Source organism: Streptomyces sp. NPDC006743, from assembly GCF_040703815.1.
Lineage (GTDB): Bacteria > Actinomycetota > Actinomycetes > Streptomycetales > Streptomycetaceae > Streptomyces.
On sequence record NZ_JBEYJA010000012.1, the window covers coordinates 115,344 to 171,716 of the forward strand.

The 56,373-nt window shown below is 73.2% G+C and carries 49 protein-coding genes (1 of these 49 cut by a window edge); 27 read left to right on the forward strand and 22 right to left on the reverse strand.

Annotated elements, in window-relative coordinates:
- Nucleotides 1-267, forward strand: the 3' end of a protein-coding gene (gene folE / locus ABZ719_RS13480; RefSeq protein ID WP_360971038.1) for a GTP cyclohydrolase I FolE. It extends 339 nt beyond the left edge of the window; 267 of the gene's 606 nt are visible here — the last part of the coding sequence; its start codon lies off the left edge, out of view; its stop codon occupies nt 265-267.
- A gap of 44 nt (nt 268-311) precedes the next feature.
- Here the strand turns inward: folE and ABZ719_RS13485 are convergent, their stop codons facing one another.
- The 6 genes from ABZ719_RS13485 to ABZ719_RS13510 all read right to left on the reverse strand — a co-directional run bounded on the left by ABZ719_RS13485 (nt 312) and on the right by ABZ719_RS13510 (nt 5,632).
- On the reverse strand, nt 312-800 hold the full coding sequence (locus ABZ719_RS13485) for a DUF3180 domain-containing protein (protein WP_366725334.1): 489 nt from the start codon (nt 798-800) through the stop codon (nt 312-314).
- 118 nt (nt 801-918) lie between these two features.
- Nucleotides 919-1,530 carry a 2-amino-4-hydroxy-6-hydroxymethyldihydropteridine diphosphokinase gene (gene folK, locus ABZ719_RS13490; protein WP_366725335.1) on the reverse strand — a complete coding sequence of 204 codons (612 nt, stop codon included), beginning with the start codon at nt 1,528-1,530 and terminating at the stop codon, nt 919-921.
- Nucleotides 1,527-1,886 (reverse strand): dihydroneopterin aldolase, encoded by a 360-nt coding sequence (gene folB / locus ABZ719_RS13495; protein ID WP_366725336.1) that lies wholly within the window; start codon nt 1,884-1,886, stop codon nt 1,527-1,529. Before folB ends, folK begins: the two co-directional genes overlap by 4 nt.
- Nucleotides 1,887-2,134: 248 nt before the next feature.
- Complete coding sequence (locus ABZ719_RS13500; protein WP_366725337.1) at nt 2,135-2,638, reverse strand: nuclear transport factor 2 family protein; 504 nt, start codon at nt 2,636-2,638, stop codon at nt 2,135-2,137.
- Nucleotides 2,635-3,546 carry a dihydropteroate synthase gene (folP, locus tag ABZ719_RS13505; RefSeq protein WP_366725338.1) on the reverse strand — a complete coding sequence of 304 codons (912 nt, stop codon included), beginning with the start codon at nt 3,544-3,546 and terminating at the stop codon, nt 2,635-2,637. Before folP ends, ABZ719_RS13500 begins: the two co-directional genes overlap by 4 nt.
- A gap of 247 nt (nt 3,547-3,793) precedes the next feature.
- Nucleotides 3,794-5,632, reverse strand: a complete 1,839-nt coding sequence (locus tag ABZ719_RS13510; protein WP_366725339.1) for a phosphatidylglycerol lysyltransferase domain-containing protein — start codon at nt 5,630-5,632, stop codon at nt 3,794-3,796.
- 203 nt (nt 5,633-5,835) lie between these two features.
- Here ABZ719_RS13510 and ABZ719_RS13515 point away from each other — a divergent pair, with 203 nt between their 5' ends.
- Together ABZ719_RS13515 and ABZ719_RS13520 are read left to right on the forward strand one after the other, a co-directional pair.
- Nucleotides 5,836-6,960: an alpha/beta hydrolase-fold protein gene (locus tag ABZ719_RS13515; RefSeq protein WP_366725340.1), complete on the forward strand. Its 1,125-nt coding sequence runs from the start codon at nt 5,836-5,838 to the stop codon at nt 6,958-6,960.
- 224 nt (nt 6,961-7,184) lie between these two features.
- Nucleotides 7,185-8,453: a hypothetical protein gene (locus ABZ719_RS13520; protein ID WP_366725341.1), complete on the forward strand. Its 1,269-nt coding sequence runs from the start codon at nt 7,185-7,187 to the stop codon at nt 8,451-8,453.
- 94 nt (nt 8,454-8,547) lie between these two features.
- Here ABZ719_RS13520 and ABZ719_RS13525 read toward each other — a convergent pair whose 3' ends face one another.
- On the reverse strand, nt 8,548-10,089 hold the full coding sequence (locus ABZ719_RS13525) for a PH domain-containing protein (protein ID WP_366725378.1): 1,542 nt from the start codon (nt 10,087-10,089) through the stop codon (nt 8,548-8,550).
- Nucleotides 10,090-10,292: 203 nt separating this feature from the next.
- A complete protein-coding gene (locus ABZ719_RS13530; RefSeq protein WP_366725342.1) occupies nt 10,293-10,796 on the reverse strand; it encodes a PH domain-containing protein in 504 nt (167 codons plus the stop codon).
- 31 nt (nt 10,797-10,827) lie between these two features.
- Between ABZ719_RS13530 and ABZ719_RS13535 the strand changes: the two genes are divergently transcribed.
- On the forward strand, nt 10,828-11,979 hold the full coding sequence (locus ABZ719_RS13535) for an NADH-quinone oxidoreductase subunit D (RefSeq protein ID WP_366725343.1): 1,152 nt from the start codon (nt 10,828-10,830) through the stop codon (nt 11,977-11,979).
- Here ABZ719_RS13535 and ABZ719_RS13540 read toward each other — a convergent pair.
- On the reverse strand, nt 11,944-13,029 hold the full coding sequence (locus tag ABZ719_RS13540; protein ID WP_366725344.1) for an SAM-dependent methyltransferase: 1,086 nt from the start codon (nt 13,027-13,029) through the stop codon (nt 11,944-11,946). The two genes, ABZ719_RS13535 and ABZ719_RS13540, sit on opposite strands and share 36 nt — an antisense overlap.
- Nucleotides 13,030-13,147: 118 nt before the next feature.
- Here ABZ719_RS13540 and ABZ719_RS13545 point away from each other — a divergent pair, with 118 nt between their 5' ends.
- From ABZ719_RS13545 to ABZ719_RS13555, 3 genes are all read left to right on the forward strand, one after another.
- Nucleotides 13,148-14,353: a sensor histidine kinase gene (locus tag ABZ719_RS13545; protein WP_366725345.1), complete on the forward strand. Its 1,206-nt coding sequence runs from the start codon at nt 13,148-13,150 to the stop codon at nt 14,351-14,353.
- A gap of 135 nt (nt 14,354-14,488) precedes the next feature.
- Nucleotides 14,489-15,160 carry a response regulator transcription factor gene (locus tag ABZ719_RS13550; protein ID WP_366725346.1) on the forward strand — a complete coding sequence of 224 codons (672 nt, stop codon included), beginning with the start codon at nt 14,489-14,491 and terminating at the stop codon, nt 15,158-15,160.
- A gap of 31 nt (nt 15,161-15,191) precedes the next feature.
- Nucleotides 15,192-15,824 (forward strand): AAA family ATPase, encoded by a 633-nt coding sequence (locus ABZ719_RS13555; protein WP_366725347.1) that lies wholly within the window; start codon nt 15,192-15,194, stop codon nt 15,822-15,824.
- Between the two features lie 129 nt (nt 15,825-15,953).
- On the opposite strand, the gene ABZ719_RS13560 is transcribed toward ABZ719_RS13555, so the two are convergent.
- Complete coding sequence (locus tag ABZ719_RS13560; protein WP_037850464.1) at nt 15,954-17,060, reverse strand: DUF5937 family protein; 1,107 nt, start codon at nt 17,058-17,060, stop codon at nt 15,954-15,956.
- A 181-nt stretch (nt 17,061-17,241) separates the two neighbouring features.
- Between ABZ719_RS13560 and ABZ719_RS13565 the strand changes: the two genes are divergently transcribed.
- Entirely contained in the window at nt 17,242-17,505 is a 264-nt protein-coding gene (locus ABZ719_RS13565; RefSeq protein WP_366725348.1) for a hypothetical protein, read from the forward strand.
- Nucleotides 17,506-17,571: 66 nt separating this feature from the next.
- Here ABZ719_RS13565 and ABZ719_RS13570 read toward each other — a convergent pair whose 3' ends face one another.
- Nucleotides 17,572-18,906: a beta-eliminating lyase-related protein gene (locus ABZ719_RS13570; RefSeq protein WP_366725349.1), complete on the reverse strand. Its 1,335-nt coding sequence runs from the start codon at nt 18,904-18,906 to the stop codon at nt 17,572-17,574.
- Nucleotides 18,907-19,078: 172 nt separating this feature from the next.
- On the opposite strand from ABZ719_RS13570, the gene ABZ719_RS13575 reads away from it, so the two are divergent.
- The 10 genes from ABZ719_RS13575 to ABZ719_RS13620 all read left to right on the forward strand — a co-directional run bounded on the left by ABZ719_RS13575 (nt 19,079) and on the right by ABZ719_RS13620 (nt 27,947).
- Nucleotides 19,079-20,041, forward strand: a complete 963-nt coding sequence (locus tag ABZ719_RS13575; RefSeq protein ID WP_366725350.1) for a DUF2520 domain-containing protein — start codon at nt 19,079-19,081, stop codon at nt 20,039-20,041.
- Nucleotides 20,042-20,258: 217 nt separating this feature from the next.
- Nucleotides 20,259-21,287 (forward strand): pantoate--beta-alanine ligase, encoded by a 1,029-nt coding sequence (gene panC, locus ABZ719_RS13580; protein WP_366725351.1) that lies wholly within the window; start codon nt 20,259-20,261, stop codon nt 21,285-21,287.
- Nucleotides 21,284-23,017, forward strand: coding sequence for an L-aspartate oxidase (locus ABZ719_RS13585; RefSeq protein ID WP_366725352.1), 1,734 nt, complete (start codon nt 21,284-21,286; stop codon nt 23,015-23,017). The genes panC and ABZ719_RS13585 overlap by 4 nt, the downstream gene beginning before the upstream one ends.
- Before the next feature lie 5 nt (nt 23,018-23,022).
- Entirely contained in the window at nt 23,023-24,000 is a 978-nt protein-coding gene (gene nadC, locus ABZ719_RS13590) for a carboxylating nicotinate-nucleotide diphosphorylase (protein WP_366725353.1), read from the forward strand.
- Between the two features lie 8 nt (nt 24,001-24,008).
- Entirely contained in the window at nt 24,009-24,806 is a 798-nt protein-coding gene (locus ABZ719_RS13595) for a type III pantothenate kinase (protein ID WP_366725354.1), read from the forward strand.
- Between the two features lie 219 nt (nt 24,807-25,025).
- Complete coding sequence (locus ABZ719_RS13600; RefSeq protein WP_366725355.1) at nt 25,026-25,847, forward strand: hypothetical protein; 822 nt, start codon at nt 25,026-25,028, stop codon at nt 25,845-25,847.
- 54 nt (nt 25,848-25,901) lie between these two features.
- Nucleotides 25,902-26,093, forward strand: a complete 192-nt coding sequence (locus ABZ719_RS13605) for a hypothetical protein (RefSeq protein WP_366725356.1) — start codon at nt 25,902-25,904, stop codon at nt 26,091-26,093.
- 139 nt (nt 26,094-26,232) lie between these two features.
- On the forward strand, nt 26,233-26,778 hold the full coding sequence (locus ABZ719_RS13610; protein WP_366725379.1) for a BlaI/MecI/CopY family transcriptional regulator: 546 nt from the start codon (nt 26,233-26,235) through the stop codon (nt 26,776-26,778).
- A gap of 9 nt (nt 26,779-26,787) precedes the next feature.
- Nucleotides 26,788-27,345: an amino-acid N-acetyltransferase gene (locus ABZ719_RS13615; RefSeq protein ID WP_051812175.1), complete on the forward strand. Its 558-nt coding sequence runs from the start codon at nt 26,788-26,790 to the stop codon at nt 27,343-27,345.
- A 263-nt stretch (nt 27,346-27,608) separates the two neighbouring features.
- A complete protein-coding gene (locus ABZ719_RS13620; protein ID WP_366725357.1) occupies nt 27,609-27,947 on the forward strand; it encodes an Lsr2 family protein in 339 nt (112 codons plus the stop codon).
- 22 nt (nt 27,948-27,969) lie between these two features.
- Here the strand turns inward: ABZ719_RS13620 and ABZ719_RS13625 are convergent, their stop codons facing one another.
- On the reverse strand, nt 27,970-28,605 hold the full coding sequence (locus ABZ719_RS13625) for an SCO3374 family protein (protein ID WP_366725358.1): 636 nt from the start codon (nt 28,603-28,605) through the stop codon (nt 27,970-27,972).
- Between the two features lie 441 nt (nt 28,606-29,046).
- Between ABZ719_RS13625 and ABZ719_RS13630 the strand changes: the two genes are divergently transcribed.
- Nucleotides 29,047-31,572 carry an ATP-dependent Clp protease ATP-binding subunit gene (locus ABZ719_RS13630; RefSeq protein ID WP_037850435.1) on the forward strand — a complete coding sequence of 842 codons (2,526 nt, stop codon included), beginning with the start codon at nt 29,047-29,049 and terminating at the stop codon, nt 31,570-31,572.
- A gap of 100 nt (nt 31,573-31,672) precedes the next feature.
- Here the strand turns inward: ABZ719_RS13630 and ABZ719_RS13635 are convergent, their stop codons facing one another.
- Nucleotides 31,673-34,723 (reverse strand): NACHT domain-containing protein, encoded by a 3,051-nt coding sequence (locus ABZ719_RS13635; RefSeq protein ID WP_366725359.1) that lies wholly within the window; start codon nt 34,721-34,723, stop codon nt 31,673-31,675.
- Between the two features lie 504 nt (nt 34,724-35,227).
- Here ABZ719_RS13635 and ABZ719_RS13640 point away from each other — a divergent pair.
- Entirely contained in the window at nt 35,228-35,806 is a 579-nt protein-coding gene (locus ABZ719_RS13640) for a M23 family metallopeptidase (protein ID WP_366725360.1), read from the forward strand.
- A gap of 176 nt (nt 35,807-35,982) precedes the next feature.
- On the opposite strand, the gene ABZ719_RS13645 is transcribed toward ABZ719_RS13640, so the two are convergent.
- A complete protein-coding gene (locus ABZ719_RS13645; RefSeq protein WP_366725361.1) occupies nt 35,983-36,579 on the reverse strand; it encodes a TetR/AcrR family transcriptional regulator in 597 nt (198 codons plus the stop codon).
- Between the two features lie 155 nt (nt 36,580-36,734).
- Here ABZ719_RS13645 and ABZ719_RS13650 point away from each other — a divergent pair, with 155 nt between their 5' ends.
- A complete protein-coding gene (locus ABZ719_RS13650; protein ID WP_366725362.1) occupies nt 36,735-38,327 on the forward strand; it encodes an MDR family MFS transporter in 1,593 nt (530 codons plus the stop codon).
- 206 nt (nt 38,328-38,533) lie between these two features.
- On the opposite strand, the gene cseC is transcribed toward ABZ719_RS13650, so the two are convergent.
- The 5 genes from cseC to ABZ719_RS13675 form a co-directional block, all read right to left on the reverse strand.
- A complete protein-coding gene (cseC, locus tag ABZ719_RS13655) occupies nt 38,534-39,883 on the reverse strand; it encodes a two-component system sensor histidine kinase CseC (RefSeq protein WP_366725363.1) in 1,350 nt (449 codons plus the stop codon).
- A gap of 11 nt (nt 39,884-39,894) precedes the next feature.
- On the reverse strand, nt 39,895-40,596 hold the full coding sequence (gene cseB, locus ABZ719_RS13660) for a two-component system response regulator CseB (RefSeq protein WP_037850421.1): 702 nt from the start codon (nt 40,594-40,596) through the stop codon (nt 39,895-39,897).
- Nucleotides 40,597-40,869: 273 nt separating this feature from the next.
- Nucleotides 40,870-41,562, reverse strand: a complete 693-nt coding sequence (locus ABZ719_RS13665) for a hypothetical protein (RefSeq protein WP_366725364.1) — start codon at nt 41,560-41,562, stop codon at nt 40,870-40,872.
- On the reverse strand, nt 41,550-42,089 hold the full coding sequence (locus tag ABZ719_RS13670) for a SigE family RNA polymerase sigma factor (protein WP_037850418.1): 540 nt from the start codon (nt 42,087-42,089) through the stop codon (nt 41,550-41,552). The genes ABZ719_RS13665 and ABZ719_RS13670 overlap by 13 nt, the downstream gene beginning before the upstream one ends.
- Nucleotides 42,090-42,415: 326 nt before the next feature.
- On the reverse strand, nt 42,416-43,339 hold the full coding sequence (locus ABZ719_RS13675; RefSeq protein ID WP_366725380.1) for an A/G-specific adenine glycosylase: 924 nt from the start codon (nt 43,337-43,339) through the stop codon (nt 42,416-42,418).
- A gap of 463 nt (nt 43,340-43,802) precedes the next feature.
- On the opposite strand from ABZ719_RS13675, the gene ABZ719_RS13680 reads away from it, so the two are divergent.
- Nucleotides 43,803-44,639, forward strand: a complete 837-nt coding sequence (locus ABZ719_RS13680; protein WP_366725365.1) for a hypothetical protein — start codon at nt 43,803-43,805, stop codon at nt 44,637-44,639.
- 220 nt (nt 44,640-44,859) lie between these two features.
- Here ABZ719_RS13680 and disA read toward each other — a convergent pair whose 3' ends face one another.
- Complete coding sequence (gene disA / locus ABZ719_RS13685) at nt 44,860-45,984, reverse strand: DNA integrity scanning diadenylate cyclase DisA (RefSeq protein ID WP_037850414.1); 1,125 nt, start codon at nt 45,982-45,984, stop codon at nt 44,860-44,862.
- An 82-nt stretch (nt 45,985-46,066) separates the two neighbouring features.
- On the reverse strand, nt 46,067-47,476 hold the full coding sequence (gene radA / locus ABZ719_RS13690) for a DNA repair protein RadA (protein WP_366725366.1): 1,410 nt from the start codon (nt 47,474-47,476) through the stop codon (nt 46,067-46,069).
- Nucleotides 47,477-47,706: 230 nt separating this feature from the next.
- On the opposite strand from radA, the gene ABZ719_RS13695 reads away from it, so the two are divergent.
- Nucleotides 47,707-49,449: a hypothetical protein gene (locus tag ABZ719_RS13695; RefSeq protein ID WP_366725367.1), complete on the forward strand. Its 1,743-nt coding sequence runs from the start codon at nt 47,707-47,709 to the stop codon at nt 49,447-49,449.
- A 278-nt stretch (nt 49,450-49,727) separates the two neighbouring features.
- On the opposite strand, the gene ABZ719_RS13700 is transcribed toward ABZ719_RS13695, so the two are convergent.
- Entirely contained in the window at nt 49,728-50,546 is an 819-nt protein-coding gene (locus ABZ719_RS13700) for a hypothetical protein (protein ID WP_366725368.1), read from the reverse strand.
- Nucleotides 50,547-50,631: 85 nt separating this feature from the next.
- On the opposite strand from ABZ719_RS13700, the gene ABZ719_RS13705 reads away from it, so the two are divergent.
- The 4 genes from ABZ719_RS13705 (at nt 50,632) to ilvD (ending at nt 56,199) form a co-directional block, all read left to right on the forward strand.
- Nucleotides 50,632-51,564, forward strand: coding sequence for a Ppx/GppA phosphatase family protein (locus tag ABZ719_RS13705; RefSeq protein ID WP_366725369.1), 933 nt, complete (start codon nt 50,632-50,634; stop codon nt 51,562-51,564).
- Between the two features lie 285 nt (nt 51,565-51,849).
- The gene (locus tag ABZ719_RS13710) at nt 51,850-52,674 is read left to right on the forward strand and encodes a sugar phosphate isomerase/epimerase (RefSeq protein WP_366725370.1); all 825 of its coding nucleotides are present in this window, start codon (nt 51,850-51,852) and stop codon (nt 52,672-52,674) included.
- 323 nt (nt 52,675-52,997) lie between these two features.
- Nucleotides 52,998-54,197: an IS110 family transposase gene (locus ABZ719_RS13715; RefSeq protein WP_366725371.1), complete on the forward strand. Its 1,200-nt coding sequence runs from the start codon at nt 52,998-53,000 to the stop codon at nt 54,195-54,197.
- A 148-nt stretch (nt 54,198-54,345) separates the two neighbouring features.
- On the forward strand, nt 54,346-56,199 hold the full coding sequence (gene ilvD, locus ABZ719_RS13720; protein ID WP_037850405.1) for a dihydroxy-acid dehydratase: 1,854 nt from the start codon (nt 54,346-54,348) through the stop codon (nt 56,197-56,199).
- The last annotated feature ends 174 nt before the right edge of the window (nt 56,200-56,373 follow it).

Sequence of the window (56,373 nt, forward strand, 5' to 3'; positions counted from 1 at the left end):
ACGGGCCTGTCCAAGCTGGCCCGTCTCGTGGACGTCTACGCCCGCCGCCCGCAGGTGCAGGAACGACTCACCACCCAGATCGCCGACTCGCTGATGGAGATCCTGGAGCCGCGGGGCGTCATCGTCGTCATCGAGTGCGAGCACATGTGCATGTCGATGCGGGGCATCCGCAAGCCCGGCGCGAAGACCATCACCTCGGCGGTGCGCGGCCAGCTGCGCGACGCGGCGACGCGGAACGAGGCGATGAGCCTCATCATGGCGCGCTGAGCGGCGGCGCCGCGCTGCTGCCGTACGGCTGACGGGCCGGTGGTTCAGGCCACCGGTTCGGCGCCGCCGTGGTCCTGGTCGTCGTCCTCGGGGAGCTTGCAGACCCGTTCGAGGAAGAGGGCCGCCGCTATCACCGCGAGGCCTGTCAGGACCGACGCGCCCGCGTAGATGGCCTGGTCGCGGCGAGTGGGCAGGTCGAGCAGTTCCAGCAGGAAGACGCCCGCCCCGCCGTACATCCCGGCGACCAGGGCCGCGACCAGGGCACTGGCCTGGCCGAAAACCACCGCGCGGGCGGCCATCAGCGGGTCGACGCCCTTGGCACCGGGACGGCGCTCGCGCTGGGCCCTGAGACGGGCGCGCAGCGAGAGCGCCGTGGACACCAGGACCACGGCGATCAGGGCGAGGACGATGGGGGCGGCCAGGGGGACGCTGGGCAGGGTCCCCACCGCGTTCCACAGGCGGGCGCCCGCCCAGGACAGCACTCCGGCGACGACGAACACGCCCGCCAGCACCCTGATGCGCAGCTCTTTCACGGTGTCCCTTCAGCTCCCCCGGACCGTGGTCGGGCGTCCCGGCGACTCGTGGCGGCCGGCCGCGGACCGGCCGTGCCGTCCCTGGACCGGGCGTCCGGATCTTCCTCGACCTTAACGACTACTCGGGCAGCCGGAGTTCCAGGTCGGCGCGCGGCGCCACCCCCGTGCGCGTCACCGCCGCCAGCAGGCCCGCCACCGCGCCCCGGCCGGGGAGCAGGGCCTCGGGGTCCACGTCGTGCCACGGAGCGAGGACGAAGGCGCGTTCGTGCGCGCGGGGGTGGGGGAGGGTGAGGACCGGGTCGTCGCAGACCACGTCCGCGTAGGAGACGATGTCGACGTCGATGGTGCGCGGGCCCCAGCGCTCGTCGCGGACCCGGTGGAAGGCCTCCTCGATGGCGTGCGCCCGCTCCAGCAGGGAGGACGGGGGCAGCGTCGTCTTGAGGACCACGACCGCGTTGAAGTACGACGGCTGGGTGCCGGGCTCCACGCCCCACGGCTCCGTCTCGTAGACCGGGGAGACGGCCTTGATGCGGACGCCCGGGGTGTCCTCCAGGGCGTCGACGGCCCCCTGGAGGGTCTCCAGGCGGTTGCCCAGGTTGGAGCCGAGGGAGAGCACGGCCCGTTTGGGGTTGCTGAGCGTGGTGTCGGCGGCGTCGACCTGCTCGACGACGGAGGCGGGCACCGGCTGGACGGTCGGGTCGCTGTGACCCTGGAGGAAAGGTCGGGTCATACTCGGCTCCGGGTGATGGTGACGGTCACGTCGTCGAAGGGGACGGTGATCGGGGCGTCCGGCTTGTGCACGCAGACCTCGACCTCCAGGACCCCTTCGTGCTTCAGACAGGTCTGGGCGATGCGCTCGGCGAGCGTCTCGATGAGGTTCACCGGCTCGCCCTCGACCACGGCCACGACCTCCTCGGCCACGATGCCGTAGTGCACCGTCTTCGCCAGGTCGTCGTCGGCCGCGGCCTGCCGGGTGTCCACGCCCAGGACGAGGTCGACGAGGAAGGTCTGGCCGTCCTCGCGCTCCTTGGGGAACACACCGTGGTGCCCGCGGGCCTTCAGGCCGCGCAGCGCGACACGATCCACGCGAATCACTCCTGCAGTCGTCGGTGCGGTCGGTTCGTACCGCGTGCGGGCGGTACACCGGCCTTTCGACGAATCTACCTGCGGGCACCGACATCGCCGGGACACGGGGGCGCCGGGGCGAGCCGGGCGGGGCAGGCGCCGCCCCGCGTTTTCCCTGGAGAACCGGGCCGCTCACGGGCCGGTGCCCGCCTGCGACCCCGGGCCCGTGATTCCGGACACTTCCGCGTCCGTGCCCGTCACCTACCCGTTCAGGACGGTGACCCGTCCTCCTCGTCACCGTCGTTTTCGGCCAGAACGGGGGAGGCGTGGTGGGACCAGAGCTTCCAGCCGGCCGGGGTGCGCCGGAACACGTTGGTGGCGACCACGAGCTGTCCCACGAGCGGGCCCAACTCGTCCCCGTCGTCGGGGGCGGGGCCGCCGCTGAGGATGTTCTCGGTGCACGTCACCAGGGCGGTGTCACCGGTGACCGAGACGTGCACGTCGGTCAGGAAGAACTGGATGTAGTCCGTGTTCGCCATGATCAGCGCGTAACTGCGCAGCACCTCGCCGCGTCCGGTGAGGACCGGCCAGCCGGGATGCACGCAGGAGATCACGCCGGTGTCGGCGGGGTCGTGGTACTCCTCGTCGACGCCCAGGTCGGAGGGGGTGAGCCAGAGGGAGGTCAGCTCCTCGAAGTCGCCCTGCTCCAGCGCCTCGTAGAAGGCGGTGTTGGCCGCCTCGACCTGTTCGACATCGGTGTGCGGGGCGCTCACCGGTCTCCTTCTGGGGAGCGGGCCGGGTCCGCCGTGCGGGCTTCCGGGGCGCGCGCCTCTTCCACGGCGCGTGCCACCCGTACCGCGTCCGCCGTGGCGCGCACCTCGTGCACGCGCACCGCCCACGCGCCGGCGTGCGCCGCGAGCGCGGAGACGGCGGCCGTGGCGGCGTCGCGCTCCCGGGCGGGCGGTGGCGCGCCCTGCGGGCCGGCCAGCACCCGGCCGAGGAACCGCTTGCGGGAGGCGGCGACCAGCACGGGGTGGCCCAGGCCGCGCAGGCGGTCGAGGTGGGCCAGGAGCGTCAGGTCGTGCCCGGCGTCCTTGGAGAAGCCGAGGCCGGGGTCCACGACGACGCGGTCGGGGGCGATCCCGCCCTCCAGAACGGCCTCCACGCGCGCGTGCAGCTCGTCGACGACCTCGGTGACCACGTCGGCGTAGACGCCCTGGACGGCGCCGCCGCGCAGGAAGCCGCGCCAGTGCATGACGACGAAGGGCGCCCGCGCGTCCGCGACCACGGGGACCATGGCGGGGTCGGCGAGGCCGCCGCTGACGTCGTTGACCAGGGCGGCGCCGGCCGCGAGCGCCTGCTCGGCGACCTTGGCGCGCATGGTGTCGACGGAGATCGTGACGCCCTCGGCGGCCAGACCGCGGACGACGGGTATGACGCGCCGCAGCTCCTCGTCCTCGTCGACGCGGGTGGCGCCGGGGCGGGTGGACTCGCCGCCGACGTCGACCAGGTCGGCGCCCTGGGCCACCAGGTCGAGGCCGTGCTTGACGGCGATCGTCGTGTCGAACCAGCGGCCGCCGTCGGAGAAGGAGTCGGGGGTCACGTTCACGACCCCCATGACCGCGCAGCGGTCCCATGCCGGTAGGCCCGCCACTCGGCCGCGCCCGCTCTGGTTGCTCATACGTTCAGCGTAGGCCCCGCATCCGGCGGCGACCCCGCTGACCCGGTCAGAGGCCGCGGGCGCGGACGAGGCGGTCCGTGGGCGCGGACGCGGCCCGGACGGCCGCCGCCTCGGGTCAGGGAGGCAGGCGGCCGGCCGGGCCGCGTCGGGGACGGGCCGTGCCGGGCGCGGCCCGCTCGGGGGACGGGCCGCGCCGGCGGCAGGCCGGATCGGTGTCAGGCCCCGCGGATGCCGGGCCGGGTGGACGTCAGGCCGCGCGGACGTCCCGTTCCGCCACCGCGTGCGCGCACGGGCGCTGGGTGGCGGAGCGGCGGCGGCGCAGGAAGCGCGGCATGGGCAGGGCCAGGTTGACGAAGCCCTCCGCCTGCATGGCGGCGAAGCCGATGCGGGCGAGGTCGGAGGAGGAGCGGTAGACGACGAACCGCGGCTCCCAGCGGGGCTGGAACTTGGCGTTGAACTTGTACAGCGACTCGATCTGGAACCACCGGGAGAGGAACACCAGCAGCCCCCGCCAGGCGCGCAGCACCGGGCCCGCCCCGATCTTCTCGCCGCGGGCCAGGGCCGAGCGGAACATCGCGAAGTTGAGCGAGACCCGGGCGATGCCGAGCTTCGGGGCGGCCTGGAGCGCCGCCACGATCAGCAGCTCGTTCATGCCGGGGTCGGCGGAGCGGTCGCGCCGCATCAGGTCCAGGGAGACGCCGTCCTCGCCCCACGGCACGAAGTGCAGGATCGCCTTCAGGTCGCCGTACTCGCCGATCTCGTCGTCCTGCTTGTGCGCGGTGGCTATCAGGCAGTCGCCGTCGGCGGGGTCGCCGATGCGGCCGAGCGCCATGGAGAAGCCGCGTTCGGTGTCGGTGCCGCGCCAGTCCTCGGCGGCGTTGCGGATGCGCTCCAGCTCGGCGTCGCCGAGGTCACGGATGCGCCGCACCCGCGTTTCGTAGCCGGCCCGTTCGATGCGCTTGACCATCTGACGGACGTTGCGCATCGCGCGTCCGGCGAGGGAGAAATCCGCGACGTCGACCACCGCCTCGTCGCCCAGCTCCAGGGCGTCCAGGCCGGTCTCGCGGGTCCACACCTCGCCGCCGGTCTCGGAGCAGCCCATGACGGCGGGCGTCCAGGAGTGGGCCTTGGCCTCGTCCATGAAGCGCTCGATGGCGCCCGGCCAGGCCTCGACGTCACCGATCGGGTCGCCGCTGGCGAGCATCACACCGGAGACGACGCGGTAGGTCACCGCGGCCTTGCCGCTGGGGGAGAACACGACCGCCTTGTCGCGGCGGAGCGCGAAGTGGCCGAGCGAGTCGCGGCGGCCGTGCCTGGCCAGCAGGGCGCGCAGCTGGACCTCGTCCTCCTCGGTCAGGCGGGCGGCCGGGTGCTCGGGGCGGAAGGCCAGGTAGATGGTGGTGACCGCGGTGATCCAGCCCAGGGCGCCCAGGGAGAAGGCGACCGTCCAGGAGGTGTTGCCCTGGTAGTCGATCGGACCCTCGAAGCCGAAGAGGCCGTACACGACGTGGGTGAGCCGGTCCGCGACGCTCGGGTCGCCGACCATGCGGTGCGCGTGGACGCTGACGATGAGCATGCCCAGCGCCAGCGAACCGGCGCTCATCAGCACGAAGTTGGTCAGCGCGCGCCACCTGCTGCGCGGGTCCGGCAGGGCCGAGAACTCCTTGCGGTGCATCAGCAGCGGGCTGAGCAGCGCCAGGGCGATGACGACGCCGACCACGGAGTGCCGGTAGACGAACTCGGCGGCCGCGCCGGCCGGCAGCAGCACCACGGCGGCGCGCCAGGCACGGCGCTTGCGCCGGCGCAGACCGTGCGCGAGGAGCAGCAGGAGTACGCCCGCGCTGAGGGAGAGGGCCGCCGCGAACGGGCCGAAGGAGCCCGGCAGTACCTCGGCCCAGGCGTGCATCCGGCTGTGCCGGAAGCGCGGGAAGACACCTGCCGCGATGTCCAGGAGGCCCACGACCGCGCAGGCCCTGCCGATCAGCGTGGGGACGGCCTCGGCGCGCGGACCGCGCAGTATGCGCTGTACCCGGCTCGATCGGCTCGGAACCCCGCCCGGCTTTTCCCCATCTATCCTGACAGACATCGCATCCCATAGTTCTGCGAGAGACCTTGAATCCGGTGCCGATCCGGGCATCCGGCGACATTGCGCCCTCTAGGACGGTGTCTGGGGGAGGAAGGTTCACTCCCCACCCGGAATCCGGGTCAAAGGCCAGGGAAAGCCCGGGGCAAGCTCGCGCCAAGGAGGTGCCGGCGGGCCGGGCATCGAGTGCAGGCAGGAAAGAGCTCATGGGTCTCACGAGCAAGAAGGTGCTGGTACTGGCGGTGCTGTTCGCCGTACTGCTGTTCGTCGCCACGGTGTGGCTGTGGCCACGTCTGGCGCGGCGCAGCTGGCCGTCGGTCGGCGGGCGGGTCGGCATCCTGCTGGTCACGCAGGCGGCGATCTTCGCCTGCGTCGGCCTGGTCGCCAACCAGGCCTTCGGCTTCTACGCGAGCTGGGCCGACCTGTTCGGCCAGGAGACCGACCAGGGTGTCGTCGTCGACCACGCCGCGAGCGGCTCGACCGGTCCGCTGCGGGTGGTGGGCACGCAGCAGGTGCAGCTGGCCGGCGGATCCCGGCCGCAGCTGACCGGGCAGATACAGAAGGTCGACGTCGTGGGCCGTACGTCCCACATCGCCTCGCCCGCCTTCATCTACCTGCCACCGGAGTACTTCCAGCCGCAGTACCGCACGCGCACGTTCCCCGCGGCCGTCGTCCTCACCGGCTACCCGGGCACCGCCCAGGCGCTCATCAGCAAGCTGAACTACCCGCGCACGGCGCAGCAGCTGGCCAAGGAGGGCCGGATGCAGCCGATGATCCTGGTGATGCTGCGGCCGACGGTGGCGCCGCCGCGCGACACCGAGTGCGTGGACGTCCCCGGCGGCCCGCAGACCGAGAAGTTCTTCGGCCGCGATCTCCCGGACGCCGTGGGCGCCCACTACCGGGTCGACCGGAAGCCGGGCGGCTGGGGTGTCATCGGTGATTCCACGGGCGGTTACTGCGCGCTGAAAATCGCCATGCACTATCCCGCGGTGTACGGCGCGGGTGTGGGCCTGTCGCCTTACTACAAGGCGCCGATCGACCCCACGACGGGTGATCTCTTCCAGGGCGACAAGAATCTGAAGAATCGTGCCGACCTCGGCTGGAGCGTCAAGCATCTGCCGGCTCCGGACACTTCCCTGCTCGTCACCAGCAGCCGGCAGGGCGAGTCCAACTACAAGTCGACGCTGAAGTTCATAGACGCGGTGAAGGCGACGAAGAAGACCCGTATCTCGTCGATCATCCTGGACAGCGGCGGTCACAACTTCAACACCTGGAAGCGGGAGATCCCGGCGAGCCTGCAGTGGATCAGCGCGCGGCTGGCCGAGCGCTGAGACCGGGCCGGAGCGATCTCCGCGAGGGAGCGGAGGACGCAAGAAATGATCTTGAAAAGGGTCCGGAGTTCGGCCGGACTCCGCGTTGTGCTCGGGCGGAACTCGGGTGCGTACGCGAGCGGATGCGGAAGGGGAACTCCTGATGCCCGGTGAAGGTTTCGGTACGGCCGCCTTTTTGCGGGGCGGCCCACCACGATTCGCCTACGCGCGGTAAGTTTCTGGCCATGCCACGTGGACGTCACCGCCATTCCCCTCCCTTGCACAGGCTGTTGCCTCCCTCGGCGATCGCCGGCGTCTCCCTCGTCTGCGCCGTGGGCCCCTGGGTGTTCACGGCACCGGTGGTCCTGCGCTCCCTCGCGGCGGCCGCCGCGGTGACGGCGGTCGCCGGTGCGGTCGTCCTGCGCCGCTGGGACACCCAGGCGGGCCGCAAGGTGGCCGACCTCACGCGCGCGCGGGCGAGCGACGAGTGGCGCTTCGAGGAACGCGTCGCCGAACTCGAGTCGGACCTCGAGGAGTCGCGCGAACTGCGGGCGCGCCTGGATCAGAAGCTGCGGGCCAAGCGGTCGGAACTGGCGCGGCTGCGCAACGAGCACGCGGCGCTGCTGCGGCGGTACGCCACGGCCGAGACCGAGCGTGCGAGCGCGCTGGAGGGCCGCCGCCTGCTGGAGCTGGAGGCCGGGACCGACCTGCCCGCGCTGCCGGCGGCGCCGAGCCGGGCCGCGTCCGCACAGGGCGCGACCGCGGGGGCGGGCTCCGCCGGGCCCGGGCCCGCACAGGGCGGGTCCGCGGACACCGGTCCGGCGGGCGCGGGTTCGGCGGGGGACGGCCCGGCGCGGGACGGGTCCGCCGAGGCCGGTTCCGTGGAGGGGGTGCCGGCGGCCGTGGCTCCCGCCGTGTTCTCCCCCGGGGGCTCGGAGCTGTTCGCGCGGGCCGTGGCCGCGCTGGCGCGGTTCGGCGCGGAAGGCGGCCGCACGGAACACGCGGCCGCGCAGACGGAGACGGCCGCCGGGGCCTCCCGTACGACGGCGTCCGCCGAGGCCGCCGACCATGACGCGGCCCCCGCGGGGGAGGACGATCCGCGGGGGAAGTCCGAGGCGGGCGGCTCGGCGGGGGCCGTGCCGGGCGGTGCGGTCCGGCAGCCCGCCGGCCACTACGCCGTGCCGACCGCCGTGGCCGTCGTGCCCCCCGCGCCCGCCCGGCGTCCGCTGACCGAGGGCGGGTTCGACTTCTTCGGTGCGAAGAAGGGGGCGCCGCCCGCCGCCCTGGAAGCCGTCCAGAACGAGGACCTCGCCGACGTCGTCGGCCCGGAGGCCCTCGCGCTGCACAAGGCCGAAGCCGAGGCCGGGGCAGAAGCCGAGGCCGGCGCAGAGACCGCGGACGAGCCGGCCGGCGAGGGCACCGAGGCCCGTACCGCCGGGCAGGTCATCGACCTGACCGCCCACGACGAGACGGAACAGATCGACCTCCAGGGCCTGCGCACCGCGGTGTCCTGAGAGGACGCGGGCGGCGAGGACGCCGCAGGGCCGCGGGGAGCGGGAGCGAGCAGGACAGAAGCGGTAAGGGGCGTGGCACAAGGGGCCACGCCCCTTACTGCTGCCCGGTCTCGGTCTGGAACTCGGGCCCGGTGTCGGTGTCGTTCTGGGCCCCGGTCTCGGCCTGGATGCCGGTGTCGTTCTGGATCCCGGTCTCGGTCCGGATCCCGGTCTCGGTCCGGATCCCGGTGTCGGCCTGGGCCACGATGTCGGTCTGGACCCCGGCCCCGGTCTGGACTCCGGTCTCGGCCCCGGCCACAGCCCCTGTCTCTGTCCTTGCCGTGCTCCGGGTCATCCACCGGTCCGGCCGGGCGTCGTGGCGTCCCGTCCGTGACCGTTCGGCCTGCGCCCGCAGCAGCCCTGCCGCCTCCTCCGCGTCCCGCAGCCGTGCCGTCACGGTCTTGTTCGCGCCCGTGTCCACGTGCACGTCGGCGACCCCCCAGAGCCGCTTCCAGGGCCCCTGGGTGAGCCGTACGCTCTGCACCTTGGCGTGCGGGACCAGCGCGAGCCGGCGCCGCAGCAGCCCGTGCCGGGCGGCGAACACCGCGTCGGTGACGGCGACTCCGTACCCCCTCCACCGCACCGGCGCGCACCAGCGGGCGCTTTGGCGTGGCCGGGCCAGCGAGCCGGTCTCCGGCACCGTGACGCCCGGCAGCACCCGCGCGATCACCGACTCGGCGATCTCCCGCGGCGCCACCGGCAGCAGCACGGAGTTCGACGATCCGGCCACGTCCAGTTCCACCCGGACCCAGCCGCGCCCGCGCCCCGTGCCGTCCGGCGCGGGCGACCTCCAGCACCGCCACAGCAGCGGCTCCACGATCCGTACGGTCTGCACCCGGCCCGGCGGCACCGTCTCGTGGGTGCGGTCCAGCAGGCCCCGGTCGATGCGCAGCCCGTCGGGCGACTCGCTCAGCGTCCAGTCGTAGGCGGCCACGAAGCGTCCCACGCTGCTCGTCACGGCCCCGCCGAGCAGGGGCAGGGCGGTGGCCAGCACGGTCCACAGGCTGTGGGTGGCCAGCCACAGCAGGGACGGCACGACGAGGGCGGCGACCAGGGAGCCCCAGGTCGCGCCGATCAGCAGCAGCGAGACCGCTATCACGCGCGCGGGGACCCGGACCAGCTCCCGCGCGGGCGCCTCGCCGGCCTCCCGCGCGGCCTCGGGGGTGAAGCCGGCCGCCCGGGCGAGGAGTTCGGCGCGCAGGGCGCGGGCGTCCTCCTCGCCGAGGAAGGCGAGTTCGTCCTTCTTGTCGGTCCCGACGACGTCGAGTCTCAGCTTGGCCACGCCCGCGACCCGTGCGAGCAGCGGCCGGGTGACGTCGACGGCCTGGATGCGCTCCAGCCGGATGTGCGCGGTGCGGCGGAACAACAGCCCGGTACGTATGCGCAGTTCGGTGTCGGTCACCGCGAAGTGCGTGAACCACCAGGACAGGAACCCGTAGAGGGCGGCGGCCCCGACGAGCGCCGCGAGCCCCGTCAGCAGCCAGGCGGTCGTGAGCCTGGTCAGCTGCTGGTGCGCCTGTCCGGGGTCGTGCACGGCCCAGCCTGCGAGCACGGCGACCGGCGCCCACGCCCGGCGCAGCGGTGTCACGGGGTGCAGCCGCCGCTCACCGGCGGACGGCCCCCCGTCCCAGCCGCCGCCGTGGGATCCGCCGGCCGGTTTCCCGGGCGTCGTGCCGCCCGGCCCGCCGACGGGGCCCACGGGGGGAGTGGCGGTGGAGGCGGCCGGGCCCGTGGTCGCGGACTCGTCCGCGGGTGCGGCCGCCCGGTCCCTGCTGCCGGGATCCTCGCCCCCCGCCGCCGTCACAGTCCCGCCGATCGGGCCTCGCCCAGCTCGGTGAGCCGGTCGCGCAGCCGCTCCGCCTCGGCCGGATCCAGGCCGGGAATGGTCGCGTCGGTGGCGGCGGCGGCCGTGTGCAGTTGCACGGTGGCCAGGCGGAAGTGCCGTTCGACGGGCCCGGAGGTGACCTCGACCAGCTGCATCCGCCCGTACGGCACGACGGTCTCCTCACGCCACAGCACGCCCCGGCTGATCAGCAGGTCGTCGGCGCGCTCGGCGTACCGCCAGGAGCGCCAGTTGCGCCCCAGCAGCACCCAGCCCCAGGCCATCAGGGCCAGGGGCAGCACCGCGAACGCCGACCACACAGGACCGGCCAGGGCGCCGGGCACCGCCGCGGCGGCCACGGCAGCCGTGCCCAGTGCCACCACCAGCAGCATCCGGCGCATCCGCAGCAGGCCGGGCGGCAGCGCCCTCCACACCGTTTCGTCCCCGGCCGTCCGGCCGATGTCCGGGCTCCCCGTTTCCATGGGGCAAGCGTACGTAGGGGAGACTGGGGCCATGACTCCCACGACGGAGACCATGGTCGGGATCGGCGGTGCCGCGGAGAGCACCGACATGGTGCTCAACATCGGGCCCCAGCACCCGTCCACGCACGGTGTGCTGCGGCTGAAGCTGGTGCTGGACGGCGAGCGGATCATGCGCGCGGAGCCCGTGATCGGCTACATGCACCGCGGTGCGGAGAAGCTGTTCGAGGCGCGGGACTACCGGCAGATCATCATGCTCGCCAACCGCCACGACTGGCTGTCGGCGTTCTCCAACGAGCTGGGCGTGGTCCTCGCCGTGGAGCGGATGCTCGGCATGGAGGTACCTCCGCGCGCGGTGTGGACGCGCACGCTGCTCGCGGAGCTGAACCGGGTGCTGAACCACCTGATGTTCCTCGGCTCCTACCCGCTGGAGCTGGGCGGCATCACGCCGGTCTTCTACGCGTTCCGGGAGCGCGAGGTCCTGCAGAACGTCATGGAGGAGGTCTCCGGTGGCCGGATGCACTACATGTTCAACCGGGTCGGGGGCCTGAAGGAGGACCTGCCCGCCGGGTGGTCCACGCGCGCGCGTGCCGCCGTGGCCGCCGTGCGCTCGCGCATGGACGTCTTCGACGACCTGGTGCTCGGCAACGAGATCTTCCGGGGGCGCACACGGGGCGTGGGCGCGCTGACGCCGCAGGCCGTGCACGCCTACGGAGTGAGCGGGCCGATCGCGCGCGCCTCGGGAGTCGACCTCGACCTGCGCCGCGACGAGCCGTACCTGGCGTACGGGGAGCTGGCGGACGTCCTGAAGGTGGTCACCCGGCAGGAGGGCGACTGCCTGGCCCGCTTCGAGTGCCTGCTGGAGCAGACCCACAACGCCCTCGACCTCGCCGACGCCTGCCTGGACCGGCTGGCCGCCCTGGAGCCCGGGCCGGTCAACCAGCGGCTGCCCAAGGTCCTCAAGGCCCCCGAGGGGCACACGTACGCCTGGACCGAGAACCCGCTCGGCATCAACGGCTACTACCTGGTCAGCAAGGGTGAGAAGACGCCGTACCGGCTGAAGCTGCGCTCGGCGTCGTACAACAACATCCAGGCCCTCACCGAGCTGCTGCCGGGCACGCTGGTGGCGGACATGGTGGCGATCCTGGGGTCAATGTTCTTCGTGGTCGGGGACATCGACAAGTAGGGCCGCCGCGTCCGTCTCCCGGAGGCCCACCGGCTGCAGCAGCCAGCCGAAGTCGCCGAGTCCGCCCGCCGCGGTGAGTTCCGCGGCCTCCCCGGCGCTCGCGAGGGCGCGTACGTACTCCGCGGGGCGCGTGGAGGCGAGGGCGAGCGGGGGGCGTGCGCCGGTGATGCCGAGGGCGCGCAGTGCAGCGCGCTGCGTGAGCAGGCGCGCGGGCGGGAGCGACCGCGCGCGGTCGGACGCGCCCGGCGCGTCCGGCTCCGGGGGCGTGTGCGCGGCGCATGCGTCCAGGGCGACGTGCGCCGTGATGTCGCAGGAACCGTCCGGCACGGGCCCGGTCTCCCGTCCCTCGCGGAACCCGGTGAGGGTGCCGAACGGCGGCCGGGCGCCCGCCACGTGCGCGTAGTCCACGGCGACCGCCAGGCCCCGCTCCACGCACGAGACGGCCCCTGCCCAGGCGTCGTCCCGGGGCAGGCCGATCTCCGCCCGCAGGCCCTCCTCGGCCGGCAGCGGCCACCACCGGGCCAGCCACCGGGCGTCCGCGCCCGCCACCGGCTCCCCGAGCCGCTGCGCCCCGTCCCGGCGCACGAGCACGCGCCGGGGCACGCCCGCGGAGTCCACCTCCGCCACCTCCACCGGCACGTTGTCCAGCCACTCGTTGGCGAACAGCAGCCCGGTGACCCGCCGCGGCGGTTCGCTCAGCCACTCGATCCGGTGATCGAGCCCGGCAGGCCGTGCGGCGATCTCGACGGCCTGCACGCGCGCGCGGGAGGCCACCTGCGCGGGCAGCGCCGCCAGCACCCCGGCGGCCAGTTCCCCGCGCCCGGCCGCCATGTCCACGAACCCCAGCACCGCCGGGCGCCCGAGCACCTCGTCGACCCGGCACAGCAGCCGCGCCACGGCCGTCGCGAACAGCGGCGAGGCGTGCACCGACGTACGGAAGTGCCCCGCCGGCCCCTCGGGCCGCCGGTAGAAGCCGCCCGGCCCGTACAGGGCGTCCTGGGCCGCCGCGCGCCAGCCGCGCCATTCGTCCGCCCTCGTGTCGTCCGCCACCCCGCCAGAGTAGGCGTACAGGCGATCACGGCCTCCACCTTGCGGAGTACGCGCGGGGAGCACGGATCGGCCCTCCGGTTGACCCATGCACCTATCACACTTCCCTACTCTGGGTTACGTGCAGCGTCTCTATGACTTTCTCCGCAGGCACCCGGCATGGGTCGACGGCTTCTGGGCCCTCGTCCTGCTCGGGTTCTCCGGCCTGGGCGCGGTGAGTGTCGACGGGGCGCCGGGCCACCACGGATCGGTCCCCGCGGCGCTGGCCGTGTCCGCCGTGCTCAGCGTGGTGGTCGCGCTGCGCCGCCGCATGCCGGAGAAGATGGTGCTGCTGGCGGCGGCGACCGGCGCGGCGCAGCTGGTGCTGGACATCGAGACGACGGTCGGCGACTTCGCCATGCTGGTGATCATCTACACGGTCGCCGCGATCGGCGCCCGCTGGGCCTCCCGGTTCGCCCTGGCCGGCGGGATGAGCGCGGCGACGCTCGCGCAGATCCGCTGGCCCGAGCAGCACTCCAGCGCCGCGGGCAATGTCGCGATAGCGATCTTCACCACCGTGCCGTTCGTCCTGGCCTGGGTGCTCGGCGACTCCATGCGCACCCGCCGCGCCTACTTCGCGCAACTGGAGGAGCGGGCCGCCCGCCTGGAGAAGGAGCGCGAGGCGCAGGCCAAGGTCGCGGTCGCCGCCGAGCGCGCCCGCATCGCGCGCGAGCTGCACGACGTGGTCGCCCACAACGTGTCGGTGATGGTGGTGCAGGCCGACGGCGCCGCCTACGTCATGGACGCCGCGCCCGACCAGGCCAGGAAGGCCCTGGAGACCATCTCCTCCACCGGCCGCCAGGCCCTCGCCGAGATGCGCCGCCTGCTGGGCGTGCTGCGCACCGGCGAGCACCAGGAGGGCGGCGAGTACGTCCCGCAGCCCAACGCCGAGCAGATCGAGGACCTGGTCGAGCAGTGCCGGGGTTCCGGCCTGCCGGTCGACTTCCGGGTGGAGGGGACGCCGCGCCCGCTGCCCAGCGGCGTCGAGTTGACCGCGTACCGCATCGTGCAGGAGGCGCTCACCAACACCCGCAAGCACGGTGGCCCGAACGCGGGTGCGAGCGTGCGCCTGGTGTACTTCGACGACGGCCTCGGGCTGCTCGTCGAGGACGACGGCAAGGGCGCCCCGCACGAGCTGTACGAGGAGGGCGGCGCCGACGGACAGGGGCACGGCCTGATCGGGATGCGAGAGCGCGTGGGTATGGTCGGCGGCACGCTGGACGCGGGGCCGCGCCCCGGTGGAGGCTTCCGTATCAGTGCGCTGTTGCCGCTCAAGCCGGCGCACTGACGGCGCACCCACGCCGACGCGCGCCCCGGCCGGCACTCCGCACACCCGCTCCGACCAGCCGCCCCGCCCGCCCACCGCCACCGCACCCGGCCCCTGCGCCGCCCGCTGCCCCACTCGACGGAAGAGGACCCCCCCATGACGATCCGCGTGATGCTCGTCGACGACCAGGTGCTGCTGCGCACCGGATTCCGGATGGTGCTCGCCGCCCAGCCGGACATGGAGGTCGTCGCCGAGGCGGGTGACGGCGTGGAGGCCCTCCAGGTGCTGCGGGCCACCGCGGTCGACGTGGTGCTGATGGACGTGCGCATGCCGAAGCTGGACGGGGTGGAGACCACCCGCCGCATCTGCTCGGAGCCGAACCCGCCCAAGGTGCTGATCCTGACCACCTTCGACCTCGACGAGTACGCCTTCTCCGGGCTGAAGGCGGGCGCCTCCGGGTTCATGCTCAAGGACGTGCCGCCCGGTGACCTGCTCGCCGCGATCCGCGCCGTGCACAGCGGTGACGCCGTGGTGGCGCCCTCCACCACGCGCCGTCTGCTCGACCGGTTCGCCCCGATGCTGCCCGCGGGCGGCCAGGAGCCCCAGCACAAGGAGCTGCAGCGGCTCACCGAACGCGAGCGCGAGGTGATGATCCTGGTCGCGCAGGGCCTGTCCAACGGAGAGATCGCCGCCCGGCTGGTGCTGTCCGAGGCCACGGTGAAGACCCACGTGGGCCGCATCCTCACCAAACTGGGCCTGCGCGACCGCGTACAGGTGGTGGTCCTCGCCTACGAGACGGGACTGGTCCGGGCCGGCGGCCACGGCTGAGGGCCGGCCCCGCCGCCGGTAGGGTCTGCGCATGCTCCTGTGGATCAACGGCCCCTTCGGGGGCGGCAAGACACAGACCGCACATGAGATCCACCGCCGCCTGGCGGGCAGCGTCATCTGCGACCCCGAGCACCTGGGCTTCGGCCTGCACCGCATGCTGCCGCCCGCGCAGCGGGGGGACTTCCAGGACCTGGTGTCCTGGCGGCAGGGCGTGGTCGAGGTGCTCGACCTGGCCCTGACCGGGCACGACGGGGTGGTGATCGCCCCCATGACCGTCACGGACCCGCGCTGCTTCGCCGAGACCGTCGGACGGCTGCGCGAACTCGGTCACGACGTACGGCACTTCACCCTGCTCGCGGAGCGCGGGACGGTCCTGAAGCGGCTGCGCGAGCGCGGCCTCGGCCACCTGCTCCCGAACGCCGCCGGGAAGAACTCGGGTTCGCGCCGGGAGAGCTGGGCCGTCCAGCGGCTCGACCACTGCCTGGAGCGGCTGCGGGAGCCGGAGTTCGCCGAGCACCTGTGGACCGACCGCACCAGTGTGCCGAAGACCGCGGACCGCATCGCCGTCCTGGCGGGCCTGACCCTGCGGCCCCACACCGGCGGCCCGCTGCGCACCCGGCTGCGGCAGGCGGGGGTCGGCATGCGGCACATCCGGTTCGACTGACCGGGAGCGGGCCGGGCCGACGGGGGCGCGGTGCCGGCCGGCCGGCCGGCACGAAGGACCGGTCCGGCCAGGGCCGTCCCCGCCGGTCCGCAGGGCCCGCCACCGGCCGGTCGGACAGCCCCCGTACGGCTAGCGGAGTATCCCTTCCAGGAAGTCGCTGCCCAGCCGGGCCACCATCGCCACGTCGAGCTGGTGGTAGACGTACCGTCCGCGGCGCCGGGTGGTGACCAGGCCCGCCTTCTTGAGCACGCTCAGGTGCCGGGATATCTCGGGCGCGGTCATGCCGTGCACCTGTGTCAGCTCGCTGGTGGTGAACGCGCTGCGGGCCAGGCTGCGGCACAGTCTCATCCGCACCGGGTGGGACAGCGCGGACATCCGCAGGGTCAGCTGCTCGACCGAGGGCGGGGCGGACAGCTCGGGGGAGGCGGCCGGGTAGTGCAGCACCGGCTGCCAGCCGTGGCGGTGCAGGACCATCAGGTGCGGCCAGCCCAGGCTCGTCGGTATCAGCAGCAGGCCGCCGTCGGCCGTGGCCGTACGGCCGTCACCGAGTTTGTCGACGGTGATCCGGCCGGCCGCCTCGTCCAGCTCGACCGCCGGGGACACCGCGGCCAGCGCCTCGGCCAGGCCCCGGCGGCGCAGCAGCTCCGTCTTGTGCCGGGCGTCCGCCGCGAGCTGGTGGCCCAGCCGGGACCAGGTCTCCGCGAAGAAGGCCTCGTCGCAGTCCTGGAGGAACTGCCGCAGCCACGCCCGGATGAGCGGCGGGTCGGCCAGCAGGCGCTCGCTGAAGCGCACCTGCTGCGGCCCGCGCGCGGCGGCCAGCTCCAGGGCCCGCCGGCGCAGCCCCGCGTCGGTGAGCGGGCCGGCGCCCGGTTCGCCGTAGGGCAGGGCGCAGGTGAACTCCAGGGCGGCGTCCACGAACTGCTCGTCGGACAGCTTGTCGAGCAGGTCCAGCTCCTCGGCGAGGGACTGGCCCGGCAGTGCCGTCCGGCCCGGCAGGCCCGCGCAGGGCAGGAACAGGTCGGAGAACGTCGTCCGCCACAGGAAGTCCGCCTCGCACATGCGGTCGGCGAGGTGCGAGTCGAGCCGGGCGGTCACGCCCGTGGCCCAGCCCTGGAGGCCCGGGTGGTGCCCCGGCTCGGACAGCGCGTGCAGCGCCATGCCCAGCTCGGCCAGGGGCGAGGGCACGGCCGCGGCCCTCTCCGGCCGCAGCCCCGTGATGTCGATGCGCACGCTCATGCCCCCATGGTGCACGCCGCCACCGACAACGCCGTCCCCGATTGACGGCCGACGTCAATCGGCGGGACATCGCGCGGGCACCGGCGCAACCTGGAACGGCCCGGGCAGCCGCGGAGCCCGTCGCCAGTCGTTGCCTGCCGTTCCCGTTCCTCCCTCTCACGTCCCCAGAAGGCGATACGCCATGAGCATCACCGAGCAGTACCTCCTCGACGTCCACCGCGCCCGGCAGCACGGCGAGCCGGAGCCCCCGGCGCCGGGCCTGAACGACCGGAGGGCGCTGCGCGAACTGCGCGAGGAACGGCGCTTCCGCGCGGTGCTCGCCGGCCGCCCGGCCCGCGGACGGCTGCGCCTCGCGCTGAGCCGGCGGCTGCGTCCGGCGGGCCGCCGGCGGCCCGCCCTGCTCCACGGCCGGCGGCTGCACCGGCCCCGCCCCGGCGGTTGCTGATCCGCCCCGGCGGTTGCTGACCTTGCGCGTCCGCCGGGCCTGCGGCACGTCAGGCACCTACTGCACCTACTGCGCCTTCTGCTCCTCCTGCGTCTTCCGCATCTTCTGCTCCTCGTGCACCTCCCGCAGCCGTGCGACGAAGTCGGCGGCGGCCGTCCTCACGTCGTCGGCCGTCCACTCCAGGCCGGCGGCGCGCACGGTCACCTCGGTGAAGGCGAGCCCGGGGCCGCCGCGGTCCCAGGGGCGGGCGAACAGCAGGGTCCCCGTCGCCTCGGCCTGGCGCACCGCCGCCTCGGCGAGCACGTCCGCGTCGTACGGCAGCCAGACCTGGAACTCGTGCGTGTGCGGCACTTCGGGATGCACACGGAACCAGGGCGCCCCGGCCGCCGTGAAGCCCTCGCGCAGCGCGGCGGCCACCACGCGCGCGTGCCGCACGTACGAGGGCAGCCGGGGCAGCTCCCGTTCGATCCCGGCCAGCGCCGACAGGGCGGTCGGGAACTGCTGGAAGACCGTGCCGCCGTACCGGTGCCGCCAGGCCTTCGCTTCCTCGATCAGCTCCCCGGGCCCGGCGAGCACGGCGCCGCCGAGCCCCTCCAGGGACTTGTAGAGCGACACGTACACGCTGTCGGCCAGGTCCGCGATCTCCGCCAGCGACCGGCCGAGATGCTCGGTGGACTCCCACAGGCGCGCACCGTCGAAGTGCACCACCGCCTCCCGCTCGCGCGCCGCCGCGACGACCTCGGTCAGCTCCTGCCAGGAGGGCAGCACGAAACCGGCGTCTCTCAGGGGCAGCTCCAGCATCAGCGTCCCGAAGGACTCGTCCAGGCCGCGCACCTCGTCGGCGGTCGGCTGCCGCGGCTGGTTGGTCACCCGCACCGGGCGCAGCCCGGAGACCTGGCTGAAGGCGTGGCGTTCGTGCACCTCCGGGTGGGAGAGGGCGTGCAGGGCCACGGCCGGGTTCCCGGTACGGGCCGCCCAGCAGCGCAGGGCGACCTGCTGCGCCATCGTGCCGGTGGGGAAGAAGACGGCGGCGTCCTTGCCGAGCAGCGCGGCGACCCGGCCCTCCAGCGCCTCGACGACGCCGCTGCCGTAGAAGTCCGCCATCTCGTCGAGGTCGTAGACGTCCCGCGTCCGGTCCAGGTCCGCGAGCCGCTCCCGGAGCGTGCCCAGATACCCGGCGCGCGCGAGCATGCGCTCCGCGCCCCGGCTCACGGCTATGCGCCGTTCCCGCAGCCGTTTGCGCCGCTCCTCGTCCGACACCGGCTCCTCCGGGCGCACGTCCCGCTCGGTGCGCTCCTGCCCCGCGCGCTCCCGCCCCGCCTCGCCGAGTCCTGCTGGGTCGTGTCCCACGGAGTCCTGTCCCACCGGGCCTTGTCCCGCCTGTTCCGTGCTGTCGCTCATGCCGTGGATCATCCCGCGCGCCGAGCGCGGAGGGTACCCGGTTTCCGTCTCCGGGCCGCCGTGGCGAAACCCACAGCCTGTGGACAACCGGACGCCTCCCGCACCGATAGCGTTAACATGACGAGAAATCGTCCGGTACCCGGAGCGGACTGGAACGGAAGGCCACTGCCGCGTGAGTACAAGCCAACAGCCAGACCCCAGGGACCGCCCCGCGCGGCTCACCATCGGCGTCGTCGGCGCCGGCCGGGTGGGCCCCGCGCTCGCCGCCTCCCTCCAGCTCGCGGGCCACCGGCCGGTGGCGGCCTCGGGCGTCTCCGCCGCCTCCAGGCGCCGGGCCGACCTGATGCTCCCCGGTGTCCCCCTGGTGGCGCCCGCCGAGGTGCTCCAGCGCGCCGACCTGGTGCTGCTGACCGTCCCCGACGACACCCTGCCCGCTCTCGTCGCGGGCCTCGCCGAGACCGGCGCCGTCCGGCCGGGCCAGCTGCTCGTGCACACCTCCGGCCGGTACGGCGCGAAGGTGCTGGACCCGGCCCTGCGCGCGGGCGCGCTGCCGCTCGCGCTGCACCCGGCGATGACCTTCACCGGCACCGCCGTGGACGTGCAGCGGCTGGCCGGGTGCTCCTTCGGCGTCACCGCCCCCGAGGAGCTGCGGCTGGCCGCCGAGGCCCTGGTCATCGAGATGGGCGGCGAGCCCGAGTGGATCGCCGAGGACATGCGGCCGCTCTACCACGCGGCGCTCGCCCTGGGCGCCAACCACCTGGTGACGCTGGTGGCGCAGTCCATGGAGCTGCTGCGGGACGCCGGTGTCGGGGCCCCCGACCGGATGCTCGGCCCGCTGCTCGGCGCCGCCCTGGACAACGCCCTGCGCTCCGGCGACGCTGCGCTGACCGGCCCCGTCGCGCGCGGCGACGCGGGCACGGTCGCGGCGCACGTCGCCGAGCTGCGCCGGCACGCCCCGCAGACGGTCTCCGGCTACCTGGCGATGGCCCGCGCCACCGCCGACCGCGCCCTCGCCCACGGCCTGCTGAAGCCTGAGCTGGCCGAGGACCTGCTGGACGTCCTGGCCGGCGGAACCGACACGTCCGGCGGCCCCGGCCGGACCGGCGGCGGCGAAGGCGAAGGGGATGCCCGATGACCCGCGCGGGGCACTCGGCGAACCGGACGGCACCGCGTCCCGCGACCGCGCGGACCGGCCGGGCGGCACCAGGGACCACGGCAACACGGACCACGGCAACACGGACCACCGCACCTTGGACCACCGCACAGCGGGCCACGGCACCGCGGACAACAGCACCGGAGTACGCACAGGAAGGCCGCCCGGTGACCCCGGCGCCCGAGAACGGAGACGCCCGATGACCACCACCCTGCTGCGCACCTCCGACGAGCTGCACGCGCGCGTGCGCACCGGCCGCCGTGCCGTCGTGATGACCATGGGCGCCCTGCACGAGGGCCACGCCACCCTGATCCGCGCCGCGCGCGCCCTCGCCGGCGGCGACGGCGAGGTCGTCGTCACCGTCTTCGTCAACCCGCTCCAGTTCGGCGCGGGCGAGGACCTCGACCGCTACCCGCGCACCCTGGACGCCGACCTCAAGCTCGCCGAGCAGGCGGGCGCCGACGTGGTGTTCGCGCCCTCCGTCGAGGAGGTCTACCCCGGCGGCGAGCCGCAGGTCCGGGTCACCGCCGGACCCATGGGCGAGCGGCTGGAGGGCGCCTCGCGCCCCGGTCACTTCGACGGCATGCTCACCGTCGTCGCCAAGCTGCTGCACCTGACCCGCCCCGACGCCGCCCTGTACGGCCAGAAGGACGCCCAGCAGCTCGCCCTGATCCGCCGCATGGTGCGCGACCTGAACTTCGGCGTGGAGATCGTCGCCGTCCCCACCGTCCGCGAGGACGACGGGCTGGCCCTGTCCAGCCGCAACCGCTACCTCTCCCCGCGGGAACGGCAGACCGCTCTCGCCCTCTCCCAGGCCCTCTTCGCCGGCCGCGACCGGCACGCCGCCCAGGAGGCCCTGCGCGCCCGGGCCCGTGAAGTGCCCTCCACGCGCGCGCGTGCCGAGGCGCTGAGCGCGCTGGGGGAGTCCCGCGCGGCAGCCGACGCGGCCGCCGTCGCCAAGGCGTCCCCCGGCGCGGCGGACGCCGTCCGCGCCGCGGCCCGGCTGGTCCTCGACGAGGCCGCCCGCCTGGACCCGCCGCTCGAACTCGACTACCTGGCCCTCGTCGACCCGTCCGACTTCACCGAGATCGGGGACGACTTCACCGGCGAGGCCGTGCTCGCCGTCGCCGCCCGGGTCGGGGCGACCCGCCTGATCGACAACCTGCCCCTCACCTTCCAGAACCCCGGGGCCCCCGGGCCCCGGGAACCCCTTGGAGCCGCCTCGTGACCAGCACAGGCATACGACTGCACGCACCCGCGCCCGGGTGGTCCATCGCCGCGGACGTCGTGGTCGTCGGCTCCGGTGTCGCCGGCCTGACCGCCGCCCTGCGCTGCGAGGCCGCGGGCCTGACCACCGTCGTCGTCACCAAGGCCCGCCTCGACGACGGCTCCACCCGCTGGGCGCAGGGCGGCATCGCCGCGGCCCTCGGCGAGGGCGACACCCCTGAACAGCATCTGGACGACACCCTGGTGGCCGGCGCCGGCCTGTGCGACCAGGAGGCGGTACGGATCCTCGTCACCGACGGTCCCGACGCCGTACGGCGCCTGATCTCCACCGGCGCGCGGTTCGACACCGACGACGAGGGCGGCATCCAGCTCACCCGCGAGGGCGGCCACCACCGGCGCCGCATCGCGCACGCGGGCGGTGACGCGACCGGCGCCGAGGTCTCCCGGGCGCTCGTCGACGCGGTCCGCGCGCGCGGGGTGCGCACCGTCGAGAACGCGCTCGTGCTGGACCTGCTGACCGACGCCGAGGGCCGCACCGCCGGCGTGACCCTGCACGTCATGGGCGAGGGCCAGCACGACGGCGTGGGCGCCGTGCACGCCCCCGCCGTGGTCCTCGCCACCGGCGGCATGGGCCAGGTCTTCTCCGCGACCACCAACCCGTCCGTGTCCACGGGCGACGGCGTGGCGCTCGCCCTGCGCGCGGGCGCGGAGGTCTCCGACCTGGAGTTCGTGCAGTTCCACCCCACCGTGCTCTTCCTGGGCGCGGACGCCGAGGGCCAGCAGCCGCTCGTCTCCGAGGCGGTGCGCGGCGAGGGCGCCCACCTGGTCGACGCCGACGGCGTGCGCTTCATGGTGGGGCAGCACGAACTGGCCGAGCTGGCGCCCCGGGACATCGTCGCCAAGGGCATCACGCGCCGCATGCAGGAGCAGGGCGCCGCGCACATGTTCCTCGACGCCCGGCACTTCGGGGCGGCGATGTGGGAGCACCGCTTCCCGACGATCCTGGCCGCCTGCCGCGCCCACGGCATCGACCCGGTCACCGAGCCGATCCCGGTCGCCCCGGCCGCCCACTACGCCTCCGGGGGCGTGCGCACCGACTCCAGCGGCAGGACCACCGTGCCCGGTCTGTACGCGTGCGGTGAGGTGGCCTGCACCGGCGTCCACGGCGCCAACCGGCTCGCCTCCAACTCCCTGCTCGAGGGGCTGGTCTACGCGGAACGGATCGCCGCCGACATCGCGCGGGAGCGGTCCGGGAACGGCCTGCACGCGCGCGTGCCGCAGCCCGTCCCGCACGCCGGGCAGCCCGCGCACCCGCTGCTCGCCCCCGAGACCCGGTTCGCGATCCAGCGCGTCATGACCGAGGGCGCGGGTGTGCTGCGCTCCGCCGCGTCCCTGGCCACGGCCGCCGACCGGCTCGAACAACTGCACGCCGAGGCCCGCGGGGCGCTGGAGGAGAACGGCAAGACCGCCGAGCCCGGCGTCGACACCTGGGAGGCCACCAACCTCCTGTGCGTGGCCCGGGTCCTGGTCGCCGCCGCCCGGCTGCGGGAGGAGACTCGCGGCTGCCACTGGCGCGAGGACCACGCCGACCGCGACGACGCCCGCTGGCGCCGCCACATCGTCGTACGGCTGAACTCCGCGCGTACGCCCCTCGTGCACACCACGGACACCGCAGACTTCCCCCCGACCCGTCCCGGGGCCACCGCGCCCCGCCGTCCCCAGGAGCAGTGACACAAGTGAGCACCGAAGACCTTCCCCTCGCCTCGAACGGAGGCTGCGGCGACGGCTGTGCCTGCGGCGCGGACGCCGACGAGGAGTACCTGGAGTGCGGGCTGGACCCCGCGCTCGCCGAGCTGCTGGCCGGTGCCGGACTCGATCCCGTGGAGGTCGAGGACATCGCAGGCGTCGCCATCCAGGAGGACCTGGCCCAAGGCGTGGACGTGACGACGGTCGCGACCATCCCCGAGGAGGCCGTGGCCACCGGCGACTTCACCGCGCGTGAGGCCGGCGTGGTGGCGGGCCTGCGCGTCGCCGAGGCGGTGCTCTCGGTGGTGTGCACGGACGAGTTCGAGGTCGAGCGGCACGTCGAGGACGGCGACCGCGTCGAGGCCGGGCAGAAGCTGCTGTCGGTCACCACGCGCACGCGCGACCTGCTGACCGCCGAGCGCAGCGCCCTCAACCTGCTGTGCCGCCTGTCGGGCATCGCCAGCGCCACGCGCGCGTGGGCGGACGCCCTGGAGGGCACCAGGACCAAGGTGCGCGACACCCGCAAGACGACGCCGGGTCTGCGGTCCCTGGAGAAGTTCGCCGTCCGGGCCGGCGGCGGCGTCAACCACCGCATGTCCCTCTCGGACGCCGCTCTGGTCAAGGACAACCACGTGGTGGCCGCCGGCGGTGTCGGGCAGGCCTTCAAGGCCGTACGGGAGGCCTTCCCGGACGTGCCGATCGAGGTCGAGGTCGACACCCTGCACCAGCTGCGCGAGGTGGTGGACGCGGGCGCCGACCTGATCCTGCTGGACAACTTCACGCCCGGTGAGTGCGAGGAGGCCGTGGCGATCGTCGACGGCCGCGCGCTCCTGGAGGCCTCGGGCCGGCTCACCCTGGGCAATGCCCGCGCCTACGCGGAGACCGGCGTCGACTTCCTGGCCGTCGGGGCCCTCACCCACTCCTCGCCGATCCTGGACATCGGCCTGGACCTGCGCGAGGCGGAGTAGGACCGGCCATGCTCCTGACCATCGACGTGGGCAACACGCACACCGTCCTCGGCCTGTTCGACGGGGAGGACATCGTCGAGCACTGGCGCATCTCCACGGACGCCCGCCGCACGGCCGACGAGCTGGCCGTGCTCCTGCAGGGCCTGATGGGCATGCACCCCCTGCTCGGCGACGAGCTGGGCGACGGCATCGACGGCATCGCGATCTGCGCGACCGTGCCGTCGGTGCTCCACGAGCTGCGCGAGGTGACCCGGCGCTACTACGGCGACGTGCCGGCCGTGCTCGTCGAGCCGGGCGTCAAGACCGGGGTGCCGATCCTGACCGACAACCCCAAGGAGGTCGGCGCGGACCGCATCATCAACGCGGTCGCGGCCGTCGAGCTGTACGGGGGTCCGGCCATCGTCGTGGACTTCGGCACGGCGACGACGTTCGACGCGGTCTCCGCGCGCGGGGAGTACATCGGCGGCGTCATCGCCCCCGGTATCGAGATCTCCGTGGACGCCCTCGGGGTCAAGGGCGCCCAGCTGCGCAAGATCGAGGTGGCCCGGCCGCGCAGCGTGATCGGCAAGAACACGGTCGAGGCCATGCAGGCGGGCATCGTCTACGGGTTCGCCGGACAGGTCGACGGCGTCGTGGGCCGCATGGCCCGCGAACTGTCCGACGACCCGGACGACGTCACCGTGATCGCGACCGGCGGGCTCGCCCCGATGGTGCTCGGCGAGTCCTCCGTGATCGACGAGCACGAACCCTGGCTGACCCTGATCGGACTGCGGCTGGTCTACGAACGCAACGTGTCCCGCATGTGACGCGGCCGCCCACGCGCGCGTGCCCGTGCCGCACCGCACAGCACGCGCGCGTGCTCGGCACGCGCACCCGCGGCTCACCCCGCATCCGTGCGCAACGCGCCTGCGCCCGCCCGGTGCGTCCGGCGCGCCTGCACGACACGCCGCTGGCCCCACGCCACACCGCACGCCACGCACGCGCCTTATGTCGAATTTGTCTGATTAGCGCGTATGGTCGGCCCTATGCCCACGCCATACGGAACCCGCGGCGGCATGGCGTTCGGCGCGGAGGAGCTGCGTGTGCTCCGCCGCGCCCTCGCCGTCGCCCTTCATCTCCGTCCCGCCCGCGCCGAGGACGTGCAGGACTGCCGCCGCCTCGCCGAGTCGCTCGACGAGGCGATGCGCGAGGGTGCCCGGCTGCGCGCGTTCCTGGTGGCCGATCTGGCCCGCTACCGTGACGCCCTGCCCGGCACGGCCGTCGGCTACCTCGCACTCCTCGAAGAGGCCCTCGGCGCCGGGTACCGGCCCGGCTCCGACGACCTCGCCGCCCTGGGCGCCCTGCGCGGCAACCCGGCCGCCGCGGCGCTCCTGCGGCGCTGCCGGCCCCGCCCCGCCGCTGCGGTGACGCCCGTCCCGGCGTCGTCCGCCCCGGCCCCGCACGGCCCGTCCACCGCGTCCGCGAGCGTCCCGTCGGTGCCCGCCTCCCGCGGTCCGCGCGAGCCGCTGGACGCTCTCGCCCCGCAGCGGCGCCCCTGCGGCCCCGCCCGGGCCCTGGGTCCGGCCCCCGTCCCCACGGTGCCCGGCGCCCGGACGGACCAGGGCGGCGGATCCGGCCAGGAGCCCGTGAAGCGGCCTGCGCCCAAGCCCGGCGAACGCCCCGCCCCCGCGCGGCCCGCTCCCGCGCAGCCCCGGCCCGCCCAGCCCGGCCCGGCGCCCGCTCCCGGGGGCGGCAAGCCCGTACGCCGTCCCGTCCCCACGCCGGGTGAGGTCTTCCCGCGGCGCAAACCGGCCCCGCCCTCCCAGGACCCGCAGCAGCGGCTGACCGCGCGACTCGCCGCGGTGTAGCGGTCCGGGCCACCCCGCCCCTGTTTGTCCCGCGGTCCTGGCTACTCTGGATCCATGGACTACGTCTCCGCACTCGTTCCGCCGATCGTGATGGCCGCTTTCTTCATCGGTCTGGTCAGGGTGATCGTGAAGACCCAGGGCGGGGCCGCCAAGGCCAAGGAGGACGCGGCCGTCGACGCCGCCATGTCCTCCGCCCGCGCCGGTCGGACCGCCGCCTCCGCGGGCACCGCCACCACGGACGCCTGACCGGGCGTACGGCCCCCAGCACGGACCCCCCGCCGTGCTGCGCGCCGTACGCCCTTTTTGTTCGCATATGGCGCCATGGCGCAGGTTCGGCACGCCATTGACCTCATCTCCCACTATGGTCTGAAGTGTGCCTCGCCCCTTGGGAGAACTCGAAGACGCGGTCATGACGCGGGTGTGGAAGTGGAACCGCCCGGTGACCGTTCGGGAAGTCCTGGAAGACCTCCAACAGGAACGGTCCATCGCCTACACCACGGTGATGACCGTTTTGGACAATCTCCATCAGAAGGGCTGGGTGCGGCGGGAAGCGGAAGGCCGTGCCTATCGATATGAGGCGGTCTCCACCCGGGCCGCCTACGCCGCCGCGCTGATGAACGAGGCCTGGTCCCAGAGCGACAACGCCGCCGCTGCTCTCGTCGCCTTCTTCGGGATGATGAGCGAGGAACAGCGTCGTGCCCTGCGGGATGCCGTACGGATCGTCGAAGGCACCCCCGAGGGAGGTACGGCGGTCCTGCGCGCACAAGGTTCCCCCGCGGAAGCGGCCGAAGGCCCCGAACGCGCCGAAGGAACCGGTACAACGGCGACGGCCGCCGGAGAAGTGACGGATACCGCCCCCGGCGCCGGCGCGCCCGCCTCCGATTCCGGCGAGCGGAACCCCGGCTCGGCACCCGACGGCACCGGGCGATAGCGTCCGTTCATGCCCGCAGAGCATCCCGTAGAGCGCCCGGCAGCACATCCCGAAGTCCCCGCAAAAGCCATCACGGTCCGGCGGGCCCGGACCAGCGATGTCCCGGCCGTGCGCCGGCTGCTGGACGACTACGCCCGCGAGCGCATCCTGCTCGACAAAGCGACGGTCACGCTTTACGAGGACATCCAAGAGTTCTGGATCGCCGAACGGGACGACAACGCCGAGGTCGTCGGCTGCGGCGCACTGCACGTGATGTGGGAAGACCTGGCGGAAGTGCGCACCCTCGCGGTGAAGCCGGGGCTCAAGGGTGCCGGTGTCGGTCACCACCTGCTGGAGAAGTTGCTGCAGACCGCGCGCTGGCTCGGCGTTCGCCGCGTTTTCTGTCTGACCTTCGAAGTCGACTTCTTCCAGAAGCACGGCTTCGTGGAGATCGGGGAGACGCCCGTCGACACGGATGTCTACGCGGAGCTGATGCGTTCCTATGACGAGGGCGTCGCGGAGTTCCTCGGTCTCGAACGGGTGAAACCGAACACCTTGGGCAACAGCCGGATGCTTCTGCATCTGTGATCGGCACAGGCGCGCGAAGAGCTGTCCGGGGGCGGGCCGGGGAAGCCGCATTCCGTCGGACCGGTCATGCCCGCGTTCCCTATGTCCGAAACGCGCATGTTTCCGGTCGGTGATGAGGGTCCGGTCTCTCCCAGGGGTTTGTGTTTTTCCCGCAAAAGCGGTTTGCTTTCCGACGTACTGCAGTACTGCATATAACAGGGGACGGCGAAACGGCGGATGCCCGACCAGCCCCGGCCCTGACGTTATCGATGAAAGGAAATCCGGTGGCACAGAAGGTTCAGGTCCTTCTTGTCGACGACCTCGACGGCGGCGAGGCGGACGAGACCGTGACGTTCGCACTGGACGGCAAGACATACGAGATCGATCTCACCACCGCCAATGCGGACAAGCTCCGCGGCCTTCTCGAGCCGTACGTCAAGAGCGGCCGGCGTACCGGTGGCCGTGCTTCGGGCGGGCGTGGAAAGGCGCGCGCGGCGGCGACGGGCGGCAGCCAGGACACCGCGCAGATCCGCGCCTGGGCGAAGGAGAACGGCTACGAGGTCAACGACCGCGGCCGTGTCCCCGCGACCATCCGCGAGGCCTACGAGAAGGCCAACGGCTGACCGAGGCCCGCACGAGGTTTCCTCACGGCAGGGGGGCCTGGGAAGGCGCCGGCGGGCGGCCGCACGCGCGCCGCAGCCGGGTCCGGTGGCACTGCGTCGCCGCCGTGTTCACCAGCCGCACGAGATCGGGGGCACCCCCGCCGCCCCCCATCGCCGGCATGGCCGGCAGCGAGGCCTCGACCTCGCGTCCCGGTTCGGGGGGCCGCAGCCACTCGGCGGCCCCCTGCGGACCAGGACGGCGGCCCCGAGGGCGCGTCCCGGGACCGGTGCCGGGCGGCGGCGGAGCGTCCATCAGCGACCCCGCGCCGAGCCCCACCAGGTCCAGGTCCAGCGCGTCCCACTCCAGCCAGCGCAGCAGCCCCGGCAGCTCCTGTGCGCTGCCCGCGGCCACCAGCAGCCGCATCCGGTCCACCTGCACCGCCACCGGGGACGCCGGCGCCGCCGGGCCGGACCCCAGATGGCGCAGCGCCGCGCGTCCGGCCTCCAGAGGCACGTCCAGGACGTCGAAGCGGTCGCCCACGACAAGTCGTACCGGTGCCCCGGGCACCGTCGCCCAGCCCAGTTCGTTCTCGTACCAGTGCCGTGCCCGGTCGCCGGGGTCGAGCGGCCGACGGGGAAGCGGGACCGGGAGAGGGATCGTGGAAAGGCTGCCGACCATGACAGTGCAACCTCCGGAAAGCGCCGGAGGTTACGCTGGGTCGCCGCACGTGCGCACACCGTGCCGGAAGCGGGGGCGCGCGGAGGCGGTGAAGGGCGCAAGGTTGTTCGCCCATAGCGGAGGGAACCGGTGCGCGCCGCATGGAGTGTCAGTCCCTGCGGGTAAGACATTGCCTAGTGGGAGGGGGCGACACGCAGGCCGCACCCGGGCAGAGGAGTCTCACGTTCGCCATCGGCGTACTGGCGACTGGGGTAACTGCCTGGCCTGCGGGAACATCGTCTCGCACCATCGGGTTGGAGCAGATGTCGGCGTTCGGGGTCAGGAGGCCATCGACGGTGTCGGCAGTTGGAATGAGCGGTCCCCGCTTGCGGGACTAAGCTGCGGAAGGACAGGGAGGGGAAGTTCCCCCCACTGCCTGACCGCTCTGAGGAGCGATTAACGATGTTCGAGAGGTTCACCGACCGCGCGCGGCGGGTTGTCGTCCTGGCTCAGGAAGAAGCCCGGATGCTCAACCACAACTACATCGGCACCGAGCACATCCTCCTGGGCCTGATCCACGAGGGTGAGGGTGTCGCCGCCAAGGCCCTTGAGAGCCTCGGGATTTCGCTCGAGGCGGTCCGCCAGCAGGTGGAGGAGATCATCGGCCAGGGCCAGCAGGCCCCGTCCGGTCACATTCCCTTCACCCCCCGTGCCAAGAAGGTCCTGGAGCTGTCGCTCCGCGAGGCCCTTCAGCTGGGCCACAACTACATCGGCACGGAGCACATCCTGCTCGGCCTGATCCGTGAGGGCGAGGGCGTCGCCGCCCAGGTCCTGGTCAAGCTGGGCGCAGACCTCAACCGGGTGCGGCAGCAGGTGATCCAGCTGCTCTCCGGTTACCAGGGCAAGGAGACCGCCACCGCCGGCGGCCCTGCCGAGGGCACCCCCTCGACGTCCCTGGTCCTCGACCAGTTCGGCCGCAACCTCACGCAGGCCGCCCGCGAGTCCAAGCTCGACCCGGTCATCGGGCGCGAGAAGGAGATCGAGCGGGTCATGCAGGTGCTGTCCCGCCGCACCAAGAACAACCCGGTGCTGATCGGTGAGCCCGGCGTCGGCAAGACCGCCGTCGTCGAGGGCCTCGCCCAGGCCATCGTCAAGGGCGAGGTGCCCGAGACCCTCAAGGACAAGCACCTCTACACCCTCGACCTCGGCGCCCTGGTCGCCGGCTCCCGCTACCGCGGTGACTTCGAGGAGCGCCTGAAGAAGGTGCTCAAGGAGATCCGCACCCGCGGCGACATCATCCTGTTCATCGACGAGCTGCACACGCTGGTCGGTGCGGGTGCCGCCGAGGGCGCCATCGACGCCGCTTCGATCCTGAAGCCGATGCTGGCCCGCGGTGAGCTGCAGACCATCGGTGCCACCACCCTGGACGAGTACCGCAAGCACCTGGAGAAGGACGCGGCCCTGGAGCGGCGCTTCCAGCCCATCCAGGTCGCCGAGCCGTCCCTGCCGCACACCATCGAGATCCTCAAGGGCCTGCGCGACCGGTACGAGGCGCACCACCGCGTCTCGATCACCGACGAGGCGCTGGTCCAGGCCGCCACCCTGGCCGACCGGTACATCTCGGACCGCTTCCTGCCGGACAAGGCGATCGACCTGATCGACGAGGCGGGCTCGCGGATGCGCATCCGCCGGATGACCGCGCCGCCGGACCTGCGCGAGTTCGACGAGAAGATCGCCGGCGTCCGCCGGGACAAGGAGTCCGCGATCGACTCGCAGGACTTCGAGAAGGCCGCCTCCCTGCGCGACAAGGAGAAGCAGCTCCTGGCCGCCAAGGCCAAGCGGGAGAAGGAGTGGAAGGCCGGCGACATGGACGTCGTCGCGGAGGTCGACGGCGAGCTGATCGCCGAGGTCCTCGCCACGGCCACCGGCATCCCGGTCTTCAAGCTGACCGAGGAGGAGTCCAGCCGTCTGCTCCGCATGGAGGACGAGCTGCACAAGCGGGTCATCGGCCAGGTCGACGCCGTCAAGGCGCTGTCCAAGGCGATCCGCCGTACGCGTGCGGGTCTGAAGGACCCCAAGCGTCCCGGTGGCTCGTTCATCTTCGCCGGTCCGTCCGGTGTCGGTAAGACCGAGCTGTCCAAGGCGCTGGCGGAGTTCCTCTTCGGTGACGAGGACGCGCTGATCTCCCTCGACATGTCGGAGTTCAGCGAGAAGCACACGGTCTCCCGCCTCTTCGGTTCGCCCCCCGGCTACGTGGGCTACGAGGAGGGCGGCCAGCTGACGGAGAAGGTGCGCCGCAAGCCGTTCTCGGTCGTCCTGTTCGACGAGGTCGAGAAGGCCCACCCGGACATCTTCAACTCGCTGCTGCAGATCCTGGAGGACGGTCGCCTGACCGACTCCCAGGGCCGGGTCGTGGACTTCAAGAACACGGTCATCATCATGACGACCAACCTCGGCACCCGGGACATCTCCAAGGGCTTCAACCTGGGCTTCGCGGCCTCGGGTGACACGAAGACCAACTACGAGCGCATGAAGAACAAGGTCTCGGACGAGCTGAAGCAGCACTTCCGGCCCGAGTTCCTCAACCGCGTCGACGACGTGGTCGTCTTCCCGCAGCTCACGCAGGAGGACATCCTGCGGATCGTCGACCTGATGATCGGCAAGGTGGACGAGCGCCTCAAGGACCGGGACATGGGCATCGAGCTGTCCCAGTCCGCCAAGGAGCTGCTGTCCAAGAAGGGCTACGACCCCGTTCTGGGCGCCCGGCCGCTGCGCCGGACGATCCAGCGCGAGATCGAGGACTCGCTGTCGGAGAAGATCCTCTTCGGCGAGCTGCGCCCCGGTCACATCGTGGTCGTGGACACCGAGGGCGAGGGCGACGAGAAGACCTTCACCTTCCGGGGTGAGGAGAAGTCGGCGCTGCCCGACGTCCCGCCGATCGAGCAGGCGGCCGGCGGAGCCGGTCCGAACCTGAGCAAGGACGCCTGACCCTTCGGGGCCGGGCGTGACACAAGGGGCCGGTGCCTTCGGACACCGGCCCCTTGCGCGTGTGCGCGGTTCCGGCACGCGCGGTGTGGCGTGCGCGCGGTCAGGAACGCGTGTACGTGATCTCCGCCGACGGGAAGATCTCGGCGTGCAGGGGGTGCGGCGCAGTGGCCCCGGGCGTCCGGAAGGTCACGCGGCGCACGTTCGGCAGGCGGCGGGCCAGGTCACGGAGCAGAACCATGTTGTAGTGGAAGCTGACCTTCAGGTCGCGGACCCCGGGAAGGTCGGGCATCGCCTCGAAGGCGTACGTGTTCGACGGAGCGCGCAGGGTGAGGCTGGTCAGGGCCGGTAGCGCGGCCACCTCGCCCCAGTCGGCGGCGGTGAGATCGGCGGGCGTGCCGAGGCTGAGAGCCGTCAGCGTCGCCCAGCCGCTCAAGCCGTGCAGGGCGCGGCGGTGCCGCAGGGCGTGGGGGCCCAGAAAGAGGTACTCCAGTGCGGCGCCGGCCGGCAGGACGCGCGGGAGGCCGCCGTCGCGGGGCAGGCGCTGGTCCAGCGAGAGCCGTCGCAGGGAGTGCAGCGACGCCAGGCCGGTGAGATCCGCGATCCCCGCGAGAGCCAGGTCGGTGACGGGCAGCTCCGTGATCCGGTCCAGGCCGCGGGCGTGGTCGCAGCCCCTCAGCCACAGGCCGTCGAGCCCGGAGAACGGCAGCAGGGCGCCCAGGTCGTCGAGCAGCGGGTTGTCGCACAGGTCGAGGAGGCGGACGTCCTCGCGCCCGGGGACGGCCGCCGCCATCAGTCCGGCCGGGTGCGCGCCCCGGAAGGTCACCCGCTGCCAGGGCCGCATCCGGGCCAGCGCCGCCCGCTGCTCGTCCGATGCGCAGGTGATCAGGAGGCCGTCGCGGTCCAGGTGGTCCAGGACCTCCGCCGCGTACTCCTCGGTGGGGAAGCGGCCCCAGGTGCCCACGAGCTGCCGCCGCACGTCGAGGTCCGGGTGGGAGCGGTAGCGGCGCAGGACCCCCAGGGCGCCCGCGGGCTCGTCCGTCCCGAGCACCGACGCCGTGACGGTGACGCCCCGCGCCTCCGCGTCGGTCAGCCCCTCGGGCCCCGGCAGCAGCTCCAGCACCAGAGGCCCCGCCTTGGCCAGCTCCTTGGCGTCCTCGGGGGTGCGCGGCGGTATCAGCGCGGCGGCCCGCGCCTCCACCTCGGCGCGCACCGCCGGTTCCAGGGCCGCCGTGTGCTCCAGGCAGGCCAGCGCCAGCAGCGTCAGCCGCGCGGTGTCCCGGGCGAGGAGCTGCCGCAGCACCGAGGCCCGTTCGCGCGGGCGGGCGTGCGCCACCGCCATCCGCACCACGTCCTCCCACTGGGTGTCGTCGGCATGACGGGTGAGGACGTCGAGGTGGCCCTCCTCCACGGCGCAGCGCGCGCCCAGGTAGTCCTGGAAGGTGCGGTGCACGAAGTCCACGACGCCCTCGGCGGGCCGGCGCAGCAGGCCGCTGCGCAGCAGCAGGGTGCGCAGGACCGCGGCCGCGGTGCGGGGATCGGCGGGCAGGGCGATGGACGCCAGGCAGCGCTCCACGATGCCCTCGGCGGTCTCGGCGGCCATCTCCGTGCGGCCGCTGAGCACCAGGGCGTAGGCCAGGCGTTGCAGCAGCTCCAGCGAAGCCTCCTCGCCCAGTTCCACGCCGTCGGCGGTGTCCAGGCCGCGCTCGCGGTCCCGGCGGTTCAGCAGCATCGCGAGGGCGGCGTCGTACAGCTCCTTGCGGCCCGCGGGGAGGTAGCCGCGGCGCTCCCGGTGCAGTGCGCAGATCAGGCCGCACATCAGGGGGTTGGTGGCCAGTCGCGCCAGGTCGCGCTGGGTGCGCAGGGAGTCGAGGAGGGCCGCCTCGTACTCCGGTGCCCGGGCGGCCTCGTGCCAGCGGCGTACGAAGGTCATGACCTCGGGGGCGCGCATCGGGGCGAGCGCGAGTTCCCGGAAGTCCGCCTGGGCCAGCCAGTCGGGCCGTACGGCCGTGGGGCGGGAGGTCAGGAGCCACTGGTTGCCGGGATAGGCGGCGAGCAGGGCGCACAGCCAGTCGCGGGTGCGGTGGCGGTCGGCGGACGGGATCTCGTCCAGGCCGTCCACCAGGACCAGGCCGCGGCCCGCCGTCAGGACGCGCTCGGCCCAGCTGTCCGGCGGGGTGAGCGGGCAGCCGACCGCCGTGAGGAAGTCGGCGGGGGCGGGCAGCGGGCCGGTGCGGACCAGGGTGCGCAGGGGCAGGACGTAGGGGACGCGGTCGCCGTCCCGGGCGGCGGTGACCGCCAGCCACTGCACCAGCGTGGTCTTCCCGGATCCGGCGTCGCCGCGCAGCAGGACACGGGAGGCGGTGCGCAGCGCCTCCTCGGCGGGCAGCCGGCCGTCGTCCGCGGGTTCGTCGCCGTCGGGGGCCGGGCCGGGCGCGTCCTGCCGCGCGCCGGTCGCCTCCAGGCTGAGGTACGCCACTTCCAGGGGCCAGCGGTCGGGTGAGTCGCGCAGGTCGAGGCCGTAGATGGTGATGTGGTCGTGCCGCTGGGCGATGTGGGGCAGGTAGCGGCGTTCGAAGGCGGTGTCGCGGGCGTCGGGGCGGGGGACGCGGGTGATGAGTTCGTCGATCCTGGCGATCAGCTCGGACTGGGCCCGGGTCTGCTCCACCAGGGTGCGGGCCACGAAGGTGGAGCGGCGGGTGAAGAACTCCAGGATCTGCAGGCAGGCCCACTCCGTGGCGCTGTCCAGGAAGTACGCGGCGTCGTCGGACAGCCCGTGCGCGGCCGGGGCGTGCCGGACCAGCAGCCGGGCCAGCTCGCGGTGACCCAGCCGTACGGCCTGTACGTCGTCCATGTCCAGCTCGCCCAGGGCGAGCAGGCGGTCGGCGAGGGCGCCGGTGACGGCTTCCTGCTCGCCGGGCGGGAAGGGCGGCTCGCCCGGTGAGGTGCCCGCCTCCCGCACCAGCCGCCCGGCGAGCCTGCGCACCTCCTTCTCGCCCAGGGCGCGCTTCTCGCCGCGGAAGGACACGAGGTCCTTCATCCGCACCGGCCTGCCGACCAGTCCGGCGCCCGGACCGTCGGCCACGAACAGCTTTCTGACCAGCGGCGCCACCAGGCTGGAAGCCAGTTTGCCGCCGAGTACCGTCGGCTCCATCCACCGCACCCCCGCGTTGTCGCGAACGGCCGGAGCCTATGCCGTGACCGGCGGGTCAGGGCAACCGGCCGTCGCGGTCCGGGAGTTCGAAAGCCTTCTCGGCGTCGTCGCCGCAGAGGCCGCCGGCGCTGTCGCCGATCACTCGGCAGCAACTCCGCTGAGACGGGCGCCATATGAGCCCCGTCACAGGGAGGCGGGGGTCAGGGGGGTCCGTCGGTGACATGGGGCACAGGCGTTTCGTCCCGTACTAGGGCACTTAGTGGGGGACAGGAGTCAATAAAGCGGACATTTCGGTGACCTGGATGGGGTGAGGTGGGGGTTTTGCAGGGCTTTTGTCCCAGATGGGCGAGGTGTCAAGAGATCTGAGTCACTGCCCCCTGTTACTAGTTTGCGTCGTAGTGGGGGTGTTTGAGGGCTGGTGACCGGCGGGGTTACCAAGGTGTGGCCAGCCCGGCGAACCACCAGTCCGGGTGGTCCTCATGTCCCCCACCCCCAGAGGTTTCGATGTTCCAGCGCGCCACCGTCCGTTCTTCCCGTGCGACCAAGCTCCGTACCCGCGCCGCCGTCCTGGCCGCAGGCCTGGGAGTCACCGCCGCGCTGGGGGCGGGCGCCGCGTCGGCCGCCGAGATGGCGGCTCCGACCGCCACCGTCGCCAAGTCGGCGGCGGCCTGGGTCGACCCGGTGAAGAACTACACCCTCACCGCCACCTTCAACCAGGGCGGCAGCCACTGGATGCACAAGCACAGCGGCCAGGACTTCGCCGTGCCGATCGGCACCGACGTCGTCGCCGCGCACGGCGGTACGGTCGTCAAGGCCGGTCCCAACGGCGGCGGCGACGGCCCCGCCTACGGCAACGCCATCGTCATCAAGCACGCCAACGGGCTCTACTCCCAGTACGCCCACCTCTCGCGCATCGACGTGAAGGTCGGTCAGGTCCTCGCCACCGGGCAGCACATAGCCAAGTCCGGCAACACCGGCAACACCACCGGTCCGCACCTGCACTTCGAGATCCGCACGACCCCGAACTACGGCTCCGCCGTCAACCCGGTCGTCTTCCTGCGCGCCCACGGCGTGAAGGTCTGAGCCCACGCCGGAGCCGGGTCGCACCCCCGGTGAAGCCAGGCTGAACGATTCACCACCGTGCCGCCCCGCTGAGTCCGCAGCGGGGCGGCACGGTGCTGTGCGCTCGGCCCGGCGGCGTGCCGCGGTCTCGGGGGCGGCGCGGTGCCGCGTTCGCGGCGGGGCTGGGGGCAGTGCCCTCAGTCTCCGCGGGTGCCCCGGTGGGCCTGGGTCACCAGGTCGATGGAGACCTCCAGCACGGCCTTGCGCCGTTCCTCCGGATCGCCTTCGAGGTCCTGCATGACGAACATGCCGGCGTGCAGCGTGAACAGGGCGCTGATGCAGCGCACCTGTTCGGTCAGGCTCGCCTCCGGGTCGATGATGATGTCCCGCAGACCGCGCATCCGGTCCTTGAAGGTGTCGCCGATGCGCAGTTCCCTGACCGTCGCCTGGTTCTCCTGCATGAAGCGGAACAGCGGCGAGGCGCCGGCCAGCGCGTCGCTGTAGCGGCGGACGATCTCCTGCTTGGTCTCCAGCGTGTGCGGCTGTCCCCGGCCCCACTCGATCAGGTCCTGGATCGGCTGCGTCAGGTCCTCGAAGAGGCTGACGATGATCTCTTCCTTGGTTCTGAAGTGGTAGTAGAGCGCGGCCTTCGTGACGTCCAGGCGCTCGGCGATCTCGCGCAGGGATGTCTTCTCGTAGCCCTGCTCGGCGAAGAGTTCGAGGGCCACGTCCTGGATGCGCTGGCGGGTGTTGCCGCGGCGCTGCTGCTTGGTGCCGTCCATCGTGACGCCCATCCTCGTACTCCTTGCGCTGTCCGGGAAACTTGCCTGCCGACAGGCCAGTGGAAACTTACTTGACGACCGGCTAGTAAACCTCTACCTTCCCGAGTGTAATGACTTGCCGGGCGGCAAGTAAGTGGGACAGGCACACCTGGGGGAGCTGGGGAACGATGGCGGACACTGCGATAGCCGAGGCGGCGGCGGGGGCCGACGCCGGAAAACAGCCGAAGAGCGTGCGGGTCGTCCTGCTCGCCCTCATGATCGCCATGATGCTCGCGATGCTGGACAACATGATCGTGGGCACCGCGATGCCGACGATCGTCGGTGAACTGGGCGGCCTCCAGCACCTCTCCTGGGTGGTGACCGCGTATACGCTCGCCACCGCCGCGGCCACCCCGCTGTGGGGCAAGCTCGGCGACATGTACGGGCGCAAGGGCGCCTTCATGACGTCCATCGTGCTCTTCCTGGTCGGATCCGCGCTGAGCGGCATGGCCCAGGACATGGGACAGCTGATCGGCTTCCGCGCCCTGCAGGGCCTGGGCGCCGGTGGTCTGATGGTCGGCGTGATGGCCATCATCGGTGACCTGATCCCGCCCCGGGAGCGCGGCAAGTACCAGGGCATGATGGCCGGCGTCATGGCGCTGGCGATGATCGGCGGCCCGCTGGTCGGCGGCACCATCACCGACAACTGGGGATGGCGCTGGGCCTTCTACATCAACCTGCCGCTCGGCGCCGTGGCGCTCGTCGCGGTCAGCGCCGTGCTGCACCTGCCGAAGAAGCGCTCCCAGGCGCGCGTCGACTACCTGGGCGCCGCGCTGCTCACCCTCGGCATCAGCTCCATCGTGCTCGTCACCACCTGGGGCGGCTCGGAGTACGCCTGGACGTCCGCGCGGATCATGGAGCTGACCGCGATCGGCGTGGTCGCGCTCGTCGGGTTCGTGTTCTGGCAGACCAGGGCCGCGGAGCCGATCGTGCCGCTGCACATCTTCCGCAGCGGCAACTTCACCCTGATGTCGGTCATCGGCTTCATCACCGGCTTCGTGATGTTCGGCGCGGTGCTCTTCCTGCCGCTGTACCAGCAGTCGGTCCAGGGCGCCTCCGCGACCAACTCCGGTCTGCTGCTGCTGCCCATGCTCGGCGCGATGCTGGTCGTGTCGATGATCGCGGGCCGGGTCACCACCAGCAGCGGCCGGTACAAGGTGTTCCCGGTGGTCGGCAGCATCCTCATGGTCGTCGGCCTGTACCTGCTGTCCCTGATGGACACCGGGACCACCCGGCTCACCTCCGGGCTGTACATGGCCGTCCTCGGCGCGGGCATGGGCTGCCTGATGCAGATCACCATGCTGGTCGCGCAGAACAGCGTGGAGATGAAGGACATGGGTGTGGCCTCCTCGTCCACCACCCTCTTCCGTACGCTCGGCTCGTCCTTCGGTGTGGCGATCATGGGTGCGCTGTTCAACAACCGGGTCCAGGACGTCATGGCCGAGCGGGCCGGCGCGTCGGGCTCCAAGATGACCGAGAAGTCCGCGCAACTGGACGCCGCGAGCCTGGCCAAGCTCCCGGCCGCTGCCCGCGAGGCCTACCAGCACGCGGTGTCCGCCGGTACGCACTCGGCGTTCCTGCTCGGCGCGGTGGTGGGCATCGTCGCCCTGGTCGCCGCGGTGTTCGTCAAGGAGGTGCCCCTCAAGGGCGCCGGTCCGGCCGCGGCCAAGGGCGACGAAGCGGGCAGGGCGGGGGCCGAGGGCCTCGCGGAAGCGATCTGATCCCGCCGCCGCGGCGCACGCACCGTCCGCACGGCAGGCACGCGCGTACCGTCCGCACGGCACACACCCGTAGGCGCGGTACGCGCGACACGAAGGCCTCCGGCTGTCGCCGGGGGCCTTCCCCGTGGGGACACCCAGGTCGGCAGGGACGCTCAGGCCGGCGGTGACGCTCAGGCCGGCGGGGACGCCCGGGCCGGCAGAGTCGCTCAGGCCGGCAGGGTCGGGTAGCTGCCCGTGCTGGTCGGCGCGTGTTCCGGGAGCCACAGCACGGCGACCGCGCCCTCGGCCGGGACGTGCTCCGGGGCGCCCGCGGGACGGACGTTGCGGAAGGTCAGCCGGGCGCCCAGGACACGGGCCTGCCCGGCGGCGATGGTCAGGCCGAGCCCGTGACCGCGGCCCGCGCGGTCCGCGCTGCCGGTGCGGAAGCGGCTCGGCCCCTCGGCGAGCAGCGCCTCCGGGAAGCCGGGACCGTGGTCCCGTACCCGGATGACCCGGCCCTCCACGGTCACCTGGATCGGCGGCCTGCCGTGCCGGGCGGCGTTGGTGATCAGGTTGAACAGCACCCGCTCCAGGCGCCGCGGGTCGGTGGTGACCATCGACTCGTGCACCACCCGCACCTCCACGTCCGGGTCCTTGGCCGCCACCCGCCGGGCGACGAACTCGCCGAGCAGGATGTCCTGGAGTTCGGCCCGCTCGGAGGCGCCGTCGAGCCGGGCGACCTCCAGAACGTCCTCCACCAGGGTGCGCATCGCCTTCGCGCGGTCCTGGACCAGTTCCGTGGGGCGGCCCGGCGGCAGCAGCTCGGCCGCCGTCAGCAGCCCGGTGACCGGGGTGCGCAGCTCGTGCGCGATGTCGGCGGTGACCCGCCGCTCGGCCTCCAGCCGCTGCTGGAGCGTGTCCGCCATCGCGTCCACCGCGCGCGCGAGATCGTCGGTCTCGTCGCGCACGACACCGCCGATGGCGTCCCGGACCCGGACGTCCGGCTCACCGTTGGCGACCCGGTTCGCGGCGGCGGCGGCCTTGCGGAGCCGGCGCGAGAGCTGGCCGCCGATGAGCACGCCCAGCGCGCTGCCCCCGAGGACGACCGCGATGGAGCCGATGACCAGGGCCTGGTCGAGATCTCTGAGGATGTTCGCGCTGCGGTCGGTGAAGTGGGTGTGCACGGAGAGCACGTGACCGCCCTTGATCGGCATGGCCGCCCAGATGTCCGGCACCCCGCCCCGGTGGTCGGTGACGTACGTGGCCCGCCGGCCCTCCCGGATCTTCTGCTGCAGCGCGGCCGGCAGCAGCGGATCGTCGATCTTGATGATCGAGGAGGTCGGCCGGTGACCGGGCCGCTCGTACAGCGGCTGGGCGTACACGAGCCGCGAGTCGGCGAGGTCGCGCGCGTTGTCCAGCATCGACACCCGCGCGGCGTTGTGCACCACCAGGCTCAGCGCGACGGCGATCAGCGCACCCACCAGGGCGATGGCCGCGCTCAGCTTCCACCGCAGGCCCGTACGGATGTCCGCGTTCTCCAGGCGCCCGGGGAGCAGGCGCCGCGTGTTCCCCCGCATGCGTGCCCCGCTCAGGCCTTCAGCTTGTAACCGAAGCCGCGGACCGTCTCGATGCGGTCCTGGCCGATCTTGGCGCGCAGCCGCTGCACATGGACGTCGACGACCCGGGTGTCACCGCCCCAGCCGTAGTCCCACACGCGTTCCAGGAGCTTGTCGCGGGACAGCACCGTGCCCGGTGCCGAGGAGAACTCCAGCAGCAGCCGCATCTCGGTCGGGGTGAGGCCCACCGGCCGTCCGGCCCGGCGCACCTCCATGCCCTCGGTGTCGACCTCCAGCTCACCGAAGGTCAGCACCGCGCCGTCCGCCCCGGCGGGACCCGCCTCGGACCGGTCGCCGCCGGCGTGCCCGAAGCGGCGCAGCACCGCGCGGATCCGGGCGACGAGGACGGCGCCGTCGAACGGCTTGGTCACGTAGTCGTCGGCGCCCGCCTCCAGGCCGAGGACGACGTCGATGGAGTCCGCGCGCGCCGACAGCATGATCACCGGGACCGTCGACTCGTCGCGGATGCGGCGGCACAGGCTGACGCCGTCGAGGCCGGGGACCATGACGTCCAGCAGCGCGATGTCGGGCCGCCGTGCCCGGAACGCCTCCAGGCCGGACAGCCCGTCGGGCATCGCCGTGACCGCGAAGCCGTCCCGCTCCAGGGCGAGCTGGGTGGCCTCGCGGATGACGTCGTCGTCCTCGACGAACAGGACGTGGGTCTGGTCTGCCATCCCTGTGCTCTCAGTCCTCGTGTGCTCAGGTGGTGCGCCCCTCGGGGGACGCGCCTGACGGGTGGTGCGGGCCGCGTGCCGCGTTCCTCGGTGCGCCGGCCCGCCGTCGGCCACGGCGCGTCGGCCGGCGGCCTGCCGACCGGTGGTCCGCCGGTGGCGTGCCCGCCGGCGGGGTGGTGCGTCCGTCCGTCGCCTACCCGGTCGGTGCCGTGTACACCAGGGGTTCGGACCGGCGGGCCCGAACGGTTCACGCCGCCGGGAGGACCCGGCCGGTCAGTTGGCCGGTTCCGGTTCCGGCTCCGAGGGCGCCGCCGTTCCCCCGCCGACGGCCTTGCTGTACTCGTTGCGCGTGCTGAACGCCTTGGCGAACCGGCTGCCGGACCAGCGGTAGGTGATGACGTCCTCACCGGAGGGGTTCGAGACCGGATCACCCCTCTCGTACACCTGTTTGGTCACCACGAGGTCCCCGCGGTCGATCTCGGCGTACACCGGCGGCTCCTCGGCCGCGAACACGTTCTCGTACCGGTCGCCCCGCTCCCGGTACACGTACGCGCCGAGCCCCACCGCGTCTCCGCAGGTCAGCACGTTGATGACGATGTCGTCCGCGGAATTGCCGGTCAGCTTGCCGTACGACACGTCCACAGGGTACTCGTCGGCGACACACGGCTTGAGCCCGCGCTTGACCGTGGCCGAGACCTTCGGGTCGTCCTTGACCAGCCGGACGGCGTCCACCGGCCGGGGCGTGTCGCTGGGGCTGGGGCTGGGGGACGGTGCGGCCGTGGTGCCCGCCACCGAGCTGGCGTCGGCGGGCCCCTCGTCGCGGGCGCCGGTGCCGCCCGTGCCGCAGGCGGACACCAAAAGGGCGAGGGCGGCGAGCCCGGCCACCGCCGTACTCACCGCCTGGAAGGTCCCTCGGGCCCCGCTGGGCTCAGGGCCGTCACCAGCCCTGCCGGTCAGGCCGCGCAACGCTCCCGCTCCTCACGCTCCAGCGCGCGTGCGTCCAGATCGCGGGCCTCCAGCTCCTCGCGGAGCCGGGCGAGCGCCCGGTGCAGCGTGCTCTTGACCGTTCCCGCGGACATGCCGAGTGCCGCGGCGGTCTCTTCGGTGGACATCTGCTCCCAGTGTCGCAGCACCACGACGCTGCGCTGCTTCGGAGCCAGAACTTTCATGATGTCCATGAGCAGCGCGCGGTCGGCGTGCTGTTCGGTGGAGTCGTCGACGCAGGCGTCCGGGAGCTGCTCGGTCGGGACCTCCTCCAGCTTCCGGGCCCGCCACCACTCGGTACGCGTGTTGATCATGACCCGGCGCAGGTAGGCGTCCGCGAGCCGCTTGTCGGCGATACCGTCCCAGCGGCCGTACGTCCGAACCAGCGCGGTCTGGAGCAGGTCCTGGGCGTCGACCGGGTCCGGCACCAGCCGGCGTGCACTGCGCAGCAGCGCGTCCTGCCGGGTACGCACGTACTCCTCGAACTCGAGCACCTCACCCTGCGCCATGATCAACCGCCTCCGCTCCCCGTTTTCCGGCCTGTGTGCGCCGGACCCCGAGCCTGTGTGCGAGCGGACTGTGGTCGGCAGCCGCCCGGTGCCCGTCGGGCACGGAAATGAAGGTACGGACGGGTTGTCACGGCGCTGTCCGAAGCAGCCTGCGGCTAGCCCTCGGCTGTGCGTCGGTTGTGTAACGGACGGCGGAACGGGGTAAAGGGGTGCTCCGATTGGTCCGGATACAGGGGGATTTGCCCATCAGGAGGGCGCGCGGGTCTGTGACACAGAGGCCCGCGACGCCCCCTGGATCCGTGATCCGGCTGTGAAGTGACGGTGGGTCAGGTCAGCGGCAGCCGGTACAGACCGCCCGGCAGCGGCTCCACCAGACCGTCCGCGACGAGGCCGTCCAGGGCCCGCGCCCGCTGGACCGGCTCGTGCCACACCCGGTCGAGCACCGTCTGCGGCACCGGCGTGTGCGCCTCCCGCAGCACGGCGAGCAGCTTGCCCCGCACCTGGCGGTCCGTGCCGGCGTACGTCTGGCCGCGGCGCGGCGGGCCGTCGTGCTCCGGCTTGCCCGCCAGCCGCCACGCGCAGTGCGCGGCGATCGGGCAGCGGTGGCACGACTCGTTCTTCGCCGTGCACACCAGCGCGCCCAGCTCCATCGAGGCGGCGGCCCAGCGGGCGGCGGTCCGCTCGTCCTCGGGCAGCAGGGTGCGCGCCAGCCTGCGTTCGGCCGCGGTGGTCGCGTTCGGCGGGTACTGCACGCCGGTGACCGCACGGGCCAGGACCCGGCGGACGTTGGTGTCCAGCACGGCGTGCCGCTGCCCGTACGCGAACGACGCGACCGCCGCCGCCGTGTACTCCCCGATACCGGGCAGGGCCAGCAACTGCGCGTGCTCGGTGGGCACGTCGCCGCCGTGCCGTTCCGTTATGGCGACCGCGGCGCCGTGCAGCCGCAGCGCGCGGCGCGGGTAGCCGAGCCGGCCCCAGGCGCGCACCGCCTCGCCGGGCGCCTCCTTGGCGAGGTCGGCGGGGCGCGGCCAGCGCTCCAGCCACTGTTCGTAGACGGGGAGCACCCGGCTCACCGGCGTCTGCTGGAGCATGAACTCGCTGACCATCACGCCCCAGGCGCCGGCGTCGGCGCGCCGCCAGGGCAGGTCGCGGGCGTTGCCGTCGAACCAGCTGATGACCTGGGTGTGCAGGGTCTCGCCGAGCCGCGGGGCGGCGGGCGCCGCGGCGGACCCGGGGCCGGCGTCGGTGATCACCGGGGCGGTGGGGGCGTCGGCGGTCGTCGTGGTGGTGGCGGGTGCGGTGACCGTGGCGGTGGTGGTGGCGGAGGCGGCCGTGCCGGGGTGTGCGGTGGCGGGGGCCGCTTCCGCGGGTCCGGTGACGGTGGCCGTGCCGGTGGGTGCGCTGGTGGTCGGGGTGGGGGCGGCGGGGGCGGTGTCGGTCCCGGCCGCGGTCTCGGGTGGGGTTGCCGGGGCTGTGGGGCTGCTGTGTGGGGGCAGTGTGGGCGCAGTCATGACGTTTCCGATCCTGCCACGTGGCGGCGGACGGGCGTGTGACCCGGCGCGGGCCGTTTCGTCACCGACCGTCGCCGCGCCGTCACCGGCTCGGCAAGGCGGGCCGGTGACAAGGCGGTTGCCGGAATGATGATCCGGAAAAGTTGTGACCGGCGCGGCGGGTGGGACCGGGGACGGCCGCGATCTCTCGTACAGTTTGGGCGTGGGATCTCTGCGCAATCCGGTCGGGCCGCTTCCCTCCTCCATCTACTGGCGACGGAGGGTCGTACTGCTGTCCGTGGTCGCCCTGTTGGCCCTGCTGGGCCTCTGGATCGCCACCTCGGGCGGCGGCGGAGGGCACAAGGACACCGGTGGCGCGGCGGGCGGCAAGAACCCCACCCCCTCCACCATCGGACCCGGTCCCTCCGAGTCAGGTCCCGCGATCAGCCAACACCCCGGCGGGCGCGACGAGTCCAGCGGCGGATCCGGTGATCCCGGTTCCCCGGCGAGCGGCGGCGGCAGCGGGAGCACCGGCAGCGGCGGTCCCGGCACGGGAGGTGCCGGTGCGTCCTCCGGCGGGTCCGCCGGCGGTTCGGACGACGGCGCCAAGGGCGGCGGCGGCACGGGCGCGGTGCTGCCGGCCGGGAGCACGCTGCCCAACTGCACGTCCTCGGCGGTCAGGTTGAGCCTGCGCAGCGTGCGCAACACCTACGCTCCCACCGAGACGCCCACCTTCGAACTGATCGCGAAGAACTCCTCCGGCACCGACTGCAAGGTCGACCTCGGGCCGAAGACGGCGGTGGTGACGGTCACGCAGGCCGGCAGCAGCGACACCTACTGGTCGTCGGCCGACTGCCCGAAGACCGCGGGGAGCCTGCTGTACCGGGTGCCGGGTGGCAGCGGCATCACCTCCACCGTGCGCTGGGACCGCAGGCCCAGCGCCCCCCGGTGCGCGACCCCGCCCGCCGGTTCCGCCGCGGTGGGCAAGACGTACCTGGTGGAGGCGACGGTGCCGGGGTACGGGAAGCTGCAGACGTCGTTCGTGCTGTCGGCGGACTGAGCGAGCGCCGACCTTCTGGGAGGACGCCGTTCCCGCGGGAACGCCACTTCCGGGGCGCACCTCTCGCAGGGGGACCCTGTTTCTGGGGCTACCAGTTCCGGGGGCCGCGCTCCTGCTCCTCGGGACGCGCTGCTCCTCGGGACGCGCTGCTCCTCGGGACGCGCTGCTCCTCGGGAGGCGCTGCTCCTCGGAGGCGTCGCTCCCGGCGGACGTACCGCTCCTAGACGTACCGCTCCAGGATCGACGACTCCGCGAGCCGCGACAGGCCCTCGCGGACGCTGCGGGCGCGGGCCTCGCCCACGCCGTCCACCGTCTGGAGGTCGTCGACGCTGGCCGCGAGCAGCTTCTGCAGGCCGCCGAAGTGCTCGACCAGGCGGTCGATGATGGCGCCGGGCAGCCGCGGCACCTTGGCCAGCAGCCGGAAGCCGCGCGGGGAGACCGCGGAGTCGAGGGTCTCCGGCGAGCCGGTGTAACCGAGGGCGCGCGCGACGGTGGACATCTCCAGCAGCTCGGCGTGGGAGAGCTTGTCGAGTTCCACGAGGGCTTCATCGACCGTGCGGGACCGCTTGGCCGTGGGCTCGGGGACGTAGTCCCGCACGACCAGCTCGCGCTCGGGCTCCACGCCCGCGATCAGCTCGTCCAGCTGGAGTGCCAGCAGGCGCCCGTCGGTGCCCAGTTCCACCACGTACTCGGCGATCTCGGTGGCGATCCGGCGGACCATCTCCAGGCGCTGCGACACCGCCGAGACGTCCCGGACCGTGACCAGGTCCTCGATCTCCAGCGCGGACAGGGTGCCCGCCACCTCGTCCAGGCGGAGCTTGTAGCGCTCCAGCGTGGCCAGGGCCTGGTTGGCACGGGAGAGGATCGCCGCGGAGTCCTCCAGGACGCGGCGCTGACCGTCGACGTACAGGGCGATCAGGCGCATCGACTGGGAGACCGAGACCACCGGGAAGCCGACCTGCTTGCTGACCCGGTCCGCCGTGCGGTGCCGGGTGCCGGTCTCCTCGGTCGGGATCGTCGGGTCCGGGACCAGCTGCACGCCCGCCCGCAGGATCTTCGACAGGTCCGAGGAGAGCACGATGCCGCCGTCCAGCTTGCACAGCTCCCGCAGCCGCGTCGCCGTGAACTCGACGTCCAGGACGAAGCCGCCCGTGCACATCGTCTCCACGGTCTTGTCGGAGCCCAGCACGATCAGGCCGCCGGTGTTCCCGCGGAGCACCCGCTCCAGCCCGTCCCGCAGGGCCGTGCCGGGTGCCACGGCGCTCAGGGAGGCGCGCATCAGGCCATCGGCGCCGGAACTCCCACCGGACTTTCCGGGAGCTGCTGCCCGGTCGTTGGCTGCCACTGCACTCCTCCGGTCGCAGGTTCTTCTGGCGCTCCCGTTTCGCACACTCGGTTCGTACGGACGGGCGGGACCAGCGCAAAGTCTACCGGCGGTCCTCCTGCTCCCGTGGGGCCTCCCGGCGACGGGAGCGCGGCAGGACCCGCAGCGCGTCCCCCATGTCGGCCACTTCCAGGACCTTCATCCCGGGCGGCACCTTGCCCGGGTCGCCCGGCACCAGGGCGTGTGTGAAGCCCAGGCGGTGCGCCTCCGAGAGCCGGCGCTGCACGCCCGTGACCCGTCTGACCTCACCGGCCAGGCCCACCTCGCCGATCGCGACGAGGTTCTTCGGCAAGGGGGTGTCGCTCGCCGCCGAGGCCAGCGCGAGCGCGATGGCGAGATCGGCGGCGGGCTCGGACAGCTTCACCCCGCCGACCGTCGCCGAGTAGATGTCCCGCTTGCCCAGCGCGCTGATCCGGCCGCGCTGCTCCAGCACGGCCAGCATCATCGACACCCGGGAGGTCTCCAGGCCCGACGTCGTCCGCCGCGGGGAGGGGATCTGGGAGTCCACGGTCAGCGCCTGGACCTCGGCGACCAGCGGGCGGCGGCCCTCCAGGGTCACGGTCAGGCAGGTGCCGGGCACCGGCTCGGCGCGGCGGGTCAGGAACAGGCCGCTGGGGTCGGCCAGGCCCGTGATCCCCTCGTCGTGCAGCTCGAAGCAGCCGACCTCGTCGGTGGCGCCGTAGCGGTTCTTGACGCCGCGGACCAGGCGCAGGCGCGCGTGCCGGTCGCCCTCGAAGTGCAGCACCACGTCCACCAGGTGCTCCAGCAGGCGCGGGCCCGCGATGGCGCCGTCCTTGGTGACATGGCCCACCAGCAGGGTGGACATGCCGCGCTCCTTGGAGGCGCGGATCAGCGCGCCGGCCACCTCCCGGACCTGCGCCATGCCGCCGGGCGCGCCGTCGATCTCGGGGGAGGCCACCGTCTGCACCGAGTCGAGGATCAGCAGGGAGGGCTTGACCGCGTCCAGGTGGCCGAGCACGGCGGCCAGATCGGTCTCGGCGGCGAGATAGAGGTGGTCGTCGAGGGCGCCGATGCGGTCGGCGCGCAGCCGGACCTGGCTCGCGGACTCCTCGCCCGTCACGTACAGCGTGCGGTGCTCGTCGCTCGCGGCCTTGGCCGCCACGTCCAGCAGCAGCGTGGACTTGCCGACGCCGGGCTCACCGGCGAGCAGCACGACGGCACCGGGGACCAGTCCGCCGCCCAGTACCCGGTCCAGCTCGGGCACCCCGGTGGAGCGGGCGGTGGCCTGGCGCCCGTCGACCTGGCCGATGGGCAGGGCCGAGTTGGTGACCCGGCCCGGTGCCGTGGTGCGGACCGCGGGCGCGCCGTACTCCTCGACCGTGCCCCAGGCCTGGCACTCGGGGCAGCGGCCGAGCCACTTCGCCGTCTGCCAGCCGCATTCGGTGCAGCGGTAGGACGGGCGGTCCTTGGTGGTCTTCGTACGGGCAGCCATGACGAAACCGTAACCGCCACCACTGACATCGCCGCCCGCACGGCCCGGTCACCGCGGGAGCGGACGCCGGCCCGGGGCCGCTCAGGGTTCGAACGGGGTCGAACGAACCCGCTCGAAGGAGGGAACGGGCCGCCCCCGTCCCCGTATGAGGGATCGTTTCACCCGTACGGATTAAAAGTGCGCAACAGGGAAGAACGGACGAACCTCCGCCGCCTACGGTCGCACAGGTGATGAGCACCAGTCCGCAGACCTCGACCCGTACGGACCGTACGACGCGTACGACCGGTGAGCACCGGCCGCACCACGAGGCGCGCGACCGCGCTGCCGCGCGCACCCTGGCGCAGCATCCGCCCGCCGCCTACGAGCCCCACCTCGACGGCCTGTTCACCTACTGCCTGTCCGTGCTGTGCGACCACGACGCGGCGACCACCGCCCTCGGTGACGCGCTCGCGTTCGCCGAGCGGCGTGCGCCGCGCGTGCCGCAGAACGCGGGGGAGCACAGGGCCTGGCTGTACGCGCTGGCCCGCTGGGCCTGTCTGCGCGCGCTGGCCGAGGCCAAGCAGAAACGTCAGGCCACGCACGCGGCCGGACGTCACGGAGGACCCCGGCGGAGCGCGGAGCGGGCCGCCGCCCCGCCCGTGCCCGAGGACGTCCAGGAGCGGCGGCGCCGCGAACTCGCCCTGCTGGCCTGGCCGGAGGCCGCCGGCACCACCCCGGAGCAGCGCGAGGCGCTCGAACTCGCCGTCCGCCATCACCTCACCGCCCACGAGGTCGCCGCCGTGCTCGGCATGAACCCCACGACCGCCCGGGAACTGCTCGCCGCGGCCGCCTGCGAGGTGGAGCGCACCCGCGCGGCGCTCGCCGTCGCCGAGGCGGGCGGCTGCCCGGGCGTGGCCGTCCTCACCGGTGACAGCCGGTTCGTGCTCGGCTCGGCGCTGCGCCGCGAACTGGTCCGGCACGTCGACGACTGCCCGCGCTGCCGCCGCACCGCCGAGCGCGCGCATCCCGCCCGCTGGCCCGGCGCCTGCGTCACCCCCGCGGAACTGCCCGTCCTGCCGGCCCCCCGCACGGCACTGGGCCTGGCCATGGCCCACCACTCGCGCGCGCGGGGCACCGTTCCGCGCCTGGACCGGCGGGGATTCCCGATGGACCCCAAGGACCGCGCCGCCCGCAGGGACCGGCTGCGCGCGCGTGCCGTCACGACGACGGTCGTCGCCACCGTGGTCGCCGCTCCGGTGCTCGCCCTGTGGGCCGCCTACCGCGGCACCCCGACCGGCGAGGGCGGGGGCGGCCCCTCCGCCACCGCGCGCGAGGACCACGACTCCGGCGCCCTCGTCGGCGAGGACACCGGCGGCTACCCCGGCACCGGCGCCGGTACGGGCCGGGGGCCCGGTGGCCGTACCGGCGAGGGCGCGCGGCCGGACGTCTCGGTGGCGGTCGTCGGCGTCGCGGGGGCCGGGCGCCAGGACGCCCGGCTGACCGTGACCGCCACGGGCACCGGCGACACCACTCTCGTGACCCTCACCGCGTCCGGCTCCGCACCCGTGCGCTGGTCCGCGTCCACCCCGGCGTCCTGGCTCTACTTCAGCCGCTCCGCGGGAACCCTGGAGCCCGGCGAGTCGGTGACGGTCAGGGTGTACGTCGACCATCTGCACGAGCCGTCCGGACCCTGGAGCGCGCGCGTGGCGATCGCACCGGCCGGAGCGGTGGTCTCCATCGACGGCCTCGGCCGCGCGTCCAGCCCGTCCGTGCCCCGTCCTCCGCGTCCCGCGGATCCGACACCGACCGACGATCCGCGCGGCCCCACCCCGACTCCCACCGGCGGCCCCACGGATCCCTCCGGGCCGCCGACCGGCCCGCCGCCGTCCACCGACCCGGCCCCGACGCCCACCGGCACGCCGCCCCCGTCCGGCTCGGACGGCTCGCCCCCGCCCGCGGACGGCAGCGGCACACCGAGCCCGGCGGGAAGCTAGGTGTGTTGTTCGGATCATGCCGCGTTCGCGGCGTTTCTGGCCCGGTCCCGACGAAAGACCCTGGGTCGCTCCCCGGGGCCGAAAGCCCGGCGGGGCGGCGCTGCCGCCTCCCGGAGGGCCGGGTCGGGGCCGGGTCGGCCGGATCCGCCTGCCCCGGCGCGCAGGACCGGTTCGACTCGGGTGCCGGATCCGTCAGCCGCGACGCGTAGGACCGGCCGGGCTCAGGTGCCGGATCCGTCGGCCCAGGTCCACCGGAACCTCCGGTCCCGCCGGATCCGTCAGCCCCGCTTCACCGGACCCGCCGGATCGGCAGGGTGCGCGGCGAGCAGCGGCAGTCCCGAGGCGAGGCGTTCCTCGCACAGCTCGACCAGCCGGTCGTAGCCCGCCTTGCCCATCAGTTCGGTCAGCTCGGCCCGGTAGGAGACGTACACCGGCTCGCCCGCGCCGTGCGCCGACGTGGCCGACGTGCACCACCAGTGCAGGTCGTGGCCGCCCGGGCCCCAGCCCCGGCGGTCGTACTCGCCGATCGAGACCTGGAGCACCCGGGTGTCGTCGGGGCGGTCGATCCACTCGAAGGTCCGCCGGATCGGCAGCTGCCAGCACACGTCCGGCTTGGTCTCCAGCGGCTCGCGGCCCTCCCTGAGCGCCAGGATGTGCAGCGAGCAGCCCATGCCACCGGCGAACCCGGGACGGTTCTGGAAGATGCAGGAGCCCTGGAAGGGGCGGGTCTGCCGCGACCCCTCCTCGTCCTCGGACACCCAGCCGTTCTCCGTGCCCTCGGCGTGGTTCTGCCAGATGTCAGGAGTGAGCCTGGCCACGTGCCCGGCCACCCGCTGCTCGTCGTCCTCGTCGGAGAAGTGCGCGCCCAGCGTGCAGCAGCCGTCGTCCGCGCGGCCCGCCTGGATGCCCTGGCAGCCGCTGCCGAAGACGCAGCTCCAGCGGGAGGTCAGCCAGGTCAGATCGCAGCGGAAGACCTGCTCGTCGTCCGCCGGGTCCGGGAACTCCACCCACGCGCGCGGGAAGTCGAGTCCCTTCTCGTCCGGCTCGGGCACGGGGCCCGCCGACTTACCGGTCTTCGCCTTCTTCGTCTTTGGCACGCGTCCAGGGTAAGTCGCCGGGAGCGGCGCCGAGCGGCCGCCGGGCCCGTGCCGGTCCCGCCCGGGTGGCAGTAGCGTTCCGTACATGAGACTCGGTGTCCTCGACGTGGGTTCGAACACGGTGCATCTGCTGGTGGTCGACGCGCACCCCGGTGCCCGCCCGCTGCCCGCCCACTCGCACAAGGTGGAACTGCGGCTCGCCCAACTCCTCGACGAGGACGGAGCGATCGGTTCCGAGGGGGTCGAGCGGCTGATCGCCGTGGTCCGGGACGCGATCCAGGCCGCCGAGGACAAGGGCGTCGAGGACCTGCTCCCGTTCGCGACCTCCGCCGTGCGCGAGGCCGGCAACGCCGACGACGTCCTCGCGCGCGTGCAGGCCGGGACGGGCGTCCGGCTCCAGGTGCTCAGCGGGGCGGAGGAGGCCCGTCTCACCTTCCTCGCCGCCCGCCGCTGGTTCGGCTGGTCCGCCGGGAAACTGCTCGTCCTGGACATCGGCGGCGGCTCGCTGGAGATCGCCTACGGCATCGACGAGGAGCCCGACGCCGCCGTGTCGCTGCCGCTCGGCGCCGGCCGGCTCACCGCGGCCTGGCTGCCGGGCGATCCGCCCGACCCGCAGGACGTCAGGGCCCTGCGCCGCCACGTCCGGGCGGAGATCGCACGGACCGTGGGCGAGTTCAGCCGCTTCGGGGCCCCCGATCACGTGGTCGCCACCTCCAAGACGTTCCGGCAGCTCGCCCGCATCGCCGGGGCCGCGCGCTCCGCCGAGGGCCTGTACGTGCAGCGCGAGCTGAAACGCGAGTCCCTGGAGGCGTGGGTGCCGCGTCTCGCCGCGATGACCGCCGGGGAGCGCGCCGAGCTGCCGGGCGTCTCCGACGGCCGCGCGGGCCAGCTGCTGGCCGGTGCGCTGGTCGCCGAGGGCGCGATGGACCTCTTCGGCGTGGAGCGCCTGGAGATCTGCCCCTGGGCCCTGCGCGAGGGCGTGATCCTGCGGCGCCTGGACCACATGGGCTCGGCATAGGGCCAAGGCCCTGTCGTCGAATCCGTGCCTGCCCCGCGGCGCCTGGCACGCCCTCTCGCCGCACCGGCCGAAAGCCCGAGTACGCCCCAGTACGAGGACTTCCGCCCGGCACGCCGGGAGCACGCACCGGGCGCCGCAGGGCCGGGCCGCCCTCCGGGCGACGACGGGAACGTGACGACAGGACCTGGCGTCCGGACGCGTAGCAGGGCGCGGGCACGGCCGGGAACCGGCCACCGTGAGCGGGCTCACGCCGTGAGCGCCTGAGCACCCCGTAACCTGTCACTCGTGGTGGAACCCGTCGTGCGCATCCCGGATGCGAAGGTCGCCCTGTCGACGGCCTCCGTGTATCCGGAGTCGACGGCGACGGCCTTCGAGATCGCCGCGCGCCTCGGTTACGACGGCGTCGAGGTCATGGTCTGGACCGACCCCGTCAGCCAGGACATCGACGCCCTGCGCAGGCTCAGCGACTACCACGGCATACCGATCCTCGCCGTGCACGCCCCCTGCCTGCTGATCACCCAGCGGGTGTGGTCCACCGATCCCTGGGCCAAGCTCCAGCGCGCCCGTGCGGCGGCGGAGCGGCTCGGCGCGAGCACGGTCGTCGTGCACCCGCCGTTCCGCTGGCAGCGCCAGTACGCCCGTGACTTCGTCAGCGGAATCTGGCGGATGGCGGACGAGACGGATGTGCGGTTCGCCGTGGAGAACATGTACCCCTGGCGCTACCGCGACCGCGAGATGCTCGCCTACGCCCCCGACTGGGACGTCACCCGGGACGACTACCGGCACTTCACGATCGATCTCAGCCACGCGGCGACGGCCCGTACCGACGCGCTCCAGATGGTCGACCGCATGGGCGACCGCCTCGGTCACGTCCACCTCGCCGACGGCAAGGGCTCGGCGAAGGACGAGCACCTGGTGCCCGGCCGCGGCGGACAGCCCTGCGCCGAGCTGCTGGAACGACTGGCCGGCTCCGGTTTCGACGGCCATGTCGTCATCGAGGTCAACACCCGCCGTGCCATGTCCGGCGCCGAGCGGGAGGCCGACCTCGCCGAGGCCCTGGCCTTCACCCGGCTCCACCTGGCGTCGACGGCGGGCCTGCCCCGCCGCTGACGCCCCGCGCCCCCGGCGCCCCTCGCCGGCGCCCCCGCCCGGGCGCACCGGCCCGCCCCCCGTTATGTTTTCTGCGGTCCTGCAAGAGGGCCGCTGGCCTCCGGGCCCGGCATGGCTGGTCCCCCCTGTCGAAGGGATGACCTGGGGGGTGGTGTCACCGGGCCTGGGAGGCGCCGTTGGAGACGCTGATGAGAGGTCCGACTACCGCCTGGCCTGGCGCAATGCCTGGCCGCTTGCGGGCGGCAGGTCTGCATAACGTGGATGCGCGCACACGACGCCAACGCCCTGGCCAGCACCACGCGAACCCGTTTCGGGAGGATGGGTTGGACGACAACAACGTGGGCATCTTCCTCGGCCTGGACGTCGGCAAGAGCGCCCATCACGGGCACGGGCTGACCCCGGCGGGCAAGAAAGTCTTCGACAAGCAGCTACCCAACAGCGAGCCGAAGCTGCGGGCCGTCTTCGACAAGCTGGCCGCGAAGTTCGGCACCGTACTGGTGATCGTGGACCAGCCCGCCTCGATCGGAGCCCTGCCCCTGACGGTCGCCCTGGATGCCGGCTGCAAGGTCGCCTACCTGCCCGGCCTGTCCATGCGGCGGATCGCCGATCTCTACCCCGGCGAGGCGAAGACCGACGCGAAGGACGCCGCGGTGATCGCGGACGCCGCACGGACCATGCCGCACACCCTGCGCTCGCTTCAGCTGACCGACGAGATCACCGCCGAGCTGACCGTGCTGGTGGGCTTCGACCAGGACCTCGCCGCCGAGGCGACCCGCACCGCGAACCGGATACGCGGCCTGCTCACCCAGTTCCACCCCAGCCTGGAACGCGTGCTGGGTCCGCGCCTGGACCACCCCGCCGTGACCTGGCTGCTGGAACGCTACGGGTCCCCAGCCGCCCTGCGCAGAGCCGGACGCCGCAAACTGGTCGAGCTGATCCGGCCCAAGGCTCCGCGCATGGCCCAGCGGCTGATCGACGAGGTCTTCGATGCGCTCGACGAGCAGACCGTCGTGGTCCCGGGCACCGGCACCCTCGACCTCGTGGTCCCGTCCCTGGCTCATTCGCTCGCGGCCGTCCACGAACAGCGACGAGCACTGGAAGCGCAGATCGGACAGCTGCTGGAGGCTCACCCTCTTTCCGCGGTCCTGACCTCGATCCCGGGAGTCGCGGTCAGGACCGCCGCCACCTTGCTGGTCACCGTCGGCGACGGCACCAGCTTCCCCACCGCCGCCCACCTGGCCTCCTACGCCGGCCTTGCCCCGACGACCAAGTCGTCGGGGACCTCGATCCACGGCGAACACGCACCTCGCGGCGGCAATCGGCAGCTGAAACGCGCGATGTTCCTGTCGGCGTTCGCTGCCCTGCATGATCCCGCCTCCCGCACCTACTACGACAAATGCCGGGCCCGCGGGAAGACCCACACCCAGGCGCTTCTCCGACTGGCCCGCCAGCGGATCAACGTGCTGTTCGCGATGCTCCGCGACGGCACCTTCTACGAACCCCGAACCCCACGCGTCGCTTGACGAAAGACATAGAGGCACCCCCCGGGCACCACCCGCGTGCCGCCGCCGCCCCGAGACGCCCGTCCCGTATGACGGACACCGCGTCCCGCCCCCTGGATGACCGGCGTACGCTCGACACAGTCAGAACTCTCCGAAGGAGCGAGCGACGATGCCCGAGCTGAGGTCCCGCACAGTCACCCACGGCCGCAACATGGCGGGCGCCCGCGCCCTTATGCGCGCCTCCGGTGTACCCGGCGCGGACATCGGCCGGAAGCCGATCATCGCGATCGCCAACAGCTTCACCGAGTTCGTGCCCGGCCACACGCACCTCGCGCCGGTCGGCCGGATCGTCAGCGAGGCGGTCCGCGAGGCGGGCGGCATCCCGCGCGAGTTCAACACCATCGCGGTCGACGACGGCATCGCGATGGGCCACGGCGGCATGCTGTACTCGCTGCCCTCGCGCGACCTGATCGCCGACAGCGTGGAGTACATGGCCGAGGCGCACTGCGCGGACGCCCTGGTCTGCATCTCCAACTGCGACAAGATCACCCCGGGCATGCTGATGGCGGCCCTGCGGCTGAACATCCCGACGGTCTTCGTCTCCGGCGGCCCCATGGAGGCCGGCCGCGCCACCCTGGTCGACGGCACCGTGCGCACGCTCGACCTGGTCGACGCGATGTCCGAGGCCGTCAACGAGAAGATCTCCGACGAGGACATCCTCCGCATCGAGGAGAACGCCTGCCCCACCTGCGGCAGCTGTTCCGGCATGTTCACCGCCAACTCGATGAACTGCCTGACCGAGGCCATCGGCCTCTCCCTGCCCGGCAACGGCTCGGTCCTCGCCACCCACACCGCCCGCCGCGCCCTGTACGAGAACGCGGCCCGCACGGTGATGGACATCACCCGCCGCTACTACGAGCAGGACGACGACACGGTCCTGCCGCGCAACGTCGCCACCTTCGCGGCCTTCGAGAACGCCATGGCCCTGGACATCGCCATGGGCGGCTCGACCAACACGATCCTGCACCTGCTGGCCGCCGCCCAGGAGGCCGGCGTGCCCTTCGGCCTGGAGGAGATCGACGCGGTCTCCCGCCGCGTCCCCTGCCTGGCCAAGGTCGCCCCGAACGTCGCCAAGGACCGCACGTACTACATGGAGGACGTGCACCGCGCCGGCGGCATCCCCGCCCTGCTCGGCGAACTGCACCGGGCCGGCCTGCTCAACGAGGACGTGCACGCCGTGCACAGCCCCTCCCTGGCGGACTGGCTCAAGACCTGGGACGTGCGCGGCGGCTCCCCGTCCCCCGAGGCCGTAGAGCTGTGGCACGCGGCCCCCGGCTGCGTCCGCTCCGCCGAGGCCTTCTCCCAGTCCGAGCGCTGGGAGGCCCTGGACACCGACGCCGAGGGCGGCTGCATCCGCTCCCTCGAGCACGCCTACTCCAAGGACGGCGGCCTCGCCGTCCTCAAGGGCAACCTCGCCGTGGACGGCTGCGTGGTGAAGACCGCCGGCGTCGACGAGTCCATCTGGACCTTCGAGGGCCCGGCCGTCGTCTGCGAGTCGCAGGAGGAGGCCGTCCAGAAGATCCTCACCCAGCAGGTCAAGGAGGGCGACGTCGTCGTCATCCGCTACGAGGGTCCCAAGGGCGGCCCCGGCATGCAGGAGATGCTCTACCCGACCTCGTACCTGAAGGGCCGTGGCCTCGGCAAGAGCTGCGCGCTGATCACCGACGGCCGCTTCTCCGGCGGCACCTCGGGCCTGTCGATCGGACACGCGTCGCCCGAGGCGGCCTCCGGCGGCACCATCGCCCTCGTCGAGGACGGCGACCGCATCCGCATCGACATCCCCGCCCGCACCATCGAACTCCTGGTGGACGAGGCCGAGCTGTCCCGCCGCGAGCAGGCCCTGAACGGCGTGTACGCCCCCAAGGGCCGCGACCGCAAGGTCTCGGTGGCCCTGCGCGCCTACGCCGCGATGGCCACCAGCGCCGACAAGGGCGCCGTCCGCGACGTCTCGAAGCTGGGCTGACCCACGGGCCCGCCGGTCCACGGGCCCACCCCCCGGCCGGTTCGCCGGCCGGCCGACGCCTGAAAGGGGCCGCTCCCACCCTTGGGTTCTAGGAGTCGTTGCAACACCCCAGTTCAAGGGGTGCGATGGACTTCGAGATCCGAGCGGACCGGATTCCGCAGGGGCGTAAGAAGC

Excerpts from the sequence above, each read along its gene's own strand:
- ABZ719_RS13695 (WP_366725367.1), top strand. The coding sequence starts at position 47,707 with ATGAGCACCAGTCCGCAGACCTCGACCCGTACGGACCGTACGACGCGT.
- ABZ719_RS13535 (WP_366725343.1), top strand. The coding sequence starts at position 10,828 with ATGACTCCCACGACGGAGACCATGGTCGGGATCGGCGGTGCCGCGGAG.
- ABZ719_RS13635 (WP_366725359.1), bottom strand. The coding sequence starts at position 34,723 with ATGGAGCCGACGGTACTCGGCGGCAAACTGGCTTCCAGCCTGGTGGCG.
- ABZ719_RS13670 (WP_037850418.1), bottom strand. The coding sequence starts at position 42,089 with ATGGCGCAGGGTGAGGTGCTCGAGTTCGAGGAGTACGTGCGTACCCGG.
- ABZ719_RS13550 (WP_366725346.1), top strand. The coding sequence starts at position 14,489 with ATGACGATCCGCGTGATGCTCGTCGACGACCAGGTGCTGCTGCGCACC.
- cseC (WP_366725363.1), bottom strand. The coding sequence starts at position 39,883 with ATGCGGGGGAACACGCGGCGCCTGCTCCCCGGGCGCCTGGAGAACGCG.
- ABZ719_RS13555 (WP_366725347.1), top strand. The coding sequence starts at position 15,192 with ATGCTCCTGTGGATCAACGGCCCCTTCGGGGGCGGCAAGACACAGACC.
- ABZ719_RS13650 (WP_366725362.1), top strand. The coding sequence starts at position 36,735 with ATGGCGGACACTGCGATAGCCGAGGCGGCGGCGGGGGCCGACGCCGGA.
- ABZ719_RS13705 (WP_366725369.1), top strand. The coding sequence starts at position 50,632 with ATGAGACTCGGTGTCCTCGACGTGGGTTCGAACACGGTGCATCTGCTG.
- ABZ719_RS13640 (WP_366725360.1), top strand. The coding sequence starts at position 35,228 with ATGTTCCAGCGCGCCACCGTCCGTTCTTCCCGTGCGACCAAGCTCCGT.
- ABZ719_RS13515 (WP_366725340.1), top strand. The coding sequence starts at position 5,836 with ATGGGTCTCACGAGCAAGAAGGTGCTGGTACTGGCGGTGCTGTTCGCC.
- ABZ719_RS13615 (WP_051812175.1), top strand. The coding sequence starts at position 26,788 with ATGCCCGCAGAGCATCCCGTAGAGCGCCCGGCAGCACATCCCGAAGTC.
- ABZ719_RS13600 (WP_366725355.1), top strand. The coding sequence starts at position 25,026 with ATGCCCACGCCATACGGAACCCGCGGCGGCATGGCGTTCGGCGCGGAG.
- ABZ719_RS13570 (WP_366725349.1), bottom strand. The coding sequence starts at position 18,906 with ATGAGCGACAGCACGGAACAGGCGGGACAAGGCCCGGTGGGACAGGAC.
- ABZ719_RS13520 (WP_366725341.1), top strand. The coding sequence starts at position 7,185 with ATGCCACGTGGACGTCACCGCCATTCCCCTCCCTTGCACAGGCTGTTG.
- ABZ719_RS13560 (WP_037850464.1), bottom strand. The coding sequence starts at position 17,060 with ATGAGCGTGCGCATCGACATCACGGGGCTGCGGCCGGAGAGGGCCGCG.
- ABZ719_RS13625 (WP_366725358.1), bottom strand. The coding sequence starts at position 28,605 with ATGGTCGGCAGCCTTTCCACGATCCCTCTCCCGGTCCCGCTTCCCCGT.
- cseB (WP_037850421.1), bottom strand. The coding sequence starts at position 40,596 with ATGGCAGACCAGACCCACGTCCTGTTCGTCGAGGACGACGACGTCATC.
- ABZ719_RS13530 (WP_366725342.1), bottom strand. The coding sequence starts at position 10,796 with ATGGAAACGGGGAGCCCGGACATCGGCCGGACGGCCGGGGACGAAACG.
- ABZ719_RS13645 (WP_366725361.1), bottom strand. The coding sequence starts at position 36,579 with ATGGGCGTCACGATGGACGGCACCAAGCAGCAGCGCCGCGGCAACACC.
- ABZ719_RS13605 (WP_366725356.1), top strand. The coding sequence starts at position 25,902 with ATGGACTACGTCTCCGCACTCGTTCCGCCGATCGTGATGGCCGCTTTC.
- radA (WP_366725366.1), bottom strand. The coding sequence starts at position 47,476 with ATGGCTGCCCGTACGAAGACCACCAAGGACCGCCCGTCCTACCGCTGC.
- folK (WP_366725335.1), bottom strand. The coding sequence starts at position 1,530 with ATGACCCGACCTTTCCTCCAGGGTCACAGCGACCCGACCGTCCAGCCG.
- ABZ719_RS13510 (WP_366725339.1), bottom strand. The coding sequence starts at position 5,632 with ATGTCTGTCAGGATAGATGGGGAAAAGCCGGGCGGGGTTCCGAGCCGA.
- ABZ719_RS13595 (WP_366725354.1), top strand. The coding sequence starts at position 24,009 with ATGCTCCTGACCATCGACGTGGGCAACACGCACACCGTCCTCGGCCTG.
- folP (WP_366725338.1), bottom strand. The coding sequence starts at position 3,546 with ATGAGCAACCAGAGCGGGCGCGGCCGAGTGGCGGGCCTACCGGCATGG.
- panC (WP_366725351.1), top strand. The coding sequence starts at position 20,259 with ATGACCACCACCCTGCTGCGCACCTCCGACGAGCTGCACGCGCGCGTG.
- ABZ719_RS13565 (WP_366725348.1), top strand. The coding sequence starts at position 17,242 with ATGAGCATCACCGAGCAGTACCTCCTCGACGTCCACCGCGCCCGGCAG.
- ilvD (WP_037850405.1), top strand. The coding sequence starts at position 54,346 with ATGCCCGAGCTGAGGTCCCGCACAGTCACCCACGGCCGCAACATGGCG.
- ABZ719_RS13630 (WP_037850435.1), top strand. The coding sequence starts at position 29,047 with ATGTTCGAGAGGTTCACCGACCGCGCGCGGCGGGTTGTCGTCCTGGCT.